Here is a 56192-nt window from a genome sequence, read left to right on the forward strand (position 1 = left end):
GGTCTGGTGCCCGATCCGAAAATGCTCGACATGCTGGAGCAGGTCACCGCGCAGAAACTCGACAGCCAGTCCACCGCCCTCTACGGCAGCGCCAACCTGTGGGACGACGGGCTGATCGATCCACGCGACACCCGCACCCTGCTCGGTTACCTGCTGGACATCTGCCACGAAGCCGATATCCGCACGTTGCAACCCAACAGCTTCGGCGTCAGCCGGTTCTGATCGCCACGGATTAAAGGAGAACAATAAAAATGATCTTCACCCCGGAACACGAAGCACTGCGCCGTACAGTCCGCCAGTTCGTCGAGCACGAGATCAACCCCCATGTCGATGAATGGGAAAAGGCCGGGCGCTTTCCGATCCACGAGATTTTCCGCAAGGCCGGCGACCTCGGTCTGCTGGGGATTTCCAAGCCGGAAAAATTCGGCGGCATGGGTCTGGATTACAGCTATTCGATCGTCGCCGCCGAAGAGTTCGGCACCATCCACTGCGGCGGCATTCCGATGTCGATCGGCGTGCAAACCGACATGTGCACTCCCGCCCTCGCCCGTTTCGGCTCCGATGAACTGCGCGAAGAATTCCTGCGCCCGGCCATCACCGGCGAGCAGGTCGGCTGCATCGGCGTCTCGGAAGTCGGCGCCGGCTCCGATGTCGCCGGGCTCAAGACTACCGCGCGCAAGGATGGCGACGACTACGTGATCAACGGCAGCAAAATGTGGATCACCAACTCGCCGAGCGCCGACTTCATCTGCCTGCTGGCCAACACCTCGGACGACAAACCGCACATCAACAAATCGCTGATCATGGTGCCGATGAACGCGCCGGGCATCAGCCTCAGTTCGCACCTGGACAAGCTCGGCATGCGCAGCTCGGAAACCGCCCAGGTGTTTTTCGACAACGTGCGCGTGCCCCAGCGCAATCGCATCGGCCATGAAGGCGCCGGGTTCATGATGCAGATGCTGCAGTTCCAGGAGGAACGTCTGTTCGGCGCGGCCAACATGATCAAGGGCCTGGAATACTGCGTCGACAGCACCATCGAGTACTGCAAGGAACGCAAAACCTTCGGCAACGCGCTGATCGACAATCAGGTGATCCACTTCCGCCTCGCCGAACTACAGACCGAGATCGAATGCCTGCGGGCGCTGGTCTATCAGGCCACCGAGCAATACGTCAAAGGCCAGGACGTCACCCGACTGGCCTCGATGGCCAAGCTCAAGGCCGGGCGCCTCGGCCGCGAAGTCAGCGACAGTTGCCTGCAATACTGGGGCGGCATGGGCTTCATGTGGGACAACCCGGTAGCCCGCGCCTACCGCGACGTGCGGCTGGTGTCGATTGGCGGCGGCGCCGACGAAATCATGCTGGGGATCATCTGCAAACTGATGGGCATCCTGCCGGGGAAAAAGAAATGAGCGCCCTGCCCAATTGCCAGACGCTGCTGCTGGAGCGGCACAACGGCGTGTTGCACATCACCCTCAATCGCCCGGACAGCCGCAACGCCATGAGCCTGCAAATGGTCGCCGAGTTGCGCGCCGTGCTGGCCAGCGTGTGCGATGACCGCAGCGTCCGCGCACTGGTGCTCAGCGGTGCCGGCGGGCATTTCTGCGCCGGCGGCGACATCAAGGACATGGCCAACGCCCGCGCTCAGGGCAGTGATGCCTATCGCGACCTGAACCGAGCGTTCGGATCGTTGCTGGAAGAAGCACAGCACGCACCGCAAGTGCTGATCACCGTGCTGCAAGGCGCAGTGCTCGGGGGTGGCTTCGGGCTGGCCTGTGTCAGCGATATCGCGATAGCCGATCACCAGGCGCAATTCGGTTTGCCGGAAACCAGCCTCGGCCTGCTGCCGGCGCAGATCGCGCCGTTCGTGGTGCAGCGCATCGGCCTGACCGAGACCCGACGCCTGGCCCTGACCGCCGCCCGTTTCGACGGCCATCAGGCCCGGCGTCTGGGGCTGGTGCATTTTGTCGAGCAGGACCCGCAGGCGCTCGCCGAGCGGCTGGATGAAGTGCTCGATCATGTCTTGTGTTGCGCCCCCGAAGCGAATGCCGTGACGAAAAAACTGCTGCTGGCCAGCGCCGGCCAGCCGTCGAGTGAATTGCTGGACGAAGCCGCGCAGTGGTTCAGCGCCGCGGTGACCGGGGCCGAGGGCATCGAAGGCACGATGGCGTTTGTGCAAAAGCGCAAACCCGGATGGAGCACCTGACCCTGTGGGAGCGGGCTTGCCCGCGATGAGGCCCTTCAATCCACCGCCAATATTCAGGAAAACCACCATGCCCGCCCTCCACAAAATCCTGATCGCCAACCGCGGTGAAATCGCCTGCCGCATCCAGCGCACCGCCCAGGCCCTCGGTTATCGCACCGTCGCCGTTTTCAGCGATGCCGACGCTGACGCACTGCATGTCCAAATGGCGGACGACGCCGTGAACATCGGTCCGGCACCCGTGCAACAGTCCTACCTGAACATCCCGGCCATTCTCGACGCCGCCCGGCGCAGCGGCGCCGACGCCATCCACCCAGGCTACGGCTTCCTCTCGGAAAATGCCGAGTTCGCCCGCGCCTGCAAACAGGCCGGCCTGACCTTCATCGGCCCCAGCGTCGAAGCCATCGAACTGATGGGCAGCAAACGCCAATCGAAAATCGCCATGCTCGCCGCCGGCGTCCCCTGCATCGCCGGCTATCAAGGCGCCGAGCAGGATGATGCGACCCTGGCCCGAGAGGCCGAGCGCATCGGTTACCCGCTGATGATCAAGGCCAGCGCCGGCGGTGGCGGGCGCGGCATGCGACTGGTGCACAGCGCCGAGGAACTGCCGGCGCAATTGCGCACCGCCCGCTCGGAAGCATTGAACGGTTTCGGCAGTGATGAACTGATCCTCGAACAGGCGTTGATCGAGCCGCGCCATGTCGAGGTGCAGCTGTTCGGCGACCATCACGGCAACCTGATCTACCTCGGCGAGCGCGACTGTTCGATACAGCGTCGCCACCAGAAAGTCATCGAAGAAGCGCCGTGCCCGGTGATGAACGAGGAACTGCGCCAGGCGATGGGCGAAGCGGCACTCAAGGCCGGGCGTGCGGTGAACTACGTGGGCGCCGGCACCGTGGAATTTCTCCTCGACGCCAGCGGCCAGTTCTACTTTCTGGAGATGAACACCCGGTTGCAGGTCGAGCATCCGGTGACTGAATTGATCACCGGGCTGGATCTGGTGGCGTGGCAACTGTCGGTCGCCGAGGGCCAACCGCTGCCGCTGACCCAAGCGCAGGTGAAACTCGATGGTCACGCGATGGAAGTGCGTCTCTACGCCGAAGATCCGGCCCAGGGTTTTCTGCCGCAGACCGGGCGTGTCGAAGCCTGGGCGCCGGCACTGGATCGCGGTGCGCGGATCGATCACGGCCTGATTGAAGGACAGTCGATTTCACCGTTCTACGACCCGATGCTCGGCAAACTGATCGCCCACGGCGCGACCCGTGAAGAGGCCCGGCGCAAACTGTTGTGTGCGGTGCAGGACAGCGTGTTGCTGGGCGTGCAGAGCAATCAGCGCTTGCTCGCCAGCCTGTTGCAGCATCCGCAGTTCATCAGCGGGGAATTCGGCACTGGCTTCATCCCTCAACATTTCGCCGATCACGATTGCCTGCACGCCTATTCGCCCAGTGCCGAAGAGCTGGCCATCGCGGCGGTGATTTTTTACCAATCCGCCGCACAGCAACACCGCGCCCCGCTGTCCGGATGGCGCAACAATGTCGGTGCACCGTTGCTTTATCGAATCGGCCTCGACGCCCGCGACTGGAATGTGCAACTGCGTACCAGTCCGGACAAGGCGTTTGAAGTGCAGGTCGCCGAACGTGTCATCAAACTCACGCTGGTCGAGCACACCGCCGGGGCCGTGACACTGGAAATCGATGGCCTGCGCCAGCGCCATGCCTATCGCCTGCACAACGACCAGCTCTGGCTGTTCACCCACCCCGGCAGCCTGCATCTGGTGGACCGAACTCATGCGGTGATCGACAGTCAGACCAGCGTCAGTTCCGGCACGTTGAAAGCGCCGATGGATGGCGCCATCATCGATGTGCTCGTCAGCGAAGGCAGCCCGGTCAGCAAGGGCCAGCTGCTGGTGGTGCTGGAAGCGATGAAAATGGAGCACCCGCTCAAGGCCGGCATCGACGGCGTGCTCAAGCGGGTGCAGGTCAAGGTCGGCGATCAGGTAAAAAATCGTCAGGTTCTGTTGCAGGTCGAGTAGTCGCCGCGCGCATCCGCAAGGTTTGACTACGCTCTGAATAATCAGGACGCGGAAATCAGGAACCCTGCGATGCCCCATTGGCTGGTCATAGATCTGGAAGCCACCACCGATGAGGGTGGCTGGCCGGTTACGGAAATGGAGATCATCGAGATCGGCGCGACCCTGGTGGATCGCGCGGGTCGCGAGCAGGATCACTTTCAGCGCTTCGTCAAACCGACGCGGCGCCCCTTGTTGACGCCCTTTTGCCGCGAACTCACGCACATCACCCAGGCCAACATCGACGCGGCGCAGCCGTTGAGCGAGGTCTGGCCGGCCTTCGAGCGCTGGCTCGGTCAGCACCAGACGCGCCTTGAAGGCTGGGCCAGCTGGGGCGATTACGACCGCAAGCAATTGCTTCAGGAATGGCAGCGTCTGCAACTCGACAGCGCCCTGAGCCGGGTGCCGCACATGAACCTCAAACAGCGCTTTGCCAAGGCCCGGCGCCTCGAACGGCCTCTGGGCCTCAATGGCGCGTTGCAACTGGCGGGGATGCAGTTCACCGGTCAGCAGCACCGTGCGTTGGAAGATGCACGCAATACCGCCCGGTTATTGCCGTTGGTGCTGCCACTCTAGCGCAGGTGACGGCGCCAGAAGCCTTGTGCATACTGGCCGACCTTTTTGACCCTTTTTAAGCCCTTTTCGAGAGGAATCGCCCATGTTTAAAGTCAACGAGTACTTCGACGGCACCGTCAAGTCGATCGCTTTTGGCACCGCTGAAGGCCCTGCGACCATCGGCGTCATGGCCCCGGGCGAATACGAATTCGGCACCAGCCAGCGTGAAATCATGCACGTGGTTTCGGGCGCCCTGACCGTCAAACTGCCGGACAGCAGCGACTGGGAAACCTTCGCCGCTGGCAGCCAGTTCAACGTGCCCGCCAACAGCAAGTTCCAGCTGAAAGTGGCCGTCGACACCGCTTACCTGTGCGAATACCGCGGCTGAAACCACGGTTTTCGGCGGTCATAAAAAATGCCCGTGTCCAGGGACACGGGCATTTTTCGTTTCTGGCGGGTTATTCGAGGATTTCTACCGGCATGCCGACCTCAAGCCGGCCGTTGCCGTCGTTGACCAGGTTCTGGCCGAACATCGCGCCATCGGCCTGAGCACGGGTCTTCTGCAAGGTCGCCAGTGGTTCGCGGTCAGCGCTGCGCTCACCGGTCTGCGGATCGATCGTGGTGAGAATGCACCGCGAGCAGGACTTGACCACGCGGAACTCGACATCGCCGATACGAATCCGCTTCCAGCCATCCTCGGCGTATGCGTCACTGCCTTCGATCACCAGATTCGGCCGGAACCGCAGCATTTCCAGCGGACGCCCGACTTCCTGCGACAGGTGTTGCAGCGAGGCCTCACCAATCAGCAACAGCGGGAAACCATCGGCGAATGCCACTTGGTCATCGTCGTTGCCGTACCCGGCCTGGGTCGTCCGGGCGCGATCCAGCGGCACTTGCACCAGTCGGGTTGGCTTGCCGATGAAATCGCTGACCCAGCGGGCCGCCTCTTCACCGGCATCCGGCACACGCAGGGTGTCACGCCAGATGGTCACGCCACGCAGGTCGTCGTCGCTGCCGGGCAAGGCGACATCCATTGCCGAATGCCCCGGCGCGCTGAGCGTCAGCCCGCCGCTGGCATTCCACAACGCGGAGAGCTGGCTCATTTTCGCTTCGGCACGCTGGGTCAGGAACCGCCCGCTGGCCTCATCCACCAGCATCCAGCGTCGGTCACCCTCAAGCCCCAGTTTGTCCAGGCCGATCCCTTGCAGGACCTCACCCTTGGCGGATTTCAACGGGTAACGATAAAGCGCGCTCAGACGCAGCATGGCCAGCTCCCTGGTGGGTCAAAAACGCCACCCTATACGAGCTTTGTCAGCGAATCAAAGGCTGACGCAGGGTCAGCCTCGACCTGTGGATCAGGCCGGCACTTCGTCAAGCATCAGACGCTGGCGCACCACATCAACCAGTTTGTCCGGCTGGAACTTGGAGAGGAAATTGTCGCAGCCGACCTTTTTCACCATCGAGTCGTTGAAACTGCCGGACAGAGAAGTGTGCAACACCACGTACAGGCCACGCAGGCGCGGGTCGTTGCGGATTTCGGTGGTCAGGCGATAGCCGTCCATTTCCGGCATTTCGGCGTCGGTGAACACCATCAGCAGTTTGTCGGTCATGTTCACCCCGGTATCGGCCCAGGCCTTGAGCATGTTCAGGGCTTTCAGGCCGTCGCTGGCGATGTGCATCTTCACGCCCAACTGGCCGAGGGTGTCGCGCAATTGCGAGAGCGCCACGTTGGAGTCGTCCACCAGCAACACTTCGCGGCCACGGGCACGTTCCAGCACCGGGTCGTCCAGTTTGTCCCGGGAGACCTTGGCGTTGTACGGCACGATTTCGGCGAGGACTTTCTCGACGTCGATGATTTCCACCAGTTGATCGTCGACCTTGCTGATGGCAGTCAGGTAGTGCTGGCGACCGGCACTGGTCGGCGGCGGCAGAATGGCTTCCCAATTCATGTTAACGATGCGGTCCACGCCACCGACGAGGAACGCCTGCACCGAGCGGTTGTACTCTGTGACGATGATCGTGCTGTTCGGACCCGGCACCAACGGTCGCATGCCGATCGCCTGGGACAGGTCGATCACCGGCAGCGTCTGGCCGCGCAGGTTGACCACACCGCAGACAAACGGGTGACGCTGGGGCATCAAAGTCAGCTTCGGCAATTGCAGGACTTCCTGCACCTTGAACACGTTGATCGCGAACAATTGGCGCCCGGCCAGTCGAAACATGAGAATTTCCAGGCGATTCTCACCCACCAGTTGCGTGCGTTGGTCTACCGTGTCGAGAATGCCGGCCATCAATGACTCCTGGGCTTGTTCTGATGAATTCACTATTGGGGGTTATCGGCTGAATCTGGCGGATCTTGATCCCGTCCAAAATCACCAACAAAAATGCCATTGGCAGGCATTGATGTCACATTAACATCATGCTTTACTGGCCCGGTGAAATCATCTGCTACATTCTTCTCGGCGCGACCCCGATTTGCGCCACAGGTTCCCGTGCCTAAGGGAATCCCCTAGGAACAATCAGGCCCAACCTGATGTTCGCGATATCCAATAGCCATTAATGTGACGCCATTCTCATTGCATGAACGGAGTCAGGCTATTGTGTGCGATCGCAGTTCAGTGGAAACACATCCTCTTGAAACCCCAGGTCTGTGCCAATGCACACCGGGGCGCGGTCTCGCGACGGTTCATGATCGTCGACACACACGGCATTCCCTCATCAGACATGACGTGGTGGAGATAAGCATGCCGAACGACCGTAGTGACTGGACGCAGCGCTTCCCCGAATTCCTTGTCGAGGCTGAAACGCTCCTGGCCAAGTCCGAAGAATGCCTCAGCCATCTGCAGCTGATCAGCAATGACAAGGACGCCATCGACTGCATGCTCAGCACCCTCCTCAAGCTGGCGAACAAGGCCGATGCCCTGGGGCTGGAGGCGGTATCCGAATTCTCCCTGCACCTGCATGGCTTGCTCAACCAGGTGCAGGGTCACGTGGATTTGCATGCACAGGCCCTGGAAGCACTTAAGGATTGCTTCACCCTGATGGCCTGGCAACTGGAACTGATCGACCCAAGCACCGGCCAATTGGGCCTGGATGAAAGCGAACAGGTGACGCTGATCGAAGCCTTTGCCTGCCAGGTGGGGCAGACTCACTTCCAATTGCCGCTCAATGGCAAGCCGATGTCCCTCGTAACCTGGTCGGAGCGCCAAGCGTAATCGGGCATACCGTGGGCTGTTCGGGCCCGTCATTTCTCACAGACGAAAGTCGCAATTGAATAGTTCATGCCTGCCTGCGACATCCTCCAATAAATAATTACGCTTGATGAATGCTGACTGCCTTCTGCTGATGTCAGGGTTTTCCTGTGCAAAAGTAACTTGCTGCTGCATCGATAATATCGAGTCGGATATTTCAACTTTTCCATTATGGAACTCTCGTCCAACATGGCCTGTTTCCTGACTCTTTGGACATATTGGCAAACGCGACCAACGGTATGTTAAGTGGTATTATGCAGCCCGTTAGTTGCTTCAATTAATGGCATTGTGACTTCAATGATGGGTTGCCACCGAAGTTGGCGCTCAATTATCGATCACTGAACCGTTATGAAATCAACAACCTGAGCAAACGTTTTCCAGACAGAGACCGCCAGCCCTTCTGACGGTCTGCCCGCAGCGAACATCCATTGGCTCCATCCGCTATGTACGCCAGCCTCAAGTCGATCACCACATGGCCTCCCTCCCGAGAAAATGCCCGCAGGTTCACACTCCTGCTGTGCACGGTTTCAGCCTTGGGCAGTCTGTTGAGCTATGGCGCCTCCGCGCCGCTGTCACTCGGCCTGTTGCTGATCAACGTGGCGGCTGCCGGCTGCGTCTGGACACAACATCGCCTGTCGCGCAAATCCATCAAATTCCAGCCTCAGGAACTGGCCGACCGTTTGCTGGAAGTCCAGGAAAACGAGCGCCATCGCCTGAGCCGCGAACTGCATGACGATATCGGCCAGTTGCTGACCGCCGCCAAGCTGCAAAGCGAATGGCTCAAGCGTCGCTTGCCCGCGGAGATGCAGGAACACTGTTCGGTACTTTGCGAGACGCTGGAAGAAACCCTCAACAAGGTGCGCGACGTTTCGGCCATTCTCAACCCGCGGCAACTGACCAGTCTGGGTCTGGAAGCGAGCCTGCGTGCGCACCTGGTCAAGGTATTGGCCAATACTTCGGTGCACTGGAGTCTGGACTGCCAGCAGCGCCTGAATGGAATCCCCGAAGAGATGGCCGTCGCAGCCTTTCGCATCACTCAGGAAGCCGTGACCAACATCCTTCGTCACGCACAGGCCAAAAACCTGCTGATTCGCGTGCAACGCCTGCCACAGGGCTTGACCCTGCTTATAAGCGATGATGGCCTGGGCTTTTCCCCGGCGGCGAATCCCGGCCGCGAAGGACAGCGGGGCATGGCCGGGATGGCCGAGCGCATCGAGCAACTGGGCGGCACACTCAATGTGACCAGCGAGCCGGGCAAAGGCACTCAAATCGAAGCACTATTCCCCTGGGCGCCCCGGGCACTCGAGCGGGCCAGTACGAATAAGGTTATGCGTTGACTTGTAACTTACTTCTGGTGGATGACCACTCGCTGATCAGGGCCGGCGTGCGTGCCCTGGTGCTGGATATTCCCGGCTATGCAGTCATCGGCGAGGCCAATGATGGCTCGCAGCTGCTCGAGATGGTCGAGCTGCTGTCCCCCGATATCGTATTGCTGGACATTTCCATGAAAGAAACCGGCGGCCTGGAAGCCCTGCAGCGACTCAAACGAGTGCGTCCGCACGCCAAAGTGCTGATTCTTTCGATGCACACCGACCCCGCGCTGATCATGCAGGCGCTGGAGTCCGGTGCTCACGGTTATCTGCTCAAGGACACCACGGCCACCGAACTCGAACATGCGCTCGAAGCTCTGCGCAACAACGAGCGCTACTTGAGCCCCGCCATCGCCCATACCGTGATCAATCAGGCGCTGACCCGCAATCTGAAACAGCAGCCGGAAGTCGCCGAGTCGCACAACCTGACCGCACGCCAGCTGGAAATCCTGCGCCTGATCGTGCGTGGCAAGTCCACACGGGAAATCGCCAACGGCCTGGGCCTGAGCATCAAAACAGTCGAAACCCACCGCTCGCAGATCATGAAGCGCCTGCAGATCTACGATGTGGCAGGCCTGGTGCTGTTTGCCGTGCGGGAACAGATCATCAGTCTGGACGACTGAGCCGACGAGTTGCACTCAACAGCGGCGAGCCCTTCGGCAAATGCACACGCAACGCCCCGGGGCGCGCCGCAAACCGCAAACTTTCGCCCTCCAGGGGCTCGCCGTCGAGATTGATGTAAAGCCCTTCGGCGACCTTGATTTCAACCCATGGCAAACGGGCGCGCACAAACATGTTGTCAATGCCGAAGCCGTCGCTGAGCAGATTTTTCAGGGTGCCAACCAACTCCTGCGGCGCCGGCAGGATGCTGATATCCAAGAGACCATCGTCCACCAGCGCTTCGGGGCACAACACGTGTCCGCCGCCGGCCTGACGGCCATTGCCGATCCCGAGGGCCAGCAACTCGCCCTGCCAATGGAAATCCGGCCCCTGCAACTCACCGTACGCGGCATGCAGTTCACTGAACCGCGTCAAACCGGTGAACAGATAAGCTGCGCCACCCAATACCTTTTTCAGATCTTCCGACGTGTTGGCCGTTACCTGGCTGCCGAATCCTCCGGTCGCCATGTTCAGGAAGATCTGCCCACCGACTTCACCCAGATCGATGTCGTGGGCGGGCGCTTCAAGCAACTCAAGCGCCTCGGTCGGCTCCAACGGGATACTCGCCGCGTGGGAAAAGTCGTTGGCAGTTCCCAGCGGTAAAAGCACCAGACTGGCTTTGCCCGGATGCGCCGCCAGCGCTTCGGCGATATCACGCAGGGTGCCATCCCCACCGCCGGCGATGATCTGGCGGTATCCCGCCGCCAGCGCCTCCTCCACCAACCGCTGCGCATCTCCGGCCTCCCAGGTCAGACGTACAGCCAGCTCCCAGCCTTGCTCTCGCTTGTTCTCGACAGCGGCACGAACCGCCTCGTTGAGCGCCTGCTTGCCATGCAGAATCAACAATGCCTTGCGTTCACTCATTGCGGTTACTCCCGGAATTAAATCGGTACGGAACATCTTGACCCTCAAGAGGGATAAAAAAGTCGCACTCTTTCTGATTAATTCCTGAAGCTCGCCCTCCTTGTCCTACATACCGGTACTTTTTCGTACAGAACGTAAGGAATCGGCTCAATTGACCCGGCCCGGCCATTGGTACAACGTGTGTCGGCGTTAGTGATCTTCAATTCAATTACACAAGGATGTGCATGTAATGAGTGGAAACAGGTTCAGGACTTTCGATATTTTGCATTTCGGCATTTGCCAAGAGCCCCCCACTGCAGCAGGTGGACGTTTCCATGCAAAGCCATGAAGCAGGACTAGCCGTGAGTCCGGTTGCCTCTCTCTCCGAAAGTCGCGCCAGCCTCAAAGACGAATTCAAATGCAGCGCCAGAAATACCGGAGAAAACAATATGGAACCGCGTATCACCGAGCTGGAAACTCACCTCAAGTACATTCGACGCGACATGGACGAAGTCAGAGGAGACGTCAAAGCCATCAAGCACCGCCTTGCCTACTCGGCAGGTGCGACAGCGATGGTGCTCGGACTGGTGGGCTGGATTGCCAATAGCCGGTTTGACCAGCTCGTTGCACTGATCAGTCGTTGACTGGCAGAAAGGCAGGCATCGTGTAACCACTGTGCCTGCCTTTCAAATACCTGCGATCAACCGAGAAGCTCGCTGAGTGGAATGAATGGCACCAGGTCTCCCTCGGCCAGGACTCGTCCCTCTTGTACCTCCACCAGCCCCTCGGCCCAGGCAGCGCTGCGCAGAACGCCCGAACTCTGGTTACGGTAGATAATCGCTTGCCCCTGCTCCAGACGCCCTCGCAGAAATTCACGGCGGTTACCGGCATGGGGCCAGACAAATCCTGCGGGTACCGAAAACTTCAGCGGCTCGACATCCTGCACGCCCTGGCGACGTAACAGATAAGGTCGGGTCAACAAGGCGAAAGTCACCAGTGTCGAGGCAGGATTACCCGGCAATCCAATCACCGGGACACCGCGAAAATGCCCGACCGTCAATGGCTTGCCAGGTTTGATTGCCAGCTTCCAGAGTGTCAGCTCGCCTTCTTCCCTCAATGCGATTCCGAGGAAATCCGCCTCTCCGACCGATACCCCACCGGTCGACAGAATCAGGTCTACATCCTGTAGCTCCCCGAGTTTCGCACGGGTAGTGAGCAGGTCATCAGGCAGAATACCGGCATCAAACACTTCACATCCCAGGCGCTGCAACCAGCTGCACAACAGCACCCGGTTGCTGTTGTAGATCTGTCCCGGCCCCAACGTCGTGCCCGGCTCGACCAACTCGTCTCCGGTGGACAAAACCGCCACACGAACCTGTCGAACGACCTCAAGCCCTGCACAACCCAGCGATGCAGCCAGCCCCAGCTCGATCGGACCGAGCCGAGTTCCTGCGGACAAGACCAATTCACCGACGGTCGTTTCCTGGCCTTGTGGACGAATGTTCTGCCCGGCCACCATCGTTTCGATGAAACTCACGCGCTCATCGGCATGAATCTCGACGTTTTCCTGCATCTCGACACAGTCGGCCCCCGCAGGCACCGGCGCGCCGGTAAAGATCCGGGCACAGGTGCCCGGTTTCAAAGGTTCCGGTGCCTGACCGGCGAAAATCTTCTGACTGACCGGCAACGGCTCGCCGGTCCAGTCGACCAGATTCAAGGCATATCCGTCCATGGCGCTGTTCGGCCATGGCGGCAGATCCAGCGTCGAAATCAGATCCTGCGCCAGCACCCGCCCGTGAATCTGCGCCAGTGGCAAAGACTCGCACTCGACAATCCGCGAGGTTTCGGCCATTTCCAGCAAACGCGCCAATGCCTCTTCAACAGGCATGAGGCTGCCGGTCTTGCCCGGCTTACCCACGGGATTCACAAGGCGCTGCCTTTTTCAAATGAGTAACGAAATTGCAAGGGCGGTGACGTGAGTCCAGTTGCTCGGCCAGGATGCCATCCCAACCGGTGCGCACTGCATTGGTCGAACCTGGCAGGCAGCAGACCAGCGTGCCATTGGCCAATCCCGCCAGAGCTCGGGATTGCACGGTGGAGGTGCCGATGTCGGCAACCGATATCTGGCGAAACAGCTCACCAAAACCATCGACCTGTTTGTCCAGCAGGCAGGCAACGGCTTCCGGTGTACTGTCGCGACCGGTAAAACCGGTGCCTCCGGTAATCAGCACGACTTGCACGACGTCTTCGGCAATCCAGTGGGCAACTTGCGCACGGATCTTGTACAGGTCATCTTTGAGCAGCACGCGCTGCGCCAGATGATGGCCGGCGGCCGTCAGACGGTCGACGAAGACCTGGCCGGAGGTATCGGTTTCCAGGGTTCGGGTGTCGCTGACCGTCAGCACTGCGATATTGAGCGGTGCGAAAGGTACATCAGCCTTGGCTTTCATAGGCTCGTCCAGTTGTAGGAGAAACAGCCCGGTGTTATATCACAGCGCCCCCTTTTTTCGCCGCCCCCGCGGAGAGTTGCCATGACCTCGAACACGCCATTACCACCTTGCTCCATTCTGTTACTGGCGGGTGGGCGCGGCCAGCGCATGGGCGGCAAGGACAAGGGGCTCGTGGAATGGCACGGTGAACCGTTGATCGCGCATCTTCATCGTAAAGTTCGGTCGTTGACCGATGATCTGATCATCTCCTGCAACCGCAATCGTGAACGCTATGCGCCATTTGCCGACCAGTTGGTAGGCGATGACGAGGAAGATTTTCCCGGTCCGTTGGCCGGCATTCGTGCCGGCTTGAAAGCCGCGCGCCACACCCACCTGCTGGTACTGCCCTGCGATGTCCCGCGCATCGACCTTGCGTTGCTGCAGAGCATGCGCGAGGCGGCCAGTCTGAATTCTGAAAAACCTTTAATGTTGCGCCATGACGATCACTGGGAACCGCTGCTTTGCGTAATCCCCGTGGCACTCCTGCCCGCCTTCGAAAACGCCTGGAACGCTGGAGAACGCAGCCCCGGCCGGCTGATGCGCACTCTTGATGCCCAAGCCCTGGTTTGCCCTGACAACGACCCACGCCTGGCCAATCTCAACACCCCTGAACTGTTGAGTTCGCACAACACTGTGTCAGACTGACAGCACTCAAGGAACTTGCACGCCTTGTATACGTCTCAAGCTCAGTAACCAAAAGAATTTCCCTTCGGAGACACACTCATGACTCAACGGACCCTCGCCACTTTCATGCTCGCACTGGGCCTCGCCACCCTCGCCGGTTGCGCCTCGCCAACAGTGATCACCTTGAATGACGGTCGCGAAATCCAGGCTGTCGACGCCCCTAAATATGATGAAGATTCGGGCTTCTACGAGTTCGAACAACTGGACGGCAAGCACACTCGCATCAACAAGGATCAGGTTCGTACTGTCAAAGAGCTTTAATTCTTCAGTTCGACACCCGATACAGAAAAGCCCGCAATATGCGGGCTTTTTCGTGTCTGACCGAAAACAATCGATAGCGGGATCACCAGTCCAGCGTGATGCGGCTCTCGAACTCGCGGGGCTGCCCCGTAACCGGATCGATGAATCGCAGGCCTTGCGCCAGAAGTTTCAGCGGATTGGCGTAGTCATCCTCAACGTCTTTGAGCACGTCGGGATAAAACGGATCATTGCAGATGCTCGCCCCCAGCGCCGTCATGTGTACTCGCAGCTGATGCTTCTTGCCGGTCACCGGATACAGGCCGTAGCGCCAGAGATCACCATTCCTTTCACGCACCTCCACCGCCGTTTCGGTGTTACTTGCACCCGCCCCCTCCTTCATGCGGAAGAAAGGTTCGCCATCGACGAGACGACTTTTGTGTACCAACGGAAAGTCCAGCCCAGGTAACGCGGCCGCAATGGCTTCATAGCGTTTTTCAATCTGCCGGGTGGGGAACAGCGACTGATATGCCGACCGCGTCTGTGGGTTGGCCGAGAAAATCACCAGCCCGGCCGTGTGCCGGTCAATCCGATGCAGCGGCACCAGATGGGGATTGTCCAGGCGCCGGATCAATCGGCGAAGCAGCGTCTGTTCGACGTACTCGCCTGCCGGGGTCACCGGAAGGAAATGCGGCTTGTCCGCCACCACCAGATGGTCATCCGCATACAGAATCGACTCAACTACCGGAATCGGTTTTTCATCCGGCACTTCACGAAAGTAGTGAATGCGCAGCCCTTCCCTGTAGGGCAAATCCAGCGCGATCGGCCGCCCCTGACCATCCAGCACCCGGCCCCGGGCAATCCGATCCAGCCATTGATCGCGCCCGATGGCACTGAAATGCTCACACAGGCAGTCGAGCACTGTCCGCCAGTTGCCGGGGGGCAGATACAGCGTGCTGGCCTGATTCAGTGCGGCGGAAAACGTGGGGGTACTGGACATACAGAGAACTCGAACCTTCAAAGCAGAGCGGCATTATCCAACACCGGGCGCAGCAGACCTAGCGCAGAATCAGGCGGGGATCGATTTGAGCGCCGCCGCCTCGGTGAATTCCTTGAGCCAGCGCAGAACATCGACGGCCTCCCAGCGGCCTGGGTCGTACAAGGCGTACAACAGTCCCTGATAACCGACCACATCCAGTTGCTTGTGATAACCGGCGCGCTGAAACAAGGCCTCGATCTCGGCAAAGCACGTATTGAAATGCAGCTTGTTGAAGGGAGTCTTGCCTTCCGTGACCAGACCGTCCAGGCGCAATTCGTGGACGGCCTCGCGCACCACGTCAACCGACATCCCGTTCACGCTGCTTTTCAACTGTTCGACATTGACCACGGTGACTCCCTCTGACATCCGGCTTGCCCTGGCGAATGCCCGAAAACGGCATGGCAGGCCAACTCAATTACTGTATGCGCATACAGTAACCGAATAACCCGAAAAGTGCCAAGTCGTGATTGAGCGAAGGTGACGAGCGCCATCAACGCTGAAGGGAAAAGACCATTAAAGCAGGAATGCCACCACCTGATCGGCACTGAACGGCCACCCCAGTTCCGCGCCGGTATCGACCCTGCGCAAGACCGGGATCCGCAGGCTGTAAGCCTCGAACCACGACTCATCGTCAGCAATATCCACCAGTTCCACCAGCAGGCCATGCTCGACAAAAGGCATCAGTTCAGCCTCGGCGACTGCACACAAATGGCACCCCAGGGTGCCGAACAACTGGCATTCAGGAAGCATGTGCGCTCAACCCCAGAAAACGAGTGCTCATTCTAGGCCTGCCCGCAAGGCCCGTCGACCTGCCCACCGGGCTCAAATCCGCTCTTCGCAAAACCCTGATGTAAATCAGCCCACAAAATTGCCGTTTACGCGATGCTCCGGTGTTTTTTACCTCTACGCTTGAAGAGCCTGACCTGTTCCGGAGTGTCTTGTGTTTGCCAATCTGCTGATCATTCTGGCGTCATCCCTGGTGATGATTGCCCTGTTCCGTCGCCTGCGCCTGCCACCTGTGCTGGGTTACCTGTGCGTGGGATTGATGGTCGGGCCGAAGGCGTTCGACTGGATCAATGAAAGCGAACACTTGCCGGACCTTGCCGAGCTGGGCGTGGTTTTTCTGCTGTTTTCCCTGGGGCTGGAATTCTCCCTGTCGAAAATGATTGCCCTGCGCAAGGTGGTTTTCCGCCTGGGCAGCCAGCAGGTGCTGATAACCACCCTGCTGCTTGGGAGCGTGCTGATGCTCCTGGGCATGCCCGCCACCCCGGCCTTGCTGCTGGGCGCTGGCCTGTCGTTGTCATCCACGGCGATTGTGACCAAGGAACTGAGCAGCCTCGGCGAAATCTTCAGCAGCCACGGCCAGAACGCAGTCGGCGTTCTGTTGTTTCAGGATGTGGTGGCCGTATTGCTGCTGACGCTGGTGCCGGTGTTCGCCGGCAGCAGTGATCAGGCCTGGTACTGGGCGTTGCCTCTGACCTTGCTGAAGACCGTGTTGCTGTTTTTCGGTTTGTTGCTGGCCAGCCGCTGGCTGCTTCCCCGCCTGTTTCAGGAAGTCGCGGCGTCCCGCTCGGCGGAGCTGTTCGTACTGCTGGCACTGGTAATTGTGCTGCTGACGGCCTGGCTGACCCACCTGCTGGGCCTGTCTCCGGCCCTCGGCGCGTTCCTCGCGGGCATGCTGCTGGGCGAGAGCCATTACCGGCATCAGATCGAGGCCGACATCCGGCCGTTTCGCGACATTCTGCTGGGACTGTTTTTCGTCAGCATCGGCATGCTGATCGACCTGCAACTGTTCGCCAGCCACAGCCTGCTGATTATCGGCATGACCCTGGGTTTGCTGGTGATCAAAGGCCTGGTGGTGGCGCTATTGGTGAAATGGCGCGGCAGCGACAGTGAAACGGCCTGGCGCAGCGGCCTCGCCCTCGCTCAGGGTGGTGAATTCTGCTTCGCCCTGATGGCACAGATGCAGCAAACCCGGTTGCTCCCCGCCGAACTCGGTGCGCTGCTGCTCGCCGCCACCTTCTGCTCGATGCTGCTGACGCCCCTGCTGTTACGCGCCGCACCGCGCATCGCCGCCGCCCTGCACCGCAAACCCAACCAGGAAGCGCAGATCGAGGAAATCAGCGCCCTCAATGCGGGGTTCGACGGGCATGTGGTGATTTGTGGCTACGGCCGTGTCGGTCAGTCGATCGGGCGTTTCATGCGCAATGCCGGGCAAACCTACGTCGCGCTGGACAACGATCCGGTGCGGATCCAGGAAGCCGCCAACGCCGAGCGCGACGTCCACTACGGCGATTCAACCCGCGGCGATCTGTTGACCGCCGTCGGTTTGCTGCGCGCCAGGTTGCTGGTGATTGCTGTGGATCAAGCCGACGTGGCTCTGCGGGTTCTCAAGGAGGCAAGACGCCTCAACCCGACAGTGCCGATCCTGGTGCGCACCCGGGACGACAGCCAGTCGGCCGAGCTGAAAGCAGCCGGCGCCAGTGAAGTGGTGCCGGAACTGCTGGAGTCGAGCCTGATGCTCGGTTCCCATGCCCTGATCCTGCTGGGGTTCCCCGCGCACCGGGTGCAGGAGAAAGTCGATCAGGTGCGTATCGATCGTTATCGCCTGCTTCACGGTTTTTACCCCGGAGCCGACGATGAGGAGACCTAGTCCTGGCTCACCGCGCCGATCTTGTGCAGCGACAGGTCGGCGCCGTAGTACTCCTGTTCCTGGCTCAGGCGCAGACCATGCAGTGCCTTGATCGAACCATAGACGGCGAAACCGCCGATGAGCGCCACCGCCACACCAAGGGCGGTGCCGATCAACTGGCTGATCAGGCTGACGCCACCGAGCCCGCCCAACGCGGTCGACCCGAAGATCCCGCAGGCAATGCCGCCCCACACGCCACACAGACCGTGCAACGGCCAGACACCCAGCACGTCGTCGATGCGCCATTTGACCTGCGCCGCTGTGAAGCACCAGACAAACAGGGCACCGGCAATCGCGCCGGTTACCAGCGCACCGACCGGATGCATCAGGTCGGAACCAGCGCACACCGCCACCAACCCCGCCAACGGGCCGTTGTGCAGGAAGCCAGGGTCGTTGCGACCGACGATCAACGCCGCCACCGTTCCGCCCACCATGGCCATCAGCGAGTTGACCGCCACCAGCCCGCTGACCCCTTGCAGGGTTTGCGCGCTCATCACGTTGAAGCCAAACCAGCCGACGATCAGAATCCACGACCCCAATGCCAGAAACGGAATGCTCGACGGCGCGAACGCCACCAGCTTGCCATCGCGATAGCGTCCGTTGCGCGGCCCGAGCAGCAGCACTGCCGCCAACGCCAGCCAGCCGCCCATGGCATGCACCACCACCGAACCTGCAAAGTCATGGAAGGCTGCACCGAATTGCGCGGTCAGCCAGGCTTGCACACCGTAGTTGCCGTTCCAGATCATGCCTTCGAAAAACGGGTAGATGAACGCAACGATCAGCGCCGTGGCGCACAATTGCGGGACAAAGCGCGCCCGCTCGGCGATGCCGCCGGAGATGATCGCCGGGATCGCCGCCGCAAAGGTCAGCAGGAAGAAAAACTTCACCAGTCCATAACCATGATCGGCACTGAGTACCGCCGCCGGTTGCAGGAAGGTCACTCCGTACGAAAGCCAATAGCCTATAAAGAAATAGGCCAGGGTCGACACCGCGAAGTCGCTGAGAATCTTCGACAGGGCATTGACCTGGTTTTTCTGGCGAACTGTTCCGACCTCCAGAAACGCGAAACCGGCGTGCATGGCCAGCACCATGACCGCACCGATCAGAATGAACAACGTGTTGGAACTGTGGACCAGCGTGTCCACAGCGCTTTGCAGATTTTCCATGAGAAGGCAGACCCGAGGCTGAAAAAGGCACCAAAGCGGTTCATGCGCACATTTCATGCACCAAGTTGCGACCACGCAGTCACTGATCCGGCAGGTCGGTGAACCGCTTTGGCGCACAAGGTCGATGGGCTGACATGAACCTTCATTATCCGGACCAAGGTTTGCCCGGTTTCACGCCCGGCAACAGCGCACTGCCACCGATCGACGCACCACGACACAGCAAAGTTTGTACCAGTCATTTGTACTGAACCTTCACTCTTGGCTCATACTCGAACGCTTCAGAACACCGCTTCAGAACGCCACTTACGGAGATCCCCCATGGCCAGCATCAAGGCAAAGACTGCTCAAGAAATCCTGATGAACGACTTCCAGACCCTGGTCAGCGACACTGAACGCTTGCTGGAGCACACCGCCACGCTGGCCGGTGATCAGGCCGATGAGTTGCGCGAACAGATCCACGAAAGCCTGCTGCGCGCGCGGGAAACCCTGAAGCTGACCGAAGACACCCTGCGCGAGCGCGGTCAGGCGGCGGTCACCGCCACCGAGGAATATGTGTCGGCCAACCCGTGGCAATCGGTGGGCATCGCCGCCGGCGTCGGCTTTCTGATTGGCCTGCTGGCCACGCGGCGCTGATCATGTCGATCGGTGAATCCGGCCCGAACTCGGGCACCGCCTCCTCCACGCGTCGTCTGGGTGCTGCCGTTCTCGGCCTGCTGCACAGCCACGTCGAACTGTTCGGCATCGAACTGCAGGAACAGAAAGCACGCACCGTCAGCCTGTTGCTGTTCGCCGGCCTGGCGCTGGTTTTTGCGCTGCTGTTGCTGGTCGGCCTGTCGACCCTCGTACTGATCGTGTTCTGGGACACCTATCGCCTCGCCGCAATCATTGGTCTGTGCGTGTTTTACACCCTGGCGGCAATTTTTTGCGCGCTGCGTCTCAAAGCCGCGATCTTCGATGAATCCTCGCCCTTCCACGGCACGCTGGAAGAACTGGCCAATGATCGGGAGCGCCTGCTGCCATGAGCCTGCCTGAACTTCCGCACAACAGCTCACGCCGGGAAATGCGCAAGGCACTGATCCGCCTGCGCATGGAAATGCATCGTCAGGAAATCCGCCATGAAACCGGCCAGGTCCTGCAACCACTGCAACGCATGCGTGGCATGACGCAAAACCTGCAGGGTGGTTTCGGCATCAAGCACGCGCCGTTGTGGGGCGTGGCGGCTGTGACGCTACTGGGTTTCATCACGGGTAAAGGGGCCAAGAGCGGTGGCGTCGGCGGTTTGACCCGACTGATCCGCCTGGGCACCAGCCTCGCTCCGCTGATCAAGCTGGTCATGCAGAGTTCGAGCAAGCGCTGATCCCCACGCATCTGGCTGCATTCTTGCAACACCGGCGGGATTGAATCTCTTATCCGGAGGTTCAATCCCGCTTGCCTGTCCGGCCGGCAGAATTCGACCAGAACAAGAACGACAAGGAGGCCCCGTGATCGACGGGCAACCGCTCGCCTGCTTTCAACCTTTCATCGATACCGCCACCGGATGCATTGCCGGGGTCGAGGCACTGGGCCGTCTGCGCCAGGCCGATGGCCAACTGGCGTCGGTCGGACCGCTGTTCGCCGACCCGCGCACCCCGGCCATCGCGCTGCGCCGAATGGACCGGCAGATCCGCGACAATGCGCTGAGTCGACTGCACGAAGCCCCGCCGGACTGGTTTCTCAGCCTGAACATGTCACCGCGCTGGATCAGCCGCTTGCGTGCCGATCAGGCACTGCCCAGCCTGAAGCAACTCGCGCGGCACGGTATCGACCCGCAACGGATTGTTTTCGAGATCACTGAACTGGGCGGTAACAGCCAGCGCCTGACCGAAGTCGTGGCGCGCTACCGCGATGCCGGCGCCCGGATCGCTATCGACGATTTCGGCGCCGGTTATTCGCAGCTCGATCGTGTGCTGGCGCTGCAACCGGATATTCTCAAACTCGACATGCGTCTGTTCCAGGCCGCCGCACTGGGCGGGCCGAGCAGTGACGTGGTCAAGGCCCTCGCGCAAATGGCCGAAAAAACCGGCTGCTGGATCATTGCCGAAGGCGTGGAAACTGCGGCGCAACTGAATTTCGCGCTGGAATGCGGATCGCGCTACGTGCAGGGTTTTCTGTTCGCCCGGGCGCAGGAGGCGCTTTTCGGTACGAATGACTTCGTGGAGCGCTTTGCCGAGCTGCGCCAGTCTTACGTGCGTCAGAAGCTGGCCGAGCGCAGCAAGCTGATGTTCATGCGCCAGCAGCTCAGCGAACTCATGACCATCCTCCAAACCTGGGCCCAGGCCCGCGCTCCGCTCAGCGCCCTGCCACAGCTCGACGCCTTCCCCTGGCTGCTGCGTTTTTATCAATGTGACCGCCACGGCACCCAACTGACGCCAAACCTGGAGTGGCGCCCCAGCGGCTGGGTCGCCGACAATCGCTATCTGGGTCACAACTGGTCGTGGCGCCCCTACTTCTATCACCTGCTGGCCGAAGGCTGGGAGGAACGGCGCCTGACCCTTTCCAACACCTACCGCGACGCCACCAGCAACCAGTATTGCCTGACCGCCGGACAGTTTTTCGATAACGGCGAGCGCCTGCTGTTGATCGACATCGATGCGGCGGGGCTGTAGTTGCGCTTGCAGATGCCAGCCTGAACCGGGAAGCTAGGGAATCAGTCACCAGACGGAGAGAATCAGCCTTGGATTGGCATACCCTGCTCAACCGCGAACGTCTCGGCAAACCGTTGCACAGCCCGCAGGAACTTGGCCGCAGCCCGTTCCATAAAGACCATGACCGCATCATCTTCTCCGGCGCCTTCCGCCGTCTGGGGCGCAAGACCCAGGTGCATCCGGTGTCGAGCAACGACCACATTCACACCCGCCTGACCCACTCGCTGGAAGTCAGTTGCGTCGGCCGCTCTCTGGGCATGCGCGTCGGCGAAACCCTGCGTCGCGCCTTGCCTGAATGGTGCGATCCGAGCGATCTGGGCATGGTGGTTCAATCGGCCTGTCTGGCACACGACATCGGCAACCCGCCGTTCGGCCATTCCGGCGAAGACGCGATCCGTCACTGGTTCCAGCAGGCTGCGGGCCGCGGCTGGCTGGATGCGATGAGCGATGCCGAACGAGGGGATTTCCTGAACTTCGAAGGCAACGCCCAAGGCTTCCGGGTACTCACGCAACTGGAGTATCACCAGTTCGACGGCGGTACCCGGCTGACCTACGCCACACTCGGGACCTATCTGAAATACCCTTGGACAGCCCGTCACGCCGACTCCCTCGGTTACAAAAAGCACAAATTCGGCTGCTACCAGAGCGAACTGCCGTTGCTCGAACAGATCGCCCACAAACTGGGGCTGCCGCAACTCGAAGAACAGCGCTGGGCGCGCCATCCGCTGGTGTATCTGATGGAGGCGGCGGACGACATCTGTTACGCCTTGATCGATCTGGAAGATGGCCTGGAAATGGAGCTGCTCGATTACGCCGAAGTCGAGTCTCTGCTGCTCGGTCTGGTGGGCGATGACCTGCCGGAAACCTATCGCCAGCTCGGCCCGCAGGATTCGCGCCGGCGCAAACTGGCGATCCTGCGCGGCAAGGCCATCGAGCACCTGACCAACGCCGCCGCCCGGGCTTTCGTCGAACAACAGGACGCACTGCTGGCCGGTACGCTGCCGGGGGATCTGGTGGAACACATGCACGGTCCGGCCAAACGTTGCGTGTTGAACGCCAAGGACATCGCCCGCAAGAAAATCTTCCAGGACAAGCGCAAGACCCTGCACGAGATCGGCGCCTACACGACCCTGGAAATCCTGCTCAACGCCTTCTGCGGTGCCGCCCTGGAACAGCACAACGGCCGCACGCCGTCCTTCAAGAGCCGCCGGATCCTCGACCTGTTGGGCAACAATGCACCGGATCCGCGCGGTCCGCTGCACGCATCGTTCCTGCGCATGATCGACTTCATCGCCGGCATGACCGACAGCTACGCCAGTGACATGGCGCTGGAAATGACCGGACGTTCCAGCCATTGACGTCTGCTGCCCGACCGATCCGCAATGGATCGGTCGGGCGCCGACGACTGAACCTCTTCCAAAGTCTGTGCAGTCGGCAGGGCTGAAAATAAAACCTGAAATCAACTAACAACAATCATTGAAAGCCTTTACCCGATAAATTTTTCCGTGCGCCGTAAACTTCATCAAGTCCAGCCATCGAACATCTCACGCGTCTACCTACGCCAAACCTAGTTAACACGTAGTCTGATTCTTCTTTATTTGTAGGACTTATCCTAGATTGCTGCTAATACCCTGTCGGTTCATGCGAGTGTTCATGCAACTGAGCTAAGGTTCGCCCTTTATTTGCGCTCGTATGGGATTTGATTATGAACTCCGTTTTTATTGTCGACGATCACCCGGTCATCCGCCTCGCCGTTCGAATGCTGCTGGAGCATGAAGGTTATAAAGTCGTCGGAGAAACCGATAACGGTGTCGATGCCATGCAGATGATTCGCGAATGCATGCCCGACCTGATCGTTCTCGACATCAGCATTCCCAAGCTCGATGGCCTGGAAGTCCTGGCCCGCTTCAACGCCATGAGCTCACCATTCAAGACACTGGTACTGACTGCGCAATGCCCGACCCTGTTCGGCATTCGCTGTATGCAGTCGGGTGCATCGGGTTACGTGTGCAAGCAGGAAGACCTGAGTGAACTGGTCAGTGCGATCAAAGCGGTCCTTTCCGGTTACAACTACTTTCCCAGCCAGGCTTTGAACCCTGTTCGTCATGATGACGTGCGTTATGCCGAGCTGGAACTTTTCAAATCAGTCAATGATCGGGAACTCATGGTTTTGCAACTTTTCGCCCAAGGCCGCACAAACAAGGAAATTGCCAAAGGCATGTTTCTCAGCAACAAAACAGTAAGCACTTATAAAAAACGACTGATGCAAAAACTGAAGGCCAAGTCTCTCGTAGAACTTATCGAAATGGCCAAACGTAACGCACTCGTGTGAGAGCCAACATGCCCAGCCGTTTAGTGAGTCTCCTGATTGCATTGAGTGCATGCCTGGGTTTCTGCACCTCTGCAACAGCCGCATCACCCACCTCGCAAGATTTCACCCTGCTCGGTCGCTCGAGCGAACCGACGGTGCAGGCCTTGTTCGATCCATCGCAAGTGGCGTGGCTGCACACTCGCAATGAGCTGGTTCTGGGGACTTCCGCGCCAGACTATCCTCCCTTCGACATGACGGCCAGCGGACAAGACTACGAAGGCTACACGGCGGATTACGCAGTACTGATTGGTCAGGCGACCGGTCTGCCGATCAGGGTCAAACGCTTCGCCACGCGGGAGGTCGCCATACGGGCATTGATCGACGGCCAGATCGACATGCTCGGCACTGCCAACGGATTCGAGGCAGGAAACGCCGAAATAGTACTGTCCAGGCCTTACGCCATCGATCAACCGGTCCTTGTGACACGTGAGGGCGAAACCCGCACGCTGACCGAAGGTCTGGCAGGCCTGCGACTCAGCATGCTGTATCACTACCTGCCGCTGGATGATGTCAAGGCCATGTATCCCAAGGCCCTCATCACCTCTTATCCGTCCTACCAGAACGCAATCAACGCAGTCGCGTTCGACCAGGCGGACGTGTTTCTCGGCGACACCATTTCCACCCACTACATGATCAACAAGGGTTACCTGAACAACATCCGCATGGCCAGTTTCGGCAAGCATGAGGCTCACGGTTTCAGCTTCGCCGTACATCGCAACAATCCACAGCTGCTCGCCATCATCAATACTGCGCTAAAGGCCGTGCCGGGCAGCGAGCGCGAAAATATCGCCAAACGGTGGAGCGTGGGCAGCGACGTACTTCTGACCGACCAGAGGCTGCAACTGACCAAACGTGAAGAGCAGTGGCTGAAAAAACATCCGGTGCTGAGCGTGGTCGTCAACGAGGCTTTCGCGCCCCTGACGTTTTTTGACAGTGACGGCAACTTTCGCGGCATCAGCGCCGACTTGCTGGAACTCATCCGTCTGCGCACCGGACTGCGCTTCGAAATCCGTCGCAGCCGCAGCGACGCCGAAATGGTCAAGCAGGTCGAACACCATCAGGCTGACCTGATCGCAGCCTTGCTCCCTACTGCCCAGCGCGAGGAAACCCTGAAGTTCAGTCGTCCCTACCTGGAAAATTCATACGTACTGCTGACCCGAAAAGCCGCCGACAGCCCTACTCACCTGGGTCAACTCAAACGCAAGCGCCTGGCGATTGCTCAGGGCAATCCGATGATCGAATACCTGCGCAGCGAGTTTCCACGCATCCATCTGATCGAAACGCCGGACACCTTCAGTGCAGTGGCGCTGCTCGACGCAGGTCAGGTCGAAGGCGCAGTGAATTCCCTCGTCATCGCAAACTACTTCATTGCCTCGCGAACCTTCGAACATCCCCTGCAGATCACCACCACCATCGGCACCCGGCAGGCAGCGTTCTCTCTGGCGACTGCCCGGGACAACACGGAACTGGGCTCGATCATCGACAAGACGCTGATGAGCATCACACCCGAAGAACTGGGCATCATCAATGGTCGCTGGCGGGGCTACTCAAACATTTCGCAAGGCACCTGGCATCAATACCAGCGTTTCTTCTTTCAGTTGATCGGCGGCGCCTGCCTGCTGTTGTTGCTGTCGTTGCTCTGGAATGCCTACATGCGGCGCCAGATCAAACAACGCAAATCGGCCGAACGGGCCTTGAACGACCAACTGGAGTTCATGGGTTCACTGGTCAACGGGACGCCCCACCCAATCTACGTGCGTGACCGACAGGGCCTGCTGCAAAGCTGCAATGACAGTTATCTTCAGGCCTTCAATGCCCGGCGCGAAGACGTCATCGGCAAAGATGTCATGCAGGGAGCACTGAACAACGCTTTCGAGGCACAGGCGTATCAGGCCGACTATCAACGGGTAGTGACCGAAGGCAAACCACTGGTGCTCGACCGGCCGTTGCATATAGGCAACCGACGACTGACGATCTATCACTGGATCCTGCCGTACCGGGACTCCAGCGGCGAAGTCCAGGGGATCATCGGCGGCTGGATCGACATCAGTGAACGCCGCGAACTGCTCGATGAACTTCGCGCGGCTAAGGAACGGGCAGACGAAGCCAACCGGGCCAAGAGTACGTTTCTGGCAACCATGAGTCACGAGATCCGCACGCCGATGAACGCAGTGATCGGCATGCTCGAGCTGACGCTCAAACGCATGGATCATACCCACCCGGACCGCTCCGGCATCGAAACGGCCTACCATTCGGCCAGGGATCTGCTGGGCCTGATCGGTGACATTCTGGACATTGCCCGCATCGAATCCGGGCGACTGAGCCTGAATCCCGAGCGAATCAACCTGATCGACACCGTGGGTTCGGTGGTGCGAATCTTCGAAGGGCTCGCCCGGCAGAAACAGCTGTCACTGACAGTGTCCGTCTCGCCTCCTGAACTGAATGTCGATGTGGAACTCGATCCTCTGCGCTTCAAACAGGTGCTGTCGAACCTGATCAGCAATGCGATCAAGTTCACCGAGGCAGGACAGGTCAGAATCACACTGGATGTTCTGCCCACGGATGATAGCGAAGGCTCGATGGTGCAGCTGACCGTACAGGACAGTGGCATCGGGATCACGACGCAGGATCAGTTGCGGTTGTTCGAACCTTTTGCCCAGGCCGGCCAGGATGGGCAACGAACCGTCAGCGGCGCAGGACTCGGGCTGGTCATCAGCCGCAACCTGTGCGAAATGATGGGTGGAAAACTGCGATTGAGCAGCCTGCCCGGAATTGGCACCCAGGTTCGGGTATCGCTACCGGTGACCATTCTGCCTGCACAAGTGGCGAGAGCTGAAGATGAACCACAGATTCAGACATCCCTGATTCCGTTGACGGTTCTGGTGGTCGATGACCATCCGGCCAATCGACTGCTGATGTGCCAGCAACTGGAATACCTCGGCCATCGATTCTGTATCGCCGAAGATGGCCAGCGCGGGCTGGAACAATGGAAGAACGGCGAATTCGATCTGGTCATCGCCGATTGCAACATGCCCGTCATGAACGGTTATGAGCTGACCCGGGCGATTCGTCAGCACGAAAAGCTTACCAGTCGCCCGGCCTGCACAGTGCTGGGATTCACCGCCAATGCCCAGCCGGAAGAGATCCTGCGCTGCAAACAGGCAGGCATGAACGAATGCCTGTTCAAACCCCTGAGCCTCAACAGCCTGAGCCAATGGGTCAACGGTGTTCAGCCGCTATTTCGTGCACCGGCGTTCAACTTGCAGGGGCTGGCGCAGCTGACCGGTGACAACCCCTCGCAAACCCACCGACTGCTGGCAGAACTGCTCAACAGCAGTCGCCTCGATCGGCAGGAGTTACAAGCACTGTCCCTCACCCGGGATCCCTCCGCGCTGGCCGTCATCGCACACAAGATCAAAGGTGCCGCACGCATTGCCCAGGCCTCGCGTCTGATCGACTGCTGCGATGCGCTTGAGCAGGCTTGTCTGCAAGCACTGCCGTGGGAAGAAATCGAGCGTCATTGCCAGGCCAGTCGCCTCGCTATCCTGGAACTGGAGCAGGCACTGGAACAGCAACTGGCGCGGATCGCCAAAAGCAAAATGGCCGGGGCTTAACTATGCTTGAAGGCTGAGCAGTGTGCTTAACCTACACGGAGAGTCTGCAATGCCCAGCCCACTGCGCCCGGAAAGACGCCGGTTTCCGCTGCATGTACACATCAGCGTCATGTTCACCTTTCTGCTGTTGCTCACCGGGGTGGTGCTGGGCTTGTTCAACTACCACCAGACCACACACATCATTCTGTCGAGCAGTGAAAAGCTGTTCAGCCGGATCGAACAGGATGTACGTCTCGACCTGCAGGCCACTTATGCACCGATCCGGCACCTGCTGAGCCTGCTGGCAGAGACCCCCGCCGCCGGATCTTTCAACCTCGAATCGCGCATGGCGCTGCTCAAGCCGTTCAGTCAATCCCTGACGAACAACCCGGATCTGGCCTCGCTGTATCTGGGTTATGGCAATGGCGATTTTTTCATGGTTCGTCCGTTGCGCACGTCAGCGCTGAAAACCCTGCTCAAGGCGCCGGACGCAGCAGCGTTTCAAGTCTGGAGCATCGAACATGACGCCAGCGGTCAGACACATTCACAATCACTGTTCTTCGACCAGGCACTGTCCCCGGTCGGCCGACAGGACCACCCCGATGATCCTTATGATCCTCGCAGCCGGGCGTGGTACATCAACGCACGGCAGCAGGCCGAACAGATCACCACCGAACCCTACGTCTTTTTCTCCACCCACAACGTTGGCACGACGCTGGCCCGACGCAGCGGCGAGTACGCCGTGATCGGCGCCGACCTGACCCTTGATACACTCTCCGCGACCCTGATCAAACACGTGGTGACACCGGCCACGGAAATCGTCCTGTTCGACGCCGACGGCAACGCCGTGGCTTACCCCGACAGCCGCCGGCTGATCGTCGATGACCGCACGGCGCGCCTGGCCAAGGCTGCCGATTTGAGCCCCGCCTTGCACACCTTGTTGTCCGGGCACCAGGGCAATCGGCTCGAAGTAGACGGCCGACAATGGATCGTCGCCCGCAGCCAGCTGCAGGAAGGCGGACCGAAAGGTTTACAGTTGGCTTTACTGGTGCCCGAAGACGAACTGCTGGTCGATGCCTATCGCCTGCGCTGGCAAGGAGCGCTCATCACGCTGGCTACCTTGCTGCTATGTCTGCCACTGGGCTGGCTGATCTCGCGGGTGCTGGTGACGCCCTTGCATGCCTTGGTCAAGGAAGCCGATGCAATTCGCAGCTTCGACTTCAATTTCCCGGTGACCCGCCGATCGCTGGTGCTGGAGATTGACCAGTTGAGCCTGTCGATGGCTCGCATGAAAGACACCCTGGCCAGCTTCTTTCGCATCACTGACAGCCTGACCGCCGAAACCCGCTTCGACCCGCTGCTGCAACGGGTACTGTTCGAGACAGTGCAGATCGCCCAGGCCCAGGCGGGGCTGATTTATCTGCGTGAAAACGATGGCAATCGCATGGAGCCCTACGGCCTGGTGGTCGCAGACTCGTCTCAACCGTTGGCGACATTCGATCTGCAAAGCCGCAGTCTAGATGCCTCGCAAAGCCCCGAATGGTTCCGGCAACTGGCCAACGCCGACACGGTCGTGAGCAACCTGGGTTTCGAACAGGCCACCGACCTGCAGAAAGTGCTGCTGGCCATGGGTTCGCCGAGGGTGCATTTGATTGGAATCCGTCTGCATAACCGGCACAACGAAACCGTCGGCCTGCTGGTGCTGTTGATCAACGATGGCGGCACGCCGAGTGACCTGGAAAAACTCCGGCCAGATCGCATCGCCTTTCTGCAAGCGGTGTCCGGGGCGGCCGCGGTGAGTATCGAGAGTCAACGCCTGCAAGCCAGACAGAAACAACTGCTGGATGCGTTCATTCAACTGCTGGCCGGCGCCATTGATGCCAAGAGTCCTTATACCGGCGGGCATTGCCAGCGCGTGCCGGAACTGACCCTGATGCTCGCCCGTGCCGCTGCAGCCAGTCAGGCCCCGGCCTTCAGCGATTACCAGCCGAGCGAAGACGAATGGGAAGCCTTGCACATCGCTGCATGGCTGCACGACTGCGGCAAGGTCACGACCCCGGAATACGTGGTCGACAAAGCCACCAAGCTGGAGACCCTGAACGATCGCCTTCACGAAATCCGCACCCGCTTCGAAGTGCTCAAGCGCGACGCCTGGATCAACTATTGGCAAGCCCTGGCGTTGGGCGGTGAAGAACAGCAACTGGCCGGTCTACGCGAGGCCACCCTGAAAGCACTGGATGATGATTTTGCGTTCGTCGCCCGCTGCAATCTGGGCAGTGAAACCATGCTCGAGGTTGACCTGCAACGTCTGCAAGGCATCGCGCAACGCACCTGGACGCGCACGCTGGATGATCGCTTGGGCCTGTCATGGGAGGAGAACCGGCGTCAGGCACGCACCCCGGCACCGACCCTGCCGGTCACCGAACCGCTGCTGGCGGACAAGCCCGAACATCTGCTGGAGCGCGCCGAGAGCGAGCTGATCCCGGAAGACAATCCGTGGGGTTTCAAACTCGACGTGCCGCCCTACAAATACAATCGCGGCGAGCTGTACAACCTCTGCATCCCCCGGGGCACCCTGACCCGCGAAGAACGCTACATCATCAACCACCACATGGTGCAGACGATCCTGATGCTCAGTCACCTGCCCTTCCCCGGACATCTGAACAGCGTCGCGGAAATCGCCGGCGGGCATCACGAAAAAATGGACGGCACCGGTTATCCCAAGCGCCTGAAGCGCGAAGACATGAGCCTGCCGGCGCGCATGATGGCGATTGCCGACATCTTCGAAGCGCTGACCGCCGCCGATCGCCCGTACAAAAAGGCCAAGTCCCTGAGCCAAGCACTGGGGATCATGGCCACCATGTGCCGCGACGCGCACATCGATGCCGAGCTGTTCGAGCTGTTCATTCGCGATGGCGTGTATCTGCAATACGCCACGCGTTTTCTCGATCCACGGCAGATCGATGCCGTGGACCCGGCGGCCGTGCTGCTCAAGGCAGGCCTGACGACGTGATCAGCAATCGGTCAGACGCAGGAAGATCGCCGCCAGTTGTTCGATACCGGCCTGATCGTCCGTACCAAAACGCGCGAGCTTCGGGCTGTCGAGGTCGAGCACACCGATCAGGCGACCGTCCTTGACCAACGGGACCACCAGTTCGCTGTTCGACGCGCTGTCGCAGGCGATATGGCCGGGGAACGCATGAACGTCTTCGACCCGCTGCGTCTGCAGGCTGGCAGCCGCCGCGCCGCAAACGCCCCGACCGAACGGAATGCGCACGCAGGCGATCTGGCCCTGGAACGGGCCGAGCACCAGCTCTTCATTGCGATTGAGGTAGAAACCGGCCCAGTTCAGGTCATCGAGCTGGTTGAACAGGAACGCCGAAAACTGCGCGGCGTTGGCGATGAAATCGCGCTCGTCCGCCAGCAGCGACTCCAGTTGCGCGGCCAACATGCCATAGCCTTCGAGGCCCTGGCCGCTCTGCTGCAAATCAATCATGCCTTGTGCTCCAACAATTTCAGTCCCACCCAATAACGGGCGAATTGGTAGGCGCAACGTCCGTTGCGGTTGCCGCGGCCGGTTGCCCAGCGCACGGCGAGGATGTCCAGTTGTTCGTCGCGTTCCCAGCTCAGGCCGGCCTTGGCGGCCAACTGGCCGATCCAGTGTTCGACGACGTTGAGGAAATGTTCCTGGGTAAACGGATAGAACGACAGCCACAGGCCGAAGCGATCCGACAGCGCGATCTTGTCTTCCACCGCTTCGCTCGGATGCAGTTCGCCATCGACGCGCTTCCAGTTTTCGTTGTCGCTTTCCTTCTCCGGCACCAGATGGCGGCGGTTGGAGGTGGCGTACAACAACACGTTGTCCGGCGCCTGTTCGAGCGAGCCGTCCAGCACACTTTTCAGCACGCGGTAGTCGCCTTCGCCGGACTCGAACGACAGGTCATCGCAGAACAGCACAAAACGTTGCGGCAGCTTGGCGATCTGCTCCACCACCCGTGGCAGGTCCGCCAGGTGATCACGCTCGATTTCGATCAGACGCAAACCGGCCTTGGCGTGTTCAGCCAGCAACGCACGCACCAGCGACGATTTACCGGTACCGCGCGACCCCCACAGCAGCGCATGGTTGGCCGGCATGCCGTCGAGAAATTGCTGAGTGTTGCGGCCCAGTTGCTCCAGCTGCCGGTCGACGCCGATCAGGTCCGACAGGCGCATGTCGAGGCTGACTTCCAGCGGCAGCAGATAACCGCTGCGACCGTCACGTTGCCAGCGAGCGGCAAGGCAGGTGCCCCAATCGATGACCGGGCGTGGCGCCGGCAGCAGTGGTTCGATCCGCGCCAGAACCGACTCGGCGCGCTCAAGAAAAGCATTCAATCGGGAATCCACGTCTTCTCCTCGGGCTCGTTCACAGTAATGATGGCGGTGCAGCGACGACAGACAGCGTTCGAAACCTGTCCCAGGCCTTGTTACAAGGCGCTTCGGGAACCCCGGAATCCGTGCATGATCGACTATGCTTGAGCAGCGAAGGGAAACGGAAGTGGTTCAACACCCCATGGATATCAAATTCACCCACCGGCTGTCGTACAAACAGGCCCGGCTTACCGTGCTGGTCGGGTTCATTCTGGGCACGCTGCTCAGCCTGCTGCAAATCGGCATCGATTATGCCAGTGAAGACGCGTCCATCAACCGTGAAATCCTGTCGTTGCTGGAAATCAGCCATAACCCGGCCTCGCGCATCGCCTACAACATCGACGCCGAACTGGCGCAAGAACTGACCCTGGGCCTGCTGCGCTCGCCAGCGATCATCTCGGCGCAACTGACCGACAACAATCAGACGGTGCTGGCCAACGTCAAACGGCCGGAGCTGCAAAGCGGCTACCGGATGATCAGCGACTTCCTGTTCGGCGCCAAACGTCAGTTTGAAGACCGCCTCTATCTCGATCACTTGCCCAACGAATCCCTAGGCACCCTGAAACTGGAAGTCGACACCTACGCGTTCGGCAGCCGCTTCCTGCGCCGTGCCGAGGTCACGTTGCTCAACGGCTTCGCCCGCAGCCTGATTCTCACCGGAATTCTGCTCGCGCTGTTCTATGTGATGCTGACCAAACCTCTGGTACGGGTAATCCGCGAACTCAGCGGTCGCGACCCGCGCAGCGCCGAGCCGACCACCCTGGAATGTCCAGCCGGGCATGCCAATGACGAGATCGGCGTGCTGGTCAAGGTCGCCAACCAGCAGTTCGAGAACATCGCCACGGAAATCCAGCAGCGACGCAATGCGGAAAACCGCCTCACTGAATACCTCGCACAACTCGAAGACATCGTGTCGGCGCGTACCGCAGAGCTCAAGGCGATCAATGCACGACTCAGCCAGTCCAACCAGGAGCTTGAAGTGGCTCGCAGTACGGCGCTGGACATGGCCGAGGCACGCTCGGCATTTCTCGCCAACATGAGCCACGAGATCCGCACTCCGCTCAACGGCCTGCTGGGGATGATCGCCCTCTCGCTCGACGGCCCGCTGAATGCCGAACAGCAGCAGCAACTGTCCATCGCCCACGACTCGGGCAAAGTGCTGGTGGAGCTGCTCAACGACATTCTCGACCTGTCCAAATTCGATGCAGGGCAACTTGAACTCGAACACATTCCCTTCGATCTCGGTTCACTGATCGAAGACACCGCCAACCTGCTGTCACAAAACGCGGCACCGAGCGTCGAGCTGACATGCCTGATCGATCCATACTTTCCGGCGCTGGTGCTCGGCGATCCGACCCGGGTCAGGCAGATCGTCAGCAACCTGCTGTCCAATGCGCTGAAATTCACCCGCTTCGGTCGGGTCGATGTGCGTCTGTCCACCTGGAAGGACGGCGTTCGAATCGAAGTCTGCGACACCGGCATCGGTATCGCCCAGGAAGCCCAGGTGAAGATTTTCCAGCCGTTCACCCAGGCGGGGGCCGGCATCACTCGTCAGTACGGCGGCACCGGGCTCGGTCTGGCGCTGACCTACAACCTGTGCGAAGCCATGCAGGGACGTCTGACGATCAGTTCCGAAGTGGGTTTCGGCAGCCAGTTCTGCGCCGAACTGCCACTGCCCTGCCACACCCGCGCGGTGATTCCGCCACCGTTGCACGGCAAGGTGCTGGCGATCACCAACGCGGTCAGCGGGCTGGCGGAACTGCTGGAAAGCCTGCTGCCGGTCTGGGGGCTGACCTACGAGCAGCGAACCCTCGACGATCCGCTGCTCGGTCTGTCCCCCGACGTCATCATCACCGATTGCCCCGAATGCCTGTTCGGCCTGCGCCCGGTGATGACGGCGCCGATTCTGCTGGTGACCGCCTATGGCAGCTTCTTGCCGGGTGAAGAAGCCGCGGCCCTCTCCCCGTTGCAGCAGCAGGCCCGACCGCTGGCTCGCAACGCGCTGTATCAGAATCTGCGTCGGACGCTGTTGCCGGACCTCACCACCATCGACCGTGGACGCCTTGAGAGCGTGCCGTCGCAGCGGCGCGGTCGGGTGCTGCTGGTGGAAGACAACCCGGTCAACCAGTTGGTGGCCAAGGGCATGCTGGGCAAACTGGGGTGCGATGTCGTGGTTGCCGCCCATGGAGTGGAGGCACTGGATCAGCTGGAACACGACGAGTTCGATCTGGTGCTGATGGACTGCAACATGCCAGTGATGGACGGCTACGAAGCCAGCCGCCAGATCCGCCAGAGCGGTCGCTGGCCGCACTTGCCGATTGTCGCCCTGACCGCCAACGCGATGTCCGAGGAACGGGAGCGCTGCCGGGCGGCGGGCATGAGCGACTACCTGGCCAAGCCGTTTCGCCGTGAAGAGCTGGCGGCGCTGCTGGATCAGTGGATACCTACTACGACAACGCTTTGATCTGGCCCAGCAGGTGATCGAGTCCCTCACGCAACTCGTTGAGCCGGTCCAGATCCAGCCCGCTCTCGCACAACAGCTGCGCCTTCAATGGCCCGACCTGTTCACGCAGCGCCTGCCCTTGTGGAGTAAGGCTCAGATGAACCTCGCGCTCGTCACGGGCCGAGCGTTGACGCTGAACCAGTTCAAGTTGCTCCAGACGCTTGAGCAGCGGCGTCAGCGTTCCTGAGTCCAGTGCCAACCGCTCACCCAGCGCCTTGACGGTCGGTTGCTCCGGCGCGGTTTGCTGCCATTCCCACAACACCAGCATCGCCAGGTATTGCGGGTAGGTCAGGCCAAGCCGATCAAGCATCGGCTTGTAGCCACGGATCACCGCCCGCGATGCGGCATACAACTTGAAGCACAGTTGGCTGTCGAGCCTCAGCGAATCGGCGGACAGGTTGTTCATTTGAGCAGGGCTTCGATCTCGCGGCTCAAATCCTGCGGCTTGGTGGCCGGGGCGAAACGCTTGACCAACTGGCCGTCCTTGCCGATCAGGAATTTGGTGAAGTTCCACTTGATGCCCTGGGAGCCCAGCACGCCCGGCGCGCGTTTCTTCAATTGCACAAACAGCGGGTGCGCACCGGTCCCATTGACTTCGATCTTCTTGAACAGCGGGAAGCTGACGCCGTAGTTCAGTTCGCAGAACTCGCTGATGGCGCCCTCGTTGCCCGGCTCCTGCTTGCCGAACTGGTTGCACGGGAAGCCCAGCACCACCAGGCCCTGATCCTTGTATGTCTGCCACAGCTCCTCAAGGCCTTTGTACTGCGGCGTGAAACCGCATTTGCTGGCGGTATTGACCACCAGCACCGCCTTGCCGGCGAAATCGGCGAGGGTCTTCTGCTCGCCCTTGATGGTGGTGCACGGAATGTTCAGCAGGTTATCGCTCATGGTGCGCACTCTTGAGAAATGGGTAGACGGCAAAAATAGCGAGCAATTGAATTGTGTGCAATTTAATTATCCGAAAGGCGACCCGAGGATCGCCCGTATCGGTTACTCGCGCGGCACCAGGTCCAGGCACACCGAGTTGATGCAGTAACGCAGGCCGGTCGGCGGCGGACCGTCCGGGAACACGTGGCCAAGGTGTGCATCGCACTTGGCGCATTTCACTTCGGTGCGGATCATGCCGTGGCTGGTGTCACGGATTTCGGTCATCGCGTTGTCGCCGATCGGCGCGTAGAAGCTTGGCCAGCCGCAACCGGAGTCGAATTTGGTCCTGGAGTCGAACAGCGGCTCATTGCAGCAGATGCAGTGGTAGACGCCATCGGTCTTGGTGGCGTTGTACTTGCCGGAGAACGGCCGCTCGGTGGCGCTCAGGCGGCACACGTTGAACTGCTCGGGGTCGAGCATCGCCCGCCATTCTTCCAGGGTCTTTTCAATCTTTTCCATCATCACACCTCAGCGGCTGAAAAAGCCCGATCTGTACCTTTTCCACGGATCGGGCGGCACGTATGATTGCGCCTCGTCACACGCCAGTCTGGCAGCGGGTTCCTGCGCATTCAAACGGATTGTTGGAAACCGCCGCTCGAGACACTTGCCTGTGTGAAGACGCAGGATTCCCAGCACGGTTGTCCACCCGCCGCCTGGATCGTTCATTTTCGGGATCACATCGCCATGCAGTTCAGCAAATCGAACAAGCTCGCCAACGTCTGCTACGACATTCGCGGCCCGGTGCTCAAGCACGCCAAACGCCTGGAAGAGGAAGGCCATCGCATCCTCAAGCTGAACATCGGCAACCCGGCACCCTTTGGTTTCGAGGCGCCGGACGAAATTCTCCAGGATGTGATCCGCAACCTGCCGACCGCCCAGGGCTACAGCGATTCCAAAGGCCTGTTCAGCGCGCGCAAGGCGGTGATGCAGTACTACCAGCAGAAGCAGGTCGAAGGTGTCGGCATCGAAGACATCTACCTGGGCAACGGCGTGTCCGAGCTGATCGTAATGTCGTTGCAAGCGCTGCTCAACAACGGTGACGAAGTGCTGGTGCCGGCGCCGGACTACCCGCTGTGGACCGCTGCCGTGAGCCTGGCCGGTGGTAACGCGGTGCATTACCTGTGCGACGAAGGCGCCGGCTGGTTCCCGGACCTGGCCGACATCAAGGCGAAAATCACCCCGAACACCAAGGCGATGGTGATCATCAACCCGAACAACCCGACTGGCGCGGTGTATTCGAAGGAAGTGCTGCTGGGCATGCTCGAGCTGGCCCGTCAGCACAACCTGGTGGTGTTCTCCGACGAGATCTACGACAAGATCCTCTACGACGACGCCGTGCACATCTGCACCGCATCCCTGGCCCCGGATCTGCTGTGCCTGACCTTCAACGGTCTGTCCAAATCATATCGCGTGGCCGGTTTCCGCTCCGGCTGGATCGCCATCTCCGGGCCGAAACACAACGCTCACAGCTACATCGAAGGCATCGACATGCTGGCCAATATGCGCCTGTGCGCCAACGTGCCAAGCCAGCATGCGATCCAGACCGCCTTGGGCGGCTATCAGAGCATCAACGATCTGGTACTGCCGCAAGGCCGTTTGCTGGAGCAACGTAACCGCACCTGGGAGTTGCTCAACGACATCCCCGGCGTGAGCTGCGTGAAGCCGATGGGCGCGCTGTACGCATTCCCGAAGATTGACCCGAAAGTCTGCCCGATCCATAACGACGAAAAATTCGTGCTCGATCTGCTGCTCTCCGAGAAGCTGCTGGTGGTGCAAGGTACGGCGTTCAATTGGCCGTGGCCTGACCACTTCCGTGTGGTGACCCTGCCGCGGGTCGATGACCTGGACATGGCCATCGGTCGCATCGGCAACTTCCTCAAGTCCTACCGCCAGTAACCGGCGCTCGGTGCGCAACGGCCCGAACGTTGCGCACTGTCTGATTCAGCAACACTTCTGCTGCGCCCCTCCTCCAGCACCTTCTACACTTGCGATTCATACCAATCATGCGTGCCTGACGCAATCAGGGCGGGTGGTGCGTGCCTGTCATCCATAGCGATTTCACCGGTGGGAAATGTCCCATGGCAGGGCGAATCCGGTGTAGGACACAGTTTGAAATAGTCACTCGGTTGAATCGCCAGGTGCCGCACCTTATATACCCCGCAGTACGCTACATCTTTAGCTTGAGGAGATTTCTACAACCATGATGCGCATTCTGCTGTTTTTGGCCACTAACCTGGCGGTCGTGCTGATAGCCAGCATCACCTTGAGCCTTTTCGGGTTCAACGGGTTCATGGCGGCCAACGGGGTTGATCTCAACCTCAATCAGCTGCTGGTTTTCTGTGCAGTCTTTGGTTTCGCCGGTTCCCTGTTCTCGCTGTTCATCTCCAAGTGGATGGCGAAGATGAGCACCAGCACCCAGATCATCACCCAGCCACGTACTCGCCACGAACAATGGCTGCTGCAAACCGTCGAGCAACTGTCCCGGGAAGCCGGGATCAAGATGCCCGAAGTCGGGATTTTCCCGGCCTATGAAGCCAACGCCTTCGCCACCGGCTGGAACAAGAACGACGCACTGGTCGCGGTCAGCCAGGGCTTGCTCGAGCGTTTCAAGGAAGATGAAGTGCGGGCCGTGCTGGCCCACGAGATCGGCCACGTGGCCAACGGCGACATGGTCACCCTGGCGCTGATCCAGGGCGTCGTGAACACCTTCGTGATGTTCTTCGCGCGGATCATCGGCAACTTCGTCGACAAGGTGATTTTCAAGAACGAAGAAGGCCAGGGCATGGCCTACTACATCGCGACCATCTTCGCCGAGCTGGTGCTGGGCATTCTGGCCAGCGCAATCGTGATGTGGTTCTCGCGCAAACGCGAGTTCCGTGCCGACGATGCCGGCGCCCGCCTGGCCGGTACGGGGGCGATGATCAACGCCTTGCAACGCTTGCGCGCCGAACAGGGCCTGCCGGTGCACATGCCTGACACCCTGAATGCGTTCGGCATCAACGGCGGTATCAAACAGGGGTTTGCTCGCATGTTCATGAGCCACCCGCCGCTGGAAGAGCGTATCGACGCCCTGCGTCGTCGCGGTTGATCAAACCGGCGCACCAACCAAAAGGCCCGCAGTGATGCGGGCCTTTTTTTGCCTGTCGATTACTCCCCGCAAATCCGGTAAACCCGCTCTTCCAGCCGAGTTACGCCGGCTTGTACGAACTTCCAGCTGTCACCGAGCACATCCTGCTCCTCCAGCATCTCGACACGCCAGGTACTGCCCAGCAAACGCTGCACTTCGGCATCATCTACGGAAAATGGCGGCCCTGCCATCTGTGACTGATCGTAATCCAGCGTCACCAACAGCCCTCGGCATGTCGGCAAAAGACCCTGCAAGTGCGCCGCATAACGCTCGCGCATCGCTTGCGGCAAGGCAATCACTGCCGCACGGTCATACAGCGCGGTGCAACCCGCCACGTCAGCCGCAGTCAGCGAAAAAAAATCCCCGCACCACAACTCGATCGCGTCAGCGCGATAAACCTTGAAGTCGCCCTGCTCGCTCACCTGCGGCTGCAATTGCTGCTCACGGAAGAAGTCTTCCACGGCCTTCTCCGACAGCTCGACGCCGAGCACCCGATGCCCACGCCCGGCAAGCCACAGCAGATCCAGGCTTTTCCCACACAACGGCACCAACACACGCGCCTGCGCCGGGATGGCCAGATCGGGCCAGTGCCGCTGCAAATACGGGTTCACCTCCGGCTGGTGAAAGCCGATCTGGTTCGATTCCCACTTCTTGTGCCAAAACTCCGGCTGCATGCATCCTCCTAAGAATTCGATCAAAAGGCGTTAAAACTTATATTGGAATTAGATCAATGAACTGACTGAAGATGAACCATCTTAACGCTCAGGAACCCTTCCATGTTTCCCAGCCTGTTTATCTCCCACGGTTCGCCCATGCTGGCACTGGAGCCCGGCGCCAGCGGCCCGGCCCTGGCCCGGTTGGCGGCCGAACTGCCACGCCCGAAAGCCATCGTGATCGTTTCCGCCCACTGGGAAAGCCATGAGCTGCTGGTCAGCAGCAATCCGCAACCGGAAACCTGGCACGACTTCGGCGGTTTCCCCCGCGCGCTGTTTGAAGTGCAGTATCCGGCCCCGGGCGATCCGCAACTGGCTCGTGAGGTTGCCGATCTGCTGACCGCCAACAACCTTCCGGCACGTCTCGACCCGCAACGACCGTTCGATCACGGCGTGTGGGTACCACTGTCGCTGATGTACCCGCAGGCCGACATCCCGGTGGTTCAGGTTTCCCTGCCCAGCCGTGGCGGCCCGGCCCTACAGAACCGCGTCGGCCAGGCGCTGACCAGGCTGCGCGAACAGGGCATTCTGTTGATCGGCTCCGGCAGCATCACCCACAACTTACGGGAACTGGACTGGCACGCCGGCCCGGAGAGTGTCGAGCCGTGGGCCCGGGATTTCCGCGACTGGATAGTCGACAAACTGGCCGCCAACGACGAAGCCGCCCTGCACGATTACCGTCAGCAGGCACCCAACGCAGTACGCAACCATCCAAGCGACGAGCACCTGTTGCCGCTGTACTTCGCCCGCGGCGCTGGCGGCGACTTCAGCATTGCCCATCAAGGTTTCACCATGGGCGCGCTGGGCATGGACATCTACCGCTTCGGCTGATGCCCAAATCGCAGACATAAAAAATCCCCGAACCAGTCGGGGATTTTTTATGTTCGATCAATCAGCCCTTGAGCGGATCAATCTTCGCGGTAGCGACGCAGTTTCAGCTGCTTACCGGCAACGCGAGTGTCCTTCAGCTTGGTCAGGAGTTTGTCCAGACCATCTTCCGGCAGCTCGACGAGGCTGAAGCTGTCACGCACCTGGATGCGACCGATGGCTTCACGTGCCAGACCACCTTCGTTGAGGATGGCGCCGAGCAGGTTTTTCGCCGCGATACCGTCACGCGCGCCCAGCGCAGTACGGCAACGAGCACGGCCTTCGCCCAAAGGCATTGGCGCACGACGCTCACGATCACCACGGTCCGGACGATCACCGGAACGCTCAGGACGGTCGCCACGCGGCGCGCTGTTCGGCACCAGTGGACGTTCCTTCTCGATCGCTGCCAGGTTCAACGCCTGACCATTGGTAGCCTTGCGCAGCAGTGCGGCAGCCAGGGCACGCGGGGTGCAACCGATGTCGGCGGTCAGGCGATCCAGCAGATCACCGTGGGTCGATTCGGCGTCAGCCACCAGCGGCGACAGGCTGTTGGTCAGTTTCTTGATGCGGGCATCGAGAACGGCCTGAGCGTCGGGCAGACGCACTTCGGCAACTTTCTGACCGGTTACACGCTCGATTACCTGCAGCATGCGGCGCTCACGTGGCGTCACCAGCAGCAGCGCGCGGCCTTCGCGACCGGCACGGCCGGTACGGCCGATACGGTGCACGTAGGATTCCGGATCGTACGGCATGTCCACGTTGAACACGTGGGTGATGCGCGGTACGTCCAGGCCACGGGCGGCAACGTCGGTCGCCACAACGATGTCCAGACGGCCATCCTTGAGCGAGTCGATCACGCGCTCACGCTGGTTCTGGGCGATGTCGCCGTTCAACGCGGCGGCTTTGTAGCCTTTGGCGTCGAGGGCGCTGGCCAGATCCAGGGTCGCTTGCTTGGTGCGCACGAACATGATCAGAGCGTCGAAATCTTCCACTTCCAGCAAGCTGAGAACGGCAGAGGTCTTCTGGTCAGCGTGAACCAACAGGTGAGCCTGTTCGATCGCGGTAACGGTCTGGGTCTTGCTCTGGATCTTCACGTGCTTTGGATCGCGCAGGTGACGCTCGGCGATGGCACGGATCGATTGCGGCAGGGTCGCCGAGAACAATACGGTCTGACGGGTTTCCGGCATGGCCTTGAAGATGACTTCGAGGTCGTCCATGAAGCCCAGTTTGAGCATTTCGTCTGCTTCGTCGAGAACCAGGTGGTTCACGGTCTGCAGTACTTTTTCGTCGCGACGCAGGTGGTCGCACAGACGGCCCGGAGTGGCGACAACGATCTGTGCGCCATTACGGATTGCTTTCAATTGTGGGCCCATCGGCGCGCCGCCGTAGACAGCCACAACAGTCACGCCCGGCATTTGCTTGGCGTAGGTTTCGAAAGCGGTTGCAACTTGTAGCGCCAACTCACGAGTTGGGGCCAGGATCAGAGCTTGCGGCTCGCGCTTGGACGGATCAATGCGGTGCAGAATAGGCAGGGCAAAGGCAGCGGTTTTACCGGTACCGGTTTGCGCCTGACCAATCATATCGTGACCGGCGAGGATGATCGGGATCGACTGCTGCTGAATGGCCGAAGGCTCTTCATAGCCGGTAGCGACTACTGCAGCGACAATATTGGGATGAAGTTCAAGAGCGGCGAAGCCGCCGATTTCCTGGGTCATGGGTCTGCCTCTAAGTGCATCCGCAAAGACCCATGCTCCAAAGCTGCACATGCCGTGTTGAGACTCAAGAGTCGCCCTGGCAGCTTTGTCGGCGGGGATTTGCGAAAACGAATGAATGAAAAAGAATCGTCAAGGAAGAGCCCGCAGTGCGGACGTGCAGCCGAAGCTGACTTCGGGGAATTGCGCTACCTAAACGCGGCCCGGTTAAAGGCCGGCGCGCACTATACCGGAATTTGCCCAAAAAGGGAGCTTTTTTTATCGGCGAGATGCAGTTGTCACCGCTGTGTAACGGGGTTTTGCGGATAATCGGGCAAAGGTCTATTTTTCAAAGACCCCGGCCCTGCGGGCGATGGCGCTTAAACGATTCACCGATGTGCGGCATCTGGTCGCTGCACCCTTTCTTCCCCTGCGAGGAAACACCCATGAATCAGCCCTGCCCCGGCCGCGTGAGCCGTGCGCGTCATGGTCACGTGCATTTGATCGGCCTGGACCGCGCCGCCAAGCGCAATGCCTTCGACCTCGACCTGCTCAACGACCTGGCCCTGGCCTACGGCGAATTCGAGGCCGACAGCGACGCACGGGTGGCGGTGGTGTTCGGGCATGGCGAGCATTTCACCGCCGGGCTCGATCTGGTCAACGCCAGTTCCGCCCTCGCCCAGGGCTGGCAGGTGCCGCCCGGTGGTTGCGATCCATGGGGCGTGTTCGTCGGGCCGCGGGTCAGCAAACCGGTGATCGTCGCTGCGCAGGGTTATTGCCTGACCATCGGCATCGAGCTGATGCTCGCTGCTGACATCAACCTGTGCGCCAGCAACACCCGCTTCGCCCAGATGGAAGTGCAGCGTGGGATCTTTCCGTTCGGCGGTGCGACGCTACGCTTTCATCAGATCGCCGGTTGGGGCAACGCGATGCGCTGGCTGCTGACCGGCGACGAATTCGATGCCCACGATGCGCTACGCCTGGGGCTGGTGCAGGAAATCATGGCCACTGAAGATTTGCTGCCACGCGCCATCGAACTGGCCGAGCGCATTGCCCGCCAGGCGCCGCTTGGCGTACAGGCGACGCTGATGTCAGCGCGGCAGGCACGCTATGAAGGTGAGACCGCAGCGGCGCAGAGCTTGCCGCCGCTGGTGAAGAAGTTGCTGGCCACTGAAGATGCCAAGGAAGGTGTGCGCTCGCTGGTGGAGCGCAGACCAGGGGTTTTCAAAGGCCTTTGAAGATCAGGTCGCCGGACGGATGCAGTTGATCAACGACTGCAACGAGTAGCCCAGCTTCGGCGCCAGCGCTTCAGCCCGTGCCGTCAGCGCCTGCATGTCCAGCACCTGATCCAGATCCGCCGGCACGATCAGAATCACGTTGCCCTCCTTCACCGGCAGTTCCCAGTAATGCCGGTGATAGAGCCCGCGCAACAGCGCCGCGCCCAACGGTTTGCCGTCGTCGGTGGCCCATTGGTTGATCACCAGCCAGCCACCGGGATTCAGACGTTTCTGACAGTCCCCGAGGAAATTCCACGCAAGGTGCCCGGCGCCGGGGCCGACATCGGTGTACAGGTCGACGAAGATCAGATCCGCAGGTTCAGCGGTCGGCAGCAGTTCGAGGGCATCACCGACGCGGATGTACAGCCGTGGATCGTCATCCAGCCCGAGGTATTCGATGGCCAGACGCGGCACGTCCGGGCGCAACTCGATGGCTTCGACATCTTCCAGCGGCAGGAACTTGAGGCAGGCCTGGGTCAGCGTGCCCGCGCCCAGCCCGAGGAACAGCGCGCTCTCCGGCTGCTCATGGCACAACGCGCCGATCAGCATCGCCCGGGTGTAGTCGTACTCCAGCCAGCTCGGGTCGGCGGTAAACACACAGCTTTGCTCGATGGCATCGCCGAACTCCAGAAAGCGGTAGTCGGCCACTTCCAGCACGCGAATCACGCCGAACTCATCCTGTACCTCGGCGAGCAACAGCTCGGCGCGCTCCTCAGTCATTTCGTCTCCTGGTGGTCACCGGGCGCGGTGACGCGATGGCACCGCTGCGGTGCCGTGGCAAAGCGGCGATTGTCGGCGAAGCGGCGGGAGCAGGTCACGCACTAATTGCTGCTAACATGGCCGTCCGTGCGTAGAACCTTAGAGACCGTGATGAGCCAACCCTGGAGCCCTGACAGCTGGCGCGCCCTGCCGATCCAGCAACAACCCCAATACCCCGACGCCGCGCATCTGCGCCAGGTCGAGCAGACGCTGGCCAGCTATCCGCCGCTGGTGTTTGCCGGCGAAGCGCGCGAGCTGCGCCGTCAGTTTGCCGAAGTCACCCAGGGCCGGGCGTTCCTGCTGCAAGGCGGCGACTGCGCCGAAAGCTTCGCCGAGTTCTCCGCCGCGAAGATTCGCGACACCTTCAAAGTGCTGCTGCAAATGGCAATCGTCATGACCTTCGCCGCCGGTTGCCCGGTGGTCAAGGTCGGGCGCATGGCCGGTCAGTTCGCCAAGCCGCGCTCGGCCAACGACGAGACCATCAACGGCGTGACCCTGCCGGCCTACCGGGGCGACATCGTCAACGGCATCGGTTTCGACTCGGCCAGCCGCGTACCGGATCCTGAGCGTCTGCTGCAGTCCTATCACCAGTCCACCGCCACCCTCAACCTGCTGCGCGCCTTCGCCCAGGGCGGTTTTGCCGACCTGCATCAGGTGCACAAGTGGAACCTGGACTTCATCGCCAATTCGGCGCTGGCCGAAAAGTACAGCCACCTCGCCGACCGCATCGATGAAACCCTGGCATTCATGCGCGCCTGCGGCATGGACAGCTCGCCGCAACTGCGCGAAACCAGTTTCTTCACCGCCCACGAAGCGCTGCTGCTGAACTACGAAGAAGCCTTCGTGCGCCGCGACAGCCTGACCAACGATTACTACGATTGCTCGGCGCACATGCTGTGGATCGGCGACCGCACCCGTCAGCTCGATGGCGCCCACGTCGAATTCCTGCGCGGGGTGAACAACCCGATCGGTGTCAAAGTCGGCCCGAGCATGAACCCCGACGACCTGATCCGCCTGATCGACGTGCTCAACCCGGACAACGATCCGGGCCGCCTCAACCTGATCGCACGGATGGGCGCGAACAAGGTCGGCGATCACCTGCCGGCGCTGATCCGTGCGGTGCAACGTGAAGGCAAGCAGGTGCTGTGGAGTTCCGACCCTATGCACGGCAACACCATCAAGGCCAGCAGCGGTTACAAGACTCGCGACTTCGCGCAGATTCTTGGTGAGGTGAAGCAGTTCTTCCAGGTTCATGAAGCGGAAGGCAGCTACGCTGGCGGCATCCACATCGAGATGACCGGGCAGAACGTCACCGAGTGCATCGGTGGCGCGCGGCCAATCACTGAAGATGGCTTGTCGGATCGCTATCACACTCACTGCGACCCACGGATGAATGCCGATCAGTCGCTGGAACTGGCGTTCTTGATCGCAGAAACGCTGAAACAGGTCAAACGCTAAATCGCGAGGGCGCTGGCTCAGTCAATTTGAGCCAGCGCCATCCGCAACCGCCCTGCACTTTCCCGCTGACAATTGAGCTGCACCTGCTCAAGCCCCAACCAGTCCGCCATGCGCCGCAGGTTCAGCGCCAGGGCCAGCATCCCCGCCTCGTCCAGCCCCGTTTCTTCCTCGTGCACCGCATGCACCGCCAACCGCCCCGCCACCCGTTCGGCGCGCAGATCAACCCGCGCGGCAATCCGTTCGTTGTGCAGGAACGGCAGCACGTAATAGCCGTAGACCCGCTTTTCCTGCGGCGTGTAGATCTCCAGCCGATAGCGAAAATCGAACAGCCGCTCGGTCCGGCTGCGCTCCCAGATCAGTGAATCGAAAGGTGACAGCAGCGCGCTGGCTTCGACTTTTCGAGGGATTTTCGGCTCGGGCAGGCAATAAGCGATCTGCCGCCATCCGGCGACTTCGCAAGTCAGCAGCTGCCCGTCCTCGACCAGTTCGGCCAGACGCGGGCGGGCATCGGAAGGATTCAGTCGGAAGTAATCACGCAGGTCTTTTTCCGTGCCGACACCCAGCGCCTGCGCTGCATGCAGCAGCAAACCGCGCTGCGCCTCAGCCTCATCGGGCAATGGCTGGTGCAGCACGGAAGCCGGAATGACGCGCTCCGGCAAGTCATATAACCGCTCGAAGCCACGGCGTCCGGCGACGGTGACTTCGCCAGCAGCAAACAGCCACTCCAACGCGTGCTTTTCCGCGCTCCAGTCCCACCACGGCCCGGCCTTTTCTTCGCGGGTCGAAAGGCTGCCGGCGCCCAATGCACCCTGTTCTTCGACCGACGCCAGCACCCGGCGAATGGTGTCCTGTTGCTCGCGACCGAACCGCGCCAGTTGCTGATAAATGTCTTCACCGCGTTTGGCCCGCTGCATGCGCCAGCCCATCAACGGGTACATCGACAACGGCAGCAGCGACGCTTCATGGCCCCAATATTCGAACAGCGAACGACGTCGCCCCGAACTCCAGGCAGCCTGGTCGAGCAAGTCAGCAGAATAGGAACCGAGACGGGAGAACAGCGGCAGGTAATGCGAGCGCACCACAGCGTTGACGGAGTCGATCTGCAACAGACCGAGGCGTTCGATCAGCCGGTTGAGGTGCATGGCCTTGACAGCCGGCGGCTGGCGCCCGTGAAACCCTTGGGCAGCCAGTGCCAGACGTCGAGCCTGTTTAAGGGAAAAGGACAGTGTCGCGGGCATGTGTACCTCCATGTCTGCTCGCAACCTACCTCACTGCAAGAGGGTTTGTGTAGCGATGGCCTCATCATTTATGCATCGGATCGTCCCAGAACGGCCGCACCGACTCGTGTTCGACATCGGCACGGCTGACCCCGATGTCCTTGAGCGCTTCGTCGCTCAGGCTGGCGAGCAGCTCGCGCTCACGGTGCAATTCGTACCACCGGCTAAACTTGTGCAACAGATCGGAAACGATATGGCCGGAAAATTTTTCTTCGCCTGCGTACTCTCTTTGACCTTTCATCGTGTTGCCTCCTTTTTGGGATGGCTCAAGTCTCCCGCCAGAGCTACGATCAATCCAACGAATGTTTCTGATGGCATGCATCACGGAGATTCATCAATTGTCGGCATATCCCAGTATCGATACCGATGTCCTGCGCACCTTTGTCGCGATTGCCGATCAGGGCGGTTTTACCCGCGCCGGCGAAATGGTCAACCGCACCCAATCGGCCGTGAGCATGCAGATGAAGCGTCTGGAAGAGGACGTGTTGCAGCGCCAGTTGTTCGAGCGCGACGGGCGTCAGGTGCGCCTGACCGCTGAAGGCCAGGTGTTGCTCGGTTATGCGCGGCGCATCCTGAAATTGCACAGCGAAGTGTTCAACACCCTGCGCGAGCCACACATGGTCGGCACCGTGCGGATCGGCACGCCGGACGATTACGTGATGCGCTTTCTGCCGGGGATTCTGTCGCGTTTTGCGCAGTTCTATCCGCTGATCCAGATCGAAGTGCACTGCGAGTCAACCAAACAATTGCTGCAACGCACGGACCTCGATCTGTCGATCGTCACCCGCGAGCCGGGCAACGAAATTGGCCAGTTGCTGCGCAAGGAACGCTTCGTGTGGGCCGAGGCGCAGAATTTCAGCGCCCACGAGCAGACGCCGTTGCCGCTGGCGATGTTCAACAGTGATTGCTTCTGCCGCCTGTGGGCCTGCAATGCGCTGGACGCGATGGGCCGCGAATACCGGATTGCCTACAACAGCACCAGTCTGTCGGCGCTGATGGCAGTGGTGAGCGCGGGTCTGGCGATCACCGCGCAGCTGGAAAGCCTGATTACCCCCGACATGCGGATTCTTGGAGATGCCGAAAATCTGCCGCTGCTGCCCGAGGCCAGCATCATGCTGATCCGCAACCTCAACAATCCGTCGCCGATCACTGAATGCCTGGCCGAGCACATCATCGAAGGCTTCAAACTTTAAAGGCGAGCATCACCGCGCACAGCACCAGAAACCCGCAGAACAGCCCGCGCAGGAGTTTTTCCGGCATCGCGTGGGCGACTTTCACGCCCCAACTGATGCTGGCCAGCCCGCCAATGGCCAGCGGCAGACCGATCATCCAGTCCACTTCGTGGTGCACCGCGTACGTCACCAGCGTGACGCCGGTGCTCGGCAATGCCAGCGCCAGCGAAAGACCCTGAGCGACCACTTGAGTAGTGCCGAACAGACTGGTCAGTACCGGCGTCGCCACCACCGCCCCGCCGACACCGAACAAGCCGCCCATGGTGCCCGACGCCGCGCCGAGCCCCCCCAGCCACGGCCATGAATAACGCATCTCGGAAGTCGCTGCCGGACGCGCGCCAAACATGCGCACCAGGTTGTAGGCCGACAACGCCACGAGGAACGCGACAAAACCGATGCGCATGGTTTGCGCGTCGATGCCCACGGCCCAGATCGAGCCGATCCACGCGAAACAAAATCCCATCACCGCCAGCGGCAACGCGTGTCGAAGTTCGATGCGGTTACGCTGGTGATAACGCCACAGTGCCAGCATCACATTCGGCACCACCATCACCAGCGCCGTGCCTTGGGCGATCTGCTGATCGAGCCCGAACCACACGCCCAGCAGCGGAATGGCGATAAGCCCGCCACCAATACCGAAAATCCCACCCAGGGTACCGAGGGCGGCGCCAAACAACAGGTACAGCAAAAACTCGATCACAGCAGAATTCCTCATACGTCAGGCGACTCATCCTACGCAGTCGGCGCTGGCACGGAAACGCACAGCAACGCACAATGGCTGTGCCAAATCCGCATAGGCACTGGACTGATTCATGAATCCCAATCAATTGACCGAACAACTTGGGCTGTTTCTCGATGTGCTGGAGAGTGGCAGCTTTTCCGCAGCTTCGCGTCGGCATCCGCTAACGCCCTCCGCCGTTGCCCGGCGTATCGATAGTCTGGAAAGTGCGGTCGGCAGCCAGCTGTTCATCCGCAGCACCCACGTGGTGCGTGCCACACCGGCGGGTCTGGCATTTGCCGAACGAGCGCGGCGGATTGTGGCGGAGTTGCAACTGGCCCGGGCTGAAGCGGTATCCCTGAGCAGTGCGCCGGAGGGTCTGATTCGGGTGGATGCGCCGGCGGCGTTCGGACGGCGGCATCTGGCGCCGGTGATTGCCGATTTTCTGGTGTTGTATCCGGGGCTGGACGTACAACTGCATCTGATCGACAGCTTCGTCGACATGGACGGTTCGAACCTGGGCAAAGTCGATCTGGTGTTGCGCGCCGGGCAAATGGCTGACACCCGGCTGGTGGCCACCCCTCTGGCGAGCATGGTGCGCATCGCCTGCGCCAGCCCCGACTATCTCAAGCGCCGCGGCGTACCGAGCGAACCCGCGCAATTGAGCGAGCATGACGGCCTCGATTGGGACGGCCTCGCCCCGCCCTTCGCCTGGCGCTTCGAACAGGATGGACAAATGCAATTGCACCGCCCGGCGCGGGTGCGCATGAGCGCCAACAACGCCGAGGCGCTGGTGTGCGGCGCGCTGGCGGGACTCGGGATCGCGCATCTGCCAACCTGGTTGGCCAGCGAATACCTGTTGCGTGGCGAATTGCTGCCGCTGTTTTGCGAACACGGCCTGCCAAAGCCGGAAAGCACCGGCATCTATGCACTGCGGCTGGAGCAACAGGCCAGCTCCCGCAGCCGTCTGCTGTTGGAATACCTGAAGACCCGGTTCAGCCCTGTGCCGCCTTGGGATCTGGCATTGCAACGGGAGCTGGGCCGGCACTGACCGATTCGCCACCCGGCACAATTGTCTGGCGCATTAAAGATTCGAGCGCTAGATTCATCTGCATCACCGTTCAAGGCACTGACATGACCACCGACCGCAACACCTCCGATCACTGCGAAGACCTGCTGCTCGACAATCAGGCCTGCTTCGCCCTGCATTCCACTTCGCTGATGATGACCAAAGTCTACAAGCCACTGTTGCAAGCGCTTGGCCTGACGTATCCGCAATACCTGGCGATGATGGTGCTGTGGGAGAAGGATGGTTTGACCGTCGGAGAAATCAGCACACGCCTGCTGACCGACCCGGGTTCACTGACCCCGTTGCTCAAGCGGCTGGAAGGTGAAGGTTTGCTAAGCCGGACCCGCAGTCGTGAGGATGAGCGTGTGGTAATCGTTGAACTGACTGCCCAGGGACGCGCCTTGAAAGACAAGGCCCGGACCGTTCCACAATGCATCCTGGGGGCCAGTGGCTTCACGCTGGAGCGCCTGCAAAACCTGCAAGCCGAGTTGCAGGCCTTGCGTGGTCATTTGCAGGATAGCCTCACTTAAAACTCCCCCTTTTCCTGTGGGCGCAGCCTTGCGCCTGCAGGCGCATCGCCCCTTCCCCGCTTATCACAGAAAAATTTTTCATCTCGTTTTAAATTCAAAAAATCCTTGAATATCAAAAGCTTGAGATCACTCCACCTCCCAATCCAAGCGCGAATTCCTGCTTTCTTCAAAAATTTATCTTGCGCACTAAATATTCGCGCAGTACATTTACTTCGCACCTAGTTAGCGCGCAAACAATTAGCGCAACAAACCACACTTTATGAGGCTCACATCATGCAAACTCTCTACACCGCAATCGCAACTTCCACTGGCGGCCGTGACGGTCGTGCAATCTCCAGTGACAACGTCCTCGACGTCAAGCTCGCCACCCCGAAAGAACTCGGCGGTGCCGGCGGCGCAGCCACCAACCCTGAGCAACTGTTCGCCGCCGGCTACTCGGCCTGCTTCATCGGCGCCCTGAAATTCGTCGCCAGTCAGACCAAACGCAAAATCCCGGACGACGCCTCGATCACCGCTCACGTCGGCATCGGCCAGATTCCTGGCGGTTTCGGTCTGGACATCGACCTGCACATCAGCCTGCCGGGCCTGGAACAGGCTGACGCACAAAGCCTGGTCGACGCTGCCCACCAGGTCTGCCCGTACTCCAACGCCACTCGCGGCAACGTCGATGTGCGTCTGCACGTCACCGTGTAATCACTGACACTCAGGCCCGTACAGGAAATGAACATGAACACTTTCAGCAAAGTCTTGACCGGTACTCTTCTCGCCCTGTCCATCCACAGCGCATTCGCCGGGGAGGTTGAACACAACACCCAGGCGTTTCTCGATGTGCTGAATGCCGGCACCGGCAAACCGATGGAACAGATGACGCCCAAGGATGCCCGCGCCGTGCTGACGGGCGCGCAGTCCGGGGTCAAACTGACGCTGCCCAAAGCGGACGTCAGCGAGAAAACCATCCAGGTCGATGGCCAACCGTTGAGCCTGACCATCGTCCGGCCGGCCGGGGTCAAGGGCGAGCTGCCGGTGTTCATGTTCTTCCACGGCGGCGGCTGGGTGCTGGGGGATTTCCCGACCCACGAACGTCTGGTGCGGGATCTGGTGGTCGGCTCGGGTGCGGCGGCGGTGTTCGTCAACTACACCCCTTCGCCGGAAGCGCATTACCCGGTGGCGATCAACCAGGCTTACGCCGCCACCAAGTGGGTGGCCGAACATGGTAAAGAGATCAACGTCGACGGCAAGCGTCTGGCGGTGGCGGGCAACAGCGTCGGCGGCAACATGGCGGCAGTCGTCGCCCTGATGGCCAAAGACAAAGGCACGCCAGCGATCAAGTTCCAGGTGCTGCTGTGGCCGGTGACCGATGCCAATTTCGATACCGGTTCGTATAACCAGTACGCCGAGGGGCACTTCCTCACTCGCAACATGATGAAGTGGTTCTGGGACAACTACACCACTGACGCCAACCAGCGGAACGAGGTCTACGCCTCGCCGCTGCGGGCCACCACCGCGCAATTGAAAGGTCTGCCGCCTGCACTGGTCCAGACCGCCGGGGCCGACGTGCTGCGTGACGAAGGTGAAGCCTATGCCCGCAAACTCGACGAAGCCGGCGTGCCGGTGACCTCGGTGCGCTACAACGGCATGATCCACGACTACGGTTTGCTCAACGTGGTCAGCCAGGTACCGGCAGTGCGTTCGGCGATGCTGCAGGCCTCGGAAGAACTGAAGCAGCACCTGAAGAAGTAAGCCTTATTCAGGACGAGACATCAGGCACAAAAAAGCCCGACTCAATGGTCGGGCTTTTTCTTTCCGCAAAAAACAGTGCTTATTTGGCACGGCCTTTGTAGGAACCGCCTTCGCGGGTATCGATTTCGATCATGTCGCCGATTTCGATGAAGTCAGCAACCGACAGCTCGGTACCGTTCTTCAGTTTGGCAGGCTTCATCACCTTGCCGGAAGTGTCGCCGCGAGCGGAACCTTCGGTGTAGTCAACCTGACGCACGATGGTGGTCGGCAGCTCTACGGAAACCAGACGGCCTTCGAAGAATACGGCTTCGCAAACGTCGGTCATGCCTTCTTCCACGAATGGCAGAACGCTTTCGATGTCTTCGGCGTTCAGCTCGTACATGGTGTAGTCGGTGGTGTCCATGAACGTGTAGGAGTCACCGCTGATGAAGGACAGGGTCGCTTCTTTGCGGTCCAGGATCACGTCGTCCAGCTTGTCGTCCGCACCGTAAACGGTTTCGGTCTTGTAACCGGTCAGCAGGTTCTTCAGCTTGGTCTTCATGATCGCGCTGTTACGGCCCGACTTGGTGAATTCAGCTTTCTGAACCAGCCAAGGATCGTTGTCGATACGGATCACGGTACCGGGTTTGAGTTCTTTACCAGTTTTCATTGCGAATATCCGAATTTGGATGGGATTTACAAAAATCTAGGCCGCGTATCATATCCAATTTCGGTAAAACTGTACCAGCGCCGTCGCAAGATCGGCCTGCAAGGCCTGTTCCAGACACCATGCTTCTGCGTTTTTCTGCAGTTCAGGCCAGTATTTACGGGCCTCAAGCCAGTGGTCGCCGATAGGCCGCCCGGCACTCCACGCGCGCCACAGACCGTTCATCGCCTCGGCGGCAGCGGGCGAAAGGCGTTTTGTGTAAAGCGCAAGGAAGGCGTCCAGCTTGTCGAGGTGGATGTCTTCGTCCTGCTGATAGATGTGCCACAGCATCGGCCGCCCCGCCCATTGCGCCCGGACAAACGAGTCCTCGCCGCGCACCGCGTTGAAATCACAGCACCAGAGCAATTGATCGTATTGATCCTGACGGACGAACGGCAGCACCTGCACTGTCAGCGACTGACGAACGTGCATTGCACCGACCGGCAGCGACTCGACTCCAAGCCAACGGGCGACATCGCCGAGAATCCGTCCTTCCGGCACCAGCAGATGGGTAGGCGTAGCGTCCGCCGCGAGCACATCCAGCCAACTGGCGAGTCCGGCATTCTCGTAGGCAAACAGCGAAATCAGCTGCGCACCGGGCGCAGGAGCGATCCCCAGAGCGTGCAGGAATTGTCGCTGCGCATCGGGGTCCTGTTGAAACTGCTGACGCCGCTCCAGTAAACCGCTCTCACGCAGCAAGCCACCGGTCCCCGGCTGAAATCCCGGAAAGAAAAAGTACTTCTGCACCGACTTGTACTTCACCGACGGCAGACCGTGGCAGCCAACCACCCAGTCTTCAGCGCTGAGATAGTCGAGGTTCATCCACAACGGCGGCTTTTCCCGTGCGGCCATGGCGTCCATGTAAATGCTCGGCAACTGGCAGGCAAAAGCCGCGATCACCACGTCGGCCGCTGCTGATTCCTGCCAGTCAGCCGGCCAGTGCCGGACTTCGACGCCCTGCTGCCATTGCTGATCGAGGCCGATGTCGATTTCCGGGCAAATGCGTTCGAAAGCGCGCAGGTCATCGACCCACAATCGCACCGTCATTGCCTGCTCGCTGACCAGTTGCCGGGCGAGACGCCAGGTCACGCCGATGTCGCCGTAGTTATCGACGACCGTACAAAAAATGTCCCAGCGGGTGTTCAGTGGCGGCATTCAAGGCTCCCGTTGGCAAAAGCGCCGATTGTCCGCATAAATGTCTCCGTGCAGAAGAGCCGACGGCAATTAATCTTCGTGCGACAATCGCCGCTCGCCCGCATTCATCCGCCAGGAGGCAGCCATGCCCTATCGTCCCAACCCGCGTCGTCCGTTGCCTGTTCAGCTTAGCGCGCTGCAATTGACCGGCAGCATTGCCCTGGGTCTGTGGCTGGGTTTCCTGGCCATTGCACTGACTTGCTGGCTCGCCTCGCTGCTGTTCAGCCGTCAACTGCAGCCGGTGGCGGAGGCGGTGCAACAACTGAGCAAATCTCCAGTGGCGGCCCAGCCGCAGCCAGAACCTGAGCCACAAAACCGCCTGTTCGAGCAGTACGAAGAAAACCTGCGCAAGAACGAACAGCAGGCACGCCTGGACCAGGCCCGTGGCAGCACGCGCAATCTGTCGAACCCCAAATGCCAGTTCTGGCTGCAACAGGATCAGACGGCCCCGAGCGAAAAAAGCCGCGCCAATGTCCTGCAATTCTGCGATTGATCATGAATAAACAGACGGTTCACCAACTGATTCTCGACAAGCTGCGCGTCGATCTCGACATCGCCGAACGCGCGGCGCAAACCGCTTACGAAACCGCGACCCACGAAGAGAACATCGCCGAAAACAAGTACGACACTCTGGGCCTCGAGGCGTCGTATCTAGCGGCGGGCCAGGCGAAACGAGTCGAGGAAATTCGTCAGTCACTGGCGCTGTTCCAGAACCTGACGCTGCGCGCGTATGACGATCAGCGAGGGATTGAAGTCGGCGCCCTGCTCGGTCTGGAAGACGAAAAGGGTCGCGAGCAATGGCTGTTTCTGGCGCCGGATGCGGCGGGTCTGAAAGTCGATGTGGTGGGTCAGCCGATTACCGTCATCACCCCGCGCTCGCCGCTGGGCAAAAGCCTGCTGGGCAAGTTCGAGGGTGACGAGGTGGAGATTCTGGTAGCAGGCACCCGGCAACAGTTTGCTGTCACCGAGGTGCTGTAGACAGGGGCTTAGTGGACCGGCAGTTCGACACCATCGAAAAGCTCTTCCAGTTCCTGCTTGTTGTGGCACTGAATGGCCTTGGCCATGACTTCGCGGGTCAGGTGCGGTGCGAACTTCTCGATGAAGTCGCACATGAAGCCACGCAGGAAAGTGCCGCGGCGGAAACCGATCTTGGTCACGCTGGACTCGAACAGTTCGCTGGCATCGAGCACCACCAGATCGTTATCCAGTTTGGTGTCGACCGCCATTTTCGCCACGATGCCAACACCCAGGCCCAGACGTACGTAGGTTTTGATGACGTCGGCGTCGGCAGCGGTGAACACCACTTTCGGCGTCAGGCCGCGATGGCTGAAGGCTTCGTCGAGTTTCGAACGGCCGGTGAAACCGAACACGTAAGTCACGATCGGGTATTCGGCCAGCGCTTCAAGGGTCAGCTTCGGCAGTTTGGTCAGCGGGTGGCCCTGGGGCACGACCACGCAACGGTTCCAGCGGTAGCACGGCATCATTACCAGATCGCCGAACAGCTCCAGCGCTTCGGTGGCAATGGCGAAATCGACGGTGCCGTCAGCGGCCATCTCGGCGATCTGCATCGGCGAGCCCTGGTGCATGTGCAGCGCCACGTCCGGGTATTGCTTGATGAAATTGCTGATCACCGGCGGCAGCGCATAGCGTGCCTGGGTGTGAGTGGTGGCGATCGACAGGGTGCCCTTCTTCTCGTTGGAGAATTCCTGGGCGATCTGCTTGATGCTTTCGACCTTGCGCAGAATTTCACCGGCAGTGGTGATGATGCGCTCGCCGGCCGGCGTGACACGGGTCAGGTGCTTGCCGCTGCGGGCGAACACTTCGACGCCCAGTTCGTCTTCCAGCAGACGGATTTGTTTACTGATGCCCGGTTGCGAGGTGTAGAGGCTTTGGGCTGTAGCGGAAACGTTGAGGTCGTGGTGCGCCACTTCCCAGATGTAGCGCAGTTGTTGAAGCTTCATATGAATCCCTCAAAGCAGGTAGACGCCACGGGCATCAGCGACGGTATATAACTATATTAATGGTTTGAAGAATAAATCTAGAACTTTTTTATCAAAGTGCCATTATTCCTGCTTCAGCGATCCTCTCGACGCCGACGCTCCACCAGCGGCACCAG

At 60.3% G+C, this 56192-nt stretch carries 58 protein-coding genes (2 of these 58 only partly in view); 34 read left to right on the forward strand and 24 right to left on the reverse strand.

Annotation, left to right across the window (positions count from 1 at the left end):
* The 6 genes from atuC to ppnP all read left to right on the forward strand — a co-directional run.
* On the forward strand, positions 1-222 hold the 3' end of the coding sequence (gene atuC, locus PDR5_RS19880; RefSeq protein WP_064598251.1) for a geranyl-CoA carboxylase subunit beta. 1395 nt of this gene lie to the left of the window's left edge; the window shows 222 of its 1617 coding nt (coding positions 1396-1617); the start codon falls outside the window, past its left edge; its stop codon occupies positions 220-222.
* Between the two features lie 29 nt (positions 223-251).
* Positions 252-1409 (forward strand): citronellyl-CoA dehydrogenase, encoded by a 1158-nt coding sequence (gene atuD, locus PDR5_RS19885; RefSeq protein WP_064598253.1) that lies wholly within the window; start codon positions 252-254, stop codon positions 1407-1409.
* Positions 1406-2203 carry an enoyl-CoA hydratase/isomerase family protein gene (locus PDR5_RS19890; protein WP_064598256.1) on the forward strand — a complete coding sequence of 266 codons (798 nt, stop codon included), beginning with the start codon at positions 1406-1408 and terminating at the stop codon, positions 2201-2203. The genes atuD and PDR5_RS19890 overlap by 4 nt, the downstream gene beginning before the upstream one ends.
* Before the next feature lie 67 nt (positions 2204-2270).
* Entirely contained in the window at positions 2271-4232 is a 1962-nt protein-coding gene (locus PDR5_RS19895; RefSeq protein ID WP_064598258.1) for an acetyl/propionyl/methylcrotonyl-CoA carboxylase subunit alpha, read from the forward strand.
* Between the two features lie 69 nt (positions 4233-4301).
* The gene (locus PDR5_RS19900; RefSeq protein ID WP_011335265.1) at positions 4302-4844 is read left to right on the forward strand and encodes an exonuclease domain-containing protein; all 543 of its coding nucleotides are present in this window, start codon (positions 4302-4304) and stop codon (positions 4842-4844) included.
* Positions 4845-4926: 82 nt separating this feature from the next.
* Positions 4927-5211, forward strand: coding sequence for a pyrimidine/purine nucleoside phosphorylase (gene ppnP / locus PDR5_RS19905; protein WP_007940055.1), 285 nt, complete (start codon positions 4927-4929; stop codon positions 5209-5211).
* 70 nt (positions 5212-5281) lie between these two features.
* On the opposite strand, the gene PDR5_RS19910 is transcribed toward ppnP, so the two are convergent.
* Both PDR5_RS19910 and PDR5_RS19915 read right to left on the reverse strand, forming a co-directional pair.
* Positions 5282-6088, reverse strand: a complete 807-nt coding sequence (locus PDR5_RS19910; RefSeq protein WP_064598260.1) for an MOSC domain-containing protein — start codon at positions 6086-6088, stop codon at positions 5282-5284.
* 90 nt (positions 6089-6178) lie between these two features.
* A complete protein-coding gene (locus PDR5_RS19915; RefSeq protein WP_003226705.1) occupies positions 6179-7114 on the reverse strand; it encodes a chemotaxis protein CheV in 936 nt (311 codons plus the stop codon).
* A 453-nt stretch (positions 7115-7567) separates the two neighbouring features.
* Between PDR5_RS19915 and PDR5_RS19920 the strand changes: the two genes are divergently transcribed.
* The 3 genes from PDR5_RS19920 (at position 7568) to PDR5_RS19930 (ending at position 10067) form a co-directional block, all read left to right on the forward strand.
* The gene (locus PDR5_RS19920) at positions 7568-8038 is read left to right on the forward strand and encodes a hypothetical protein (RefSeq protein WP_064598262.1); all 471 of its coding nucleotides are present in this window, start codon (positions 7568-7570) and stop codon (positions 8036-8038) included.
* A 479-nt stretch (positions 8039-8517) separates the two neighbouring features.
* A complete protein-coding gene (locus PDR5_RS19925) occupies positions 8518-9411 on the forward strand; it encodes a sensor histidine kinase (protein ID WP_064598264.1) in 894 nt (297 codons plus the stop codon).
* Positions 9408-10067: a response regulator gene (locus PDR5_RS19930; protein ID WP_064598266.1), complete on the forward strand. Its 660-nt coding sequence runs from the start codon at positions 9408-9410 to the stop codon at positions 10065-10067. Before PDR5_RS19925 ends, PDR5_RS19930 begins: the two co-directional genes overlap by 4 nt.
* Here PDR5_RS19930 and yegS read toward each other — a convergent pair.
* Complete coding sequence (gene yegS, locus PDR5_RS19935; protein WP_064598268.1) at positions 10051-10968, reverse strand: lipid kinase YegS; 918 nt, start codon at positions 10966-10968, stop codon at positions 10051-10053. The genes PDR5_RS19930 and yegS overlap by 17 nt on opposite strands.
* Before the next feature lie 314 nt (positions 10969-11282).
* Between yegS and PDR5_RS29915 the strand changes: the two genes are divergently transcribed.
* A complete protein-coding gene (locus PDR5_RS29915) occupies positions 11283-11591 on the forward strand; it encodes a hypothetical protein (protein WP_172829499.1) in 309 nt (102 codons plus the stop codon).
* 56 nt (positions 11592-11647) lie between these two features.
* Here the strand turns inward: PDR5_RS29915 and PDR5_RS19945 are convergent, their stop codons facing one another.
* The gene (locus PDR5_RS19945; RefSeq protein ID WP_064598273.1) at positions 11648-12874 is read right to left on the reverse strand and encodes a molybdopterin molybdotransferase MoeA; all 1227 of its coding nucleotides are present in this window, start codon (positions 12872-12874) and stop codon (positions 11648-11650) included.
* Positions 12858-13397, reverse strand: coding sequence for a molybdenum cofactor biosynthesis protein B (moaB, locus tag PDR5_RS19950; protein ID WP_064598275.1), 540 nt, complete (start codon positions 13395-13397; stop codon positions 12858-12860). The genes PDR5_RS19945 and moaB overlap by 17 nt, the downstream gene beginning before the upstream one ends.
* Before the next feature lie 81 nt (positions 13398-13478).
* Here moaB and mobA point away from each other — a divergent pair, with 81 nt between their 5' ends.
* Positions 13479-14081 carry a molybdenum cofactor guanylyltransferase MobA gene (mobA, locus tag PDR5_RS19955; protein ID WP_064598277.1) on the forward strand — a complete coding sequence of 201 codons (603 nt, stop codon included), beginning with the start codon at positions 13479-13481 and terminating at the stop codon, positions 14079-14081.
* Between the two features lie 78 nt (positions 14082-14159).
* Complete coding sequence (locus tag PDR5_RS19960; protein ID WP_039770418.1) at positions 14160-14381, forward strand: YgdI/YgdR family lipoprotein; 222 nt, start codon at positions 14160-14162, stop codon at positions 14379-14381.
* Positions 14382-14463: 82 nt separating this feature from the next.
* On the opposite strand, the gene PDR5_RS19965 is transcribed toward PDR5_RS19960, so the two are convergent.
* From PDR5_RS19965 to PDR5_RS19975, 3 genes are all read right to left on the reverse strand, one after another.
* Entirely contained in the window at positions 14464-15357 is an 894-nt protein-coding gene (locus tag PDR5_RS19965) for a pseudouridine synthase (protein ID WP_064598279.1), read from the reverse strand.
* A 69-nt stretch (positions 15358-15426) separates the two neighbouring features.
* A complete protein-coding gene (locus PDR5_RS19970) occupies positions 15427-15744 on the reverse strand; it encodes a hypothetical protein (RefSeq protein ID WP_064598282.1) in 318 nt (105 codons plus the stop codon).
* Between the two features lie 165 nt (positions 15745-15909).
* Positions 15910-16146: a glutaredoxin family protein gene (locus tag PDR5_RS19975; protein WP_064598283.1), complete on the reverse strand. Its 237-nt coding sequence runs from the start codon at positions 16144-16146 to the stop codon at positions 15910-15912.
* Between the two features lie 190 nt (positions 16147-16336).
* Here PDR5_RS19975 and PDR5_RS19980 point away from each other — a divergent pair, with 190 nt between their 5' ends.
* Positions 16337-18049 carry a cation:proton antiporter gene (locus PDR5_RS19980; RefSeq protein ID WP_064598286.1) on the forward strand — a complete coding sequence of 571 codons (1713 nt, stop codon included), beginning with the start codon at positions 16337-16339 and terminating at the stop codon, positions 18047-18049.
* Here the strand turns inward: PDR5_RS19980 and PDR5_RS19985 are convergent.
* Positions 18046-19254, reverse strand: a complete 1209-nt coding sequence (locus tag PDR5_RS19985; protein ID WP_064598288.1) for an ammonium transporter — start codon at positions 19252-19254, stop codon at positions 18046-18048. The genes PDR5_RS19980 and PDR5_RS19985 overlap by 4 nt on opposite strands.
* A gap of 318 nt (positions 19255-19572) precedes the next feature.
* Here PDR5_RS19985 and PDR5_RS19990 point away from each other — a divergent pair, with 318 nt between their 5' ends.
* The 8 genes from PDR5_RS19990 to PDR5_RS20025 all read left to right on the forward strand — a co-directional run bounded on the left by PDR5_RS19990 (position 19573) and on the right by PDR5_RS20025 (position 30915).
* Entirely contained in the window at positions 19573-19887 is a 315-nt protein-coding gene (locus PDR5_RS19990; protein ID WP_007955729.1) for a DUF883 family protein, read from the forward strand.
* A 2-nt stretch (positions 19888-19889) separates the two neighbouring features.
* Positions 19890-20276, forward strand: coding sequence for a phage holin family protein (locus PDR5_RS19995; RefSeq protein WP_011335280.1), 387 nt, complete (start codon positions 19890-19892; stop codon positions 20274-20276).
* A complete protein-coding gene (locus PDR5_RS20000) occupies positions 20273-20611 on the forward strand; it encodes a hypothetical protein (protein ID WP_064598290.1) in 339 nt (112 codons plus the stop codon). The genes PDR5_RS19995 and PDR5_RS20000 overlap by 4 nt, the downstream gene beginning before the upstream one ends.
* 124 nt (positions 20612-20735) lie before the next feature.
* Complete coding sequence (locus PDR5_RS20005; RefSeq protein WP_064598292.1) at positions 20736-21899, forward strand: EAL domain-containing protein; 1164 nt, start codon at positions 20736-20738, stop codon at positions 21897-21899.
* 68 nt (positions 21900-21967) lie between these two features.
* Positions 21968-23296, forward strand: a complete 1329-nt coding sequence (locus PDR5_RS20010; protein ID WP_064598294.1) for a deoxyguanosinetriphosphate triphosphohydrolase — start codon at positions 21968-21970, stop codon at positions 23294-23296.
* A 347-nt stretch (positions 23297-23643) separates the two neighbouring features.
* Positions 23644-24270: a response regulator transcription factor gene (locus tag PDR5_RS20015; protein WP_064598296.1), complete on the forward strand. Its 627-nt coding sequence runs from the start codon at positions 23644-23646 to the stop codon at positions 24268-24270.
* Between the two features lie 8 nt (positions 24271-24278).
* Positions 24279-27923, forward strand: a complete 3645-nt coding sequence (locus PDR5_RS20020; RefSeq protein WP_064598299.1) for a transporter substrate-binding domain-containing protein — start codon at positions 24279-24281, stop codon at positions 27921-27923.
* Positions 27924-27972: 49 nt separating this feature from the next.
* On the forward strand, positions 27973-30915 hold the full coding sequence (locus PDR5_RS20025; protein WP_064598301.1) for an HD domain-containing phosphohydrolase: 2943 nt from the start codon (positions 27973-27975) through the stop codon (positions 30913-30915).
* On the opposite strand, the gene PDR5_RS20030 is transcribed toward PDR5_RS20025, so the two are convergent.
* A complete protein-coding gene (locus PDR5_RS20030; protein WP_039770434.1) occupies positions 30916-31398 on the reverse strand; it encodes a GAF domain-containing protein in 483 nt (160 codons plus the stop codon).
* A complete protein-coding gene (locus PDR5_RS20035) occupies positions 31395-32285 on the reverse strand; it encodes an ATP-binding protein (RefSeq protein ID WP_007955716.1) in 891 nt (296 codons plus the stop codon). Before PDR5_RS20035 ends, PDR5_RS20030 begins: the two co-directional genes overlap by 4 nt.
* Before the next feature lie 124 nt (positions 32286-32409).
* On the opposite strand from PDR5_RS20035, the gene PDR5_RS20040 reads away from it, so the two are divergent.
* Positions 32410-34773, forward strand: a complete 2364-nt coding sequence (locus PDR5_RS20040; protein ID WP_442963846.1) for a hybrid sensor histidine kinase/response regulator — start codon at positions 32410-32412, stop codon at positions 34771-34773.
* Here PDR5_RS20040 and PDR5_RS20045 read toward each other — a convergent pair.
* From PDR5_RS20045 to msrB, 3 genes are all read right to left on the reverse strand, one after another.
* On the reverse strand, positions 34757-35218 hold the full coding sequence (locus PDR5_RS20045; protein ID WP_064598306.1) for a MarR family winged helix-turn-helix transcriptional regulator: 462 nt from the start codon (positions 35216-35218) through the stop codon (positions 34757-34759). The two genes, PDR5_RS20040 and PDR5_RS20045, sit on opposite strands and share 17 nt — an antisense overlap.
* A complete protein-coding gene (locus PDR5_RS20050; protein ID WP_011335290.1) occupies positions 35215-35700 on the reverse strand; it encodes a glutathione peroxidase in 486 nt (161 codons plus the stop codon). Before PDR5_RS20050 ends, PDR5_RS20045 begins: the two co-directional genes overlap by 4 nt.
* Before the next feature lie 102 nt (positions 35701-35802).
* Positions 35803-36198: a peptide-methionine (R)-S-oxide reductase MsrB gene (gene msrB, locus PDR5_RS20055; protein ID WP_064598308.1), complete on the reverse strand. Its 396-nt coding sequence runs from the start codon at positions 36196-36198 to the stop codon at positions 35803-35805.
* Positions 36199-36423: 225 nt separating this feature from the next.
* Here msrB and PDR5_RS20060 point away from each other — a divergent pair, with 225 nt between their 5' ends.
* Together PDR5_RS20060 and htpX are read left to right on the forward strand one after the other, a co-directional pair.
* Positions 36424-37635: a pyridoxal phosphate-dependent aminotransferase gene (locus tag PDR5_RS20060; protein WP_064598310.1), complete on the forward strand. Its 1212-nt coding sequence runs from the start codon at positions 36424-36426 to the stop codon at positions 37633-37635.
* 304 nt (positions 37636-37939) lie between these two features.
* On the forward strand, positions 37940-38827 hold the full coding sequence (htpX, locus tag PDR5_RS20065) for a protease HtpX (RefSeq protein ID WP_064598312.1): 888 nt from the start codon (positions 37940-37942) through the stop codon (positions 38825-38827).
* 59 nt (positions 38828-38886) lie between these two features.
* Here htpX and PDR5_RS20070 read toward each other — a convergent pair whose 3' ends face one another.
* Positions 38887-39540 carry a thiopurine S-methyltransferase gene (locus tag PDR5_RS20070; protein WP_064598314.1) on the reverse strand — a complete coding sequence of 218 codons (654 nt, stop codon included), beginning with the start codon at positions 39538-39540 and terminating at the stop codon, positions 38887-38889.
* A gap of 102 nt (positions 39541-39642) precedes the next feature.
* Between PDR5_RS20070 and PDR5_RS20075 the strand changes: the two genes are divergently transcribed.
* Positions 39643-40410: a DODA-type extradiol aromatic ring-opening family dioxygenase gene (locus tag PDR5_RS20075; protein WP_064598319.1), complete on the forward strand. Its 768-nt coding sequence runs from the start codon at positions 39643-39645 to the stop codon at positions 40408-40410.
* A gap of 77 nt (positions 40411-40487) precedes the next feature.
* On the opposite strand, the gene PDR5_RS20080 is transcribed toward PDR5_RS20075, so the two are convergent.
* Positions 40488-42161: a DEAD/DEAH box helicase gene (locus tag PDR5_RS20080; protein WP_007955707.1), complete on the reverse strand. Its 1674-nt coding sequence runs from the start codon at positions 42159-42161 to the stop codon at positions 40488-40490.
* A 422-nt stretch (positions 42162-42583) separates the two neighbouring features.
* On the opposite strand from PDR5_RS20080, the gene PDR5_RS20085 reads away from it, so the two are divergent.
* On the forward strand, positions 42584-43375 hold the full coding sequence (locus PDR5_RS20085; protein WP_064598321.1) for a crotonase/enoyl-CoA hydratase family protein: 792 nt from the start codon (positions 42584-42586) through the stop codon (positions 43373-43375).
* 3 nt (positions 43376-43378) lie between these two features.
* On the opposite strand, the gene PDR5_RS20090 is transcribed toward PDR5_RS20085, so the two are convergent.
* On the reverse strand, positions 43379-44134 hold the full coding sequence (locus PDR5_RS20090; RefSeq protein ID WP_064598323.1) for a spermidine synthase: 756 nt from the start codon (positions 44132-44134) through the stop codon (positions 43379-43381).
* Between the two features lie 150 nt (positions 44135-44284).
* Between PDR5_RS20090 and PDR5_RS20095 the strand changes: the two genes are divergently transcribed.
* Positions 44285-45631 (forward strand): class II 3-deoxy-7-phosphoheptulonate synthase, encoded by a 1347-nt coding sequence (locus PDR5_RS20095; RefSeq protein ID WP_064598326.1) that lies wholly within the window; start codon positions 44285-44287, stop codon positions 45629-45631.
* A gap of 17 nt (positions 45632-45648) precedes the next feature.
* Here PDR5_RS20095 and PDR5_RS20100 read toward each other — a convergent pair whose 3' ends face one another.
* Positions 45649-46869 carry a winged helix-turn-helix domain-containing protein gene (locus tag PDR5_RS20100; protein WP_064598329.1) on the reverse strand — a complete coding sequence of 407 codons (1221 nt, stop codon included), beginning with the start codon at positions 46867-46869 and terminating at the stop codon, positions 45649-45651.
* 64 nt (positions 46870-46933) lie between these two features.
* Positions 46934-47149, reverse strand: coding sequence for a DUF1127 domain-containing protein (locus PDR5_RS20105; protein ID WP_039770454.1), 216 nt, complete (start codon positions 47147-47149; stop codon positions 46934-46936).
* Between the two features lie 97 nt (positions 47150-47246).
* Between PDR5_RS20105 and PDR5_RS20110 the strand changes: the two genes are divergently transcribed.
* Positions 47247-48101 carry a LysR substrate-binding domain-containing protein gene (locus PDR5_RS20110; protein WP_172829543.1) on the forward strand — a complete coding sequence of 285 codons (855 nt, stop codon included), beginning with the start codon at positions 47247-47249 and terminating at the stop codon, positions 48099-48101.
* On the opposite strand, the gene PDR5_RS20115 is transcribed toward PDR5_RS20110, so the two are convergent.
* Positions 48091-48840, reverse strand: a complete 750-nt coding sequence (locus tag PDR5_RS20115) for a sulfite exporter TauE/SafE family protein (RefSeq protein ID WP_064598331.1) — start codon at positions 48838-48840, stop codon at positions 48091-48093. The genes PDR5_RS20110 and PDR5_RS20115 overlap by 11 nt on opposite strands.
* Before the next feature lie 112 nt (positions 48841-48952).
* On the opposite strand from PDR5_RS20115, the gene PDR5_RS20120 reads away from it, so the two are divergent.
* The 4 genes from PDR5_RS20120 (at position 48953) to PDR5_RS20135 (ending at position 52197) form a co-directional block, all read left to right on the forward strand.
* Entirely contained in the window at positions 48953-49909 is a 957-nt protein-coding gene (locus tag PDR5_RS20120; RefSeq protein ID WP_064598332.1) for a LysR family transcriptional regulator, read from the forward strand.
* Between the two features lie 83 nt (positions 49910-49992).
* Positions 49993-50457, forward strand: a complete 465-nt coding sequence (locus PDR5_RS20125) for a MarR family winged helix-turn-helix transcriptional regulator (RefSeq protein ID WP_039770460.1) — start codon at positions 49993-49995, stop codon at positions 50455-50457.
* A gap of 273 nt (positions 50458-50730) precedes the next feature.
* Positions 50731-51150: an organic hydroperoxide resistance protein gene (locus tag PDR5_RS20130; RefSeq protein ID WP_007940002.1), complete on the forward strand. Its 420-nt coding sequence runs from the start codon at positions 50731-50733 to the stop codon at positions 51148-51150.
* A 33-nt stretch (positions 51151-51183) separates the two neighbouring features.
* Positions 51184-52197 carry an alpha/beta hydrolase gene (locus PDR5_RS20135; protein ID WP_039770463.1) on the forward strand — a complete coding sequence of 338 codons (1014 nt, stop codon included), beginning with the start codon at positions 51184-51186 and terminating at the stop codon, positions 52195-52197.
* Positions 52198-52276: 79 nt separating this feature from the next.
* On the opposite strand, the gene PDR5_RS20140 is transcribed toward PDR5_RS20135, so the two are convergent.
* Together PDR5_RS20140 and earP are read right to left on the reverse strand one after the other, a co-directional pair.
* The gene (locus tag PDR5_RS20140) at positions 52277-52846 is read right to left on the reverse strand and encodes an elongation factor P (protein ID WP_007955690.1); all 570 of its coding nucleotides are present in this window, start codon (positions 52844-52846) and stop codon (positions 52277-52279) included.
* A gap of 48 nt (positions 52847-52894) precedes the next feature.
* A complete protein-coding gene (earP, locus tag PDR5_RS20145; RefSeq protein WP_064598333.1) occupies positions 52895-54037 on the reverse strand; it encodes an elongation factor P maturation arginine rhamnosyltransferase EarP in 1143 nt (380 codons plus the stop codon).
* Between the two features lie 124 nt (positions 54038-54161).
* Between earP and PDR5_RS20150 the strand changes: the two genes are divergently transcribed.
* Together PDR5_RS20150 and PDR5_RS20155 are read left to right on the forward strand one after the other, a co-directional pair.
* Positions 54162-54569, forward strand: coding sequence for a hypothetical protein (locus tag PDR5_RS20150; protein ID WP_064598335.1), 408 nt, complete (start codon positions 54162-54164; stop codon positions 54567-54569).
* 2 nt (positions 54570-54571) lie between these two features.
* Positions 54572-55054 carry a GreA/GreB family elongation factor gene (locus PDR5_RS20155; protein WP_064598337.1) on the forward strand — a complete coding sequence of 161 codons (483 nt, stop codon included), beginning with the start codon at positions 54572-54574 and terminating at the stop codon, positions 55052-55054.
* Positions 55055-55062: 8 nt separating this feature from the next.
* On the opposite strand, the gene cysB is transcribed toward PDR5_RS20155, so the two are convergent.
* Positions 55063-56037, reverse strand: a complete 975-nt coding sequence (gene cysB / locus PDR5_RS20160; protein ID WP_003183769.1) for an HTH-type transcriptional regulator CysB — start codon at positions 56035-56037, stop codon at positions 55063-55065.
* A 113-nt stretch (positions 56038-56150) separates the two neighbouring features.
* A protein-coding gene (locus PDR5_RS20165; RefSeq protein WP_007955683.1) for a universal stress protein crosses the window boundary here: on the reverse strand, positions 56151-56192 show its end. The gene runs 462 nt beyond the window's last position; 42 of the gene's 504 nt are visible here — the last part of the coding sequence; its start codon lies beyond the right edge, outside the window — the gene reads right to left on this strand; the stop codon is at positions 56151-56153.

Source organism: Pseudomonas sp. DR 5-09 (genome assembly GCF_001655595.1).
Taxonomy (GTDB): Bacteria; Pseudomonadota; Gammaproteobacteria; order Pseudomonadales; family Pseudomonadaceae; genus Aquipseudomonas; species Aquipseudomonas pharyngis.

Bases quoted from the DNA above. Each gene is read 5' to 3' on its own strand.
- earP (WP_064598333.1), bottom strand. From the start codon at position 54,037: ATGCCGCCACTGAACACCCGCTGGGACATTTTTTGTACGGTCGTCGAT.
- cysB (WP_003183769.1), bottom strand. From the start codon at position 56,037: ATGAAGCTTCAACAACTGCGCTACATCTGGGAAGTGGCGCACCACGAC.
- PDR5_RS19995 (WP_011335280.1), top strand. From the start codon at position 19,890: ATGTCGATCGGTGAATCCGGCCCGAACTCGGGCACCGCCTCCTCCACG.
- PDR5_RS29915 (WP_172829499.1), top strand. From the start codon at position 11,283: ATGCAAAGCCATGAAGCAGGACTAGCCGTGAGTCCGGTTGCCTCTCTC.
- PDR5_RS20045 (WP_064598306.1), bottom strand. From the start codon at position 35,218: ATGAACAACCTGTCCGCCGATTCGCTGAGGCTCGACAGCCAACTGTGC.
- ppnP (WP_007940055.1), top strand. From the start codon at position 4,927: ATGTTTAAAGTCAACGAGTACTTCGACGGCACCGTCAAGTCGATCGCT.
- msrB (WP_064598308.1), bottom strand. From the start codon at position 36,198: ATGGAAAAGATTGAAAAGACCCTGGAAGAATGGCGGGCGATGCTCGAC.
- PDR5_RS20130 (WP_007940002.1), top strand. From the start codon at position 50,731: ATGCAAACTCTCTACACCGCAATCGCAACTTCCACTGGCGGCCGTGAC.
- PDR5_RS20155 (WP_064598337.1), top strand. From the start codon at position 54,572: ATGAATAAACAGACGGTTCACCAACTGATTCTCGACAAGCTGCGCGTC.
- PDR5_RS19960 (WP_039770418.1), top strand. From the start codon at position 14,160: ATGACTCAACGGACCCTCGCCACTTTCATGCTCGCACTGGGCCTCGCC.
- PDR5_RS20085 (WP_064598321.1), top strand. From the start codon at position 42,584: ATGAATCAGCCCTGCCCCGGCCGCGTGAGCCGTGCGCGTCATGGTCAC.
- PDR5_RS20040 (WP_442963846.1), top strand. From the start codon at position 32,410: ATGCTTGAGCAGCGAAGGGAAACGGAAGTGGTTCAACACCCCATGGAT.
- PDR5_RS20105 (WP_039770454.1), bottom strand. From the start codon at position 47,149: ATGAAAGGTCAAAGAGAGTACGCAGGCGAAGAAAAATTTTCCGGCCAT.
- PDR5_RS20015 (WP_064598296.1), top strand. From the start codon at position 23,644: ATGAACTCCGTTTTTATTGTCGACGATCACCCGGTCATCCGCCTCGCC.
- atuD (WP_064598253.1), top strand. From the start codon at position 252: ATGATCTTCACCCCGGAACACGAAGCACTGCGCCGTACAGTCCGCCAG.
- moaB (WP_064598275.1), bottom strand. From the start codon at position 13,397: ATGAAAGCCAAGGCTGATGTACCTTTCGCACCGCTCAATATCGCAGTG.
- mobA (WP_064598277.1), top strand. From the start codon at position 13,479: ATGACCTCGAACACGCCATTACCACCTTGCTCCATTCTGTTACTGGCG.
- PDR5_RS20075 (WP_064598319.1), top strand. From the start codon at position 39,643: ATGTTTCCCAGCCTGTTTATCTCCCACGGTTCGCCCATGCTGGCACTG.
- PDR5_RS20050 (WP_011335290.1), bottom strand. From the start codon at position 35,700: ATGAGCGATAACCTGCTGAACATTCCGTGCACCACCATCAAGGGCGAG.
- PDR5_RS20020 (WP_064598299.1), top strand. From the start codon at position 24,279: ATGCCCAGCCGTTTAGTGAGTCTCCTGATTGCATTGAGTGCATGCCTG.
- PDR5_RS19975 (WP_064598283.1), bottom strand. From the start codon at position 16,146: ATGCTTCCTGAATGCCAGTTGTTCGGCACCCTGGGGTGCCATTTGTGT.
- PDR5_RS19890 (WP_064598256.1), top strand. From the start codon at position 1,406: ATGAGCGCCCTGCCCAATTGCCAGACGCTGCTGCTGGAGCGGCACAAC.
- PDR5_RS20135 (WP_039770463.1), top strand. From the start codon at position 51,184: ATGAACACTTTCAGCAAAGTCTTGACCGGTACTCTTCTCGCCCTGTCC.
- PDR5_RS19925 (WP_064598264.1), top strand. From the start codon at position 8,518: ATGTACGCCAGCCTCAAGTCGATCACCACATGGCCTCCCTCCCGAGAA.
- yegS (WP_064598268.1), bottom strand. From the start codon at position 10,968: ATGAGTGAACGCAAGGCATTGTTGATTCTGCATGGCAAGCAGGCGCTC.
- PDR5_RS20080 (WP_007955707.1), bottom strand. From the start codon at position 42,161: ATGACCCAGGAAATCGGCGGCTTCGCCGCTCTTGAACTTCATCCCAAT.
- PDR5_RS19965 (WP_064598279.1), bottom strand. From the start codon at position 15,357: ATGTCCAGTACCCCCACGTTTTCCGCCGCACTGAATCAGGCCAGCACG.
- PDR5_RS20060 (WP_064598310.1), top strand. From the start codon at position 36,424: ATGCAGTTCAGCAAATCGAACAAGCTCGCCAACGTCTGCTACGACATT.
- PDR5_RS20100 (WP_064598329.1), bottom strand. From the start codon at position 46,869: ATGCCCGCGACACTGTCCTTTTCCCTTAAACAGGCTCGACGTCTGGCA.
- PDR5_RS20090 (WP_064598323.1), bottom strand. From the start codon at position 44,134: ATGACTGAGGAGCGCGCCGAGCTGTTGCTCGCCGAGGTACAGGATGAG.
- PDR5_RS20150 (WP_064598335.1), top strand. From the start codon at position 54,162: ATGCCCTATCGTCCCAACCCGCGTCGTCCGTTGCCTGTTCAGCTTAGC.
- PDR5_RS20140 (WP_007955690.1), bottom strand. From the start codon at position 52,846: ATGAAAACTGGTAAAGAACTCAAACCCGGTACCGTGATCCGTATCGAC.
- PDR5_RS19895 (WP_064598258.1), top strand. From the start codon at position 2,271: ATGCCCGCCCTCCACAAAATCCTGATCGCCAACCGCGGTGAAATCGCC.
- PDR5_RS19990 (WP_007955729.1), top strand. From the start codon at position 19,573: ATGGCCAGCATCAAGGCAAAGACTGCTCAAGAAATCCTGATGAACGAC.
- PDR5_RS20070 (WP_064598314.1), bottom strand. From the start codon at position 39,540: ATGCAGCCGGAGTTTTGGCACAAGAAGTGGGAATCGAACCAGATCGGC.
- PDR5_RS19920 (WP_064598262.1), top strand. From the start codon at position 7,568: ATGCCGAACGACCGTAGTGACTGGACGCAGCGCTTCCCCGAATTCCTT.
- PDR5_RS19985 (WP_064598288.1), bottom strand. From the start codon at position 19,254: ATGGAAAATCTGCAAAGCGCTGTGGACACGCTGGTCCACAGTTCCAAC.
- PDR5_RS20095 (WP_064598326.1), top strand. From the start codon at position 44,285: ATGAGCCAACCCTGGAGCCCTGACAGCTGGCGCGCCCTGCCGATCCAG.
- PDR5_RS20030 (WP_039770434.1), bottom strand. From the start codon at position 31,398: ATGATTGATTTGCAGCAGAGCGGCCAGGGCCTCGAAGGCTATGGCATG.
- PDR5_RS20025 (WP_064598301.1), top strand. From the start codon at position 27,973: ATGCCCAGCCCACTGCGCCCGGAAAGACGCCGGTTTCCGCTGCATGTA.
- PDR5_RS20125 (WP_039770460.1), top strand. From the start codon at position 49,993: ATGACCACCGACCGCAACACCTCCGATCACTGCGAAGACCTGCTGCTC.
- PDR5_RS19915 (WP_003226705.1), bottom strand. From the start codon at position 7,114: ATGGCCGGCATTCTCGACACGGTAGACCAACGCACGCAACTGGTGGGT.
- PDR5_RS19900 (WP_011335265.1), top strand. From the start codon at position 4,302: ATGCCCCATTGGCTGGTCATAGATCTGGAAGCCACCACCGATGAGGGT.
- htpX (WP_064598312.1), top strand. From the start codon at position 37,940: ATGATGCGCATTCTGCTGTTTTTGGCCACTAACCTGGCGGTCGTGCTG.
- PDR5_RS20120 (WP_064598332.1), top strand. From the start codon at position 48,953: ATGAATCCCAATCAATTGACCGAACAACTTGGGCTGTTTCTCGATGTG.
- PDR5_RS20000 (WP_064598290.1), top strand. From the start codon at position 20,273: ATGAGCCTGCCTGAACTTCCGCACAACAGCTCACGCCGGGAAATGCGC.
- PDR5_RS19910 (WP_064598260.1), bottom strand. From the start codon at position 6,088: ATGCTGCGTCTGAGCGCGCTTTATCGTTACCCGTTGAAATCCGCCAAG.